Origin of the sequence: Kitasatospora sp. NPDC088391 (assembly GCF_044753345.1) — a bacterium.
Classification (GTDB): Bacteria; Actinomycetota; Actinomycetes; order Streptomycetales; family Streptomycetaceae; genus Kitasatospora.
Genome location: NZ_JBIVNB010000003.1, coordinates 292,074 through 349,074, shown reverse-complemented (window position 1 = coordinate 349,074; position 57,001 = coordinate 292,074). Strand labels below are relative to the sequence as shown.

The window sequence follows — 57,001 nt, the reverse complement described above, 5'->3', positions numbered from 1 at the left end:
TTGGGTCACCCTCTCTTAGCGCGTGGTGGACGTGTAGGGCAGCAGCGCCACCTCACGGCTGTTCTTCACAGCCGTGGCGACGTCGCGCTGGTGCTGGGTGCAGTTGCCGGTGACCCGGCGGGCACGGATCTTGCCGCGGTCGGAGATGAACTTCCGCAGCAGGTTCGTGTCCTTGTAGTCCACGTACGTGGCCTTGTCCTTGCAGAAGACGCAAACCTTCTTCTTCGGCTTGCGGGGGGGCGGCTTCGCCATGGTTGTGTGCTCCGTTGAGTACGAGATCTGTCAGCGTTGCCGGGCCCTCACCGGGCCCGGCCCGCACCGCTTAGAACGGGGGCTCTTCCGAGTAGCCGCCGCCGGAGTTGCCACCCCAGCTGCCGCCGCCGCCCTGGTTGGACGAGGGGGCGCTGGACGCCCACGGGTCGTCGGACGGACCCGACTGGCCGCCGGAGTTGCCACCCCAGCTGCCGCCCTGGTTCCCGCCGCCGCCGCCGTAGCCGCCACCCTGCTGGCCGCCGCCGCCGAAGCCGCCGCCACCGCCCGGACCGCCGGTCCGGTTGGCACGGGTGACCTTGGCGGTCGCCGAGCGCAGGCTCGGGCCGACCTCATCGACCTCGACCTCGAAGACCGTCCGCTTCTCGCCTTCCTTGGTCTCGTAGGACCGCTGGCGCAGCCGACCCTGCACGATCACGCGCATGCCGCGCTGCAGGGACTCGGCCACGTTCTCCGCGGGCTGACGCCAGACGTTGCACGTGAGGAAGAGGCTCTCGCCGTCCTTCCACTCGTTGGTCTGGCGGTCGAAGGTGCGCGGAGTGGACGCGATGCGGAACTTGGCCACCGCCGCACCCGACGGGGTGAAGCGGAGCTCGGGGTCGTCGACGAGGTTGCCGACGAGGGTGATGACGGTCTCGCCTGCCATGTGGTGATGACCTCTCGGAAAGAAGTTCTGCGGTGCTCGTCAGCGGTGTTCCACGGGGAACACCGGACGTGAGCCTCCGGCGCTAGCGCCGGAAGGGGCTCAGTGGGTGTCCGGGCGCAGGACCTTGGTCCGCAGAACCGACTCGCTCAGGCTGAGCTGGCGGTCGAGCTCCTTGACGACCTCGGGCGTGGCCTTGAGGTCGATGACCGAGTAGATGCCCTCGGACTGCTTGTTGATCTCGTACGCCAGGCGACGACGGCCCCAGGTGTCGACCTTCTCAACCTTGCCGCCGCCGGTGCGGACGACGTTGAGGAAGCTCTCGATCAGGGGAGAGACAGCGCGTTCCTCGACCGAGGGGTCGAGGATGACCATCACCTCGTAGTGACGCATGTGTAACCCACCTCCTTTGGACTCAACGGCCACGGTGTCTCCGTGGCAGGAGGGTTGTGCGCGTCGGCACCGGTGCTTGCGGGCATGCTGGCACGCCCCTACACCGGTGCAGAGGGGCAAGCCTACCGGGTGGGCCGACCGGTGGACAAAAAAGCGCCGTCCCCGGGTTGTCACTTCGGTCACATCGGTCGCAACCTGGACAGAACGAACGTCCTCTTCCCCTCCCCGGAGGTGAGCCCCATGGCCCAGACCGTGCACCGGCCGCAGTTCACCCTCAACACCGACGGGCACCCGCACCCGCGGGAGAACGCCCTGGTGGGCGTGACGGTGGTCCTCGGCGCGATCGCCTTCGTCACCTCGTTCTTCTCCAGCCTGCACCTGCTGACCTCCTGGACCGGCCTGTTCGGCGTGGCCACCGGCCTGATCGGCCTGTTCGTCTCGGTGACCACCGCGGAGCGCTTCCTGCTCGTGCTCGGCACCGGGGCCGCCGCCTTCGGCCTGTTCCTGGGAGTGGCGCACGGCGGCCTGTTCGGGGGCGTGTGGTGACCCCCGGGCGCACCCCGGGCTGAACCCGGGAGCCGGTCGCGCAACTTCCGGCGCCCTCCGGACGTACCTCTCTTCACGGGTGCGAACGGGGGGCGCCGCCACGTCGGGCCCACTCCGGACCGGAACGGGGAATCGGGCGGCGATAAGGTCACCCCTGGGTAGACCCGACGAGGAGGAGCACGGAGCATGAGCCTGCGGTTGCGGACGATCACGCGTGAGGAGCACCTCGCATTCGTGCAGAGCCGGACCTCGGCCAGTCACATGCAGGTGCCGTCCTGGGCGGACGTCAAGGCGGAGTGGCGGTCGGAGAGCCTGGGATGGTTCGACGCGTCCGGCCGGATCGTCGGGGCCGGCCTGGTGCTGTACCGCCAACTGCCCAAGGTGAAGCGGTACTTGGCGTACCTGCCGGAGGGTCCGGTGATCGACTGGTTCGACGGCGACCTGGACGGCTGGCTGAAGCCGATGCTGGCCCACCTGAAGGCGCAGGGCGCGTTCACGGTGAAGATGGGCCCGCCCGTGGTGATCCGGCGCTGGGAGGCGCAGACCATCAAGGACGCGATCGCCGGCAAGGAGGCCAAGCGGCTGCGCGACGTCGAGCCGGACTGGTACGAGCCGCGCGCGGCGGAGACCGCCGAGCAGCTGCGCCGCTCCGGCTGGCTGCAGGGCGAGGACGGCGGCGCGGGCTTCGGCGACGTGCAGCCCCGCTACGTGTTCCAGGTGCCGCTCGGCAACCGCTCGCTGGACGACGTGCAGCGCGGCTTCAACCAGCTGTGGCGGCGCAACATCAAGAAGGCCGACAAGAGCGGCGTCGAGGTCGTCCAGGGCGGCTACGAGGAGCTGGCGGTCTTCCACCAGCTGTACCTGGTGACCGCCGAGCGCGACCGCTTCACCCCGCGCCCGCTGTCCTACTTCCAGCGGATGTGGAAGGCGCTCGCCGCCGAGGACCCGAACCGGATGCGGCTCTACCTCGCCTACCACGACGGCGAGGCGCTGGCCGCGACCACCATGCTGACGGTGGGCGAGCACGTCTGGTACTCCTACGGCGCCTCGGCCAACCACAAGCGCGAGGTGAAGCCGTCCAACGCGATCCAGTGGCGGATGATCCGGGACTCGTACGCGCTCGGGGCGAGCGTCTACGACCTGCGCGGCATCAGCGACACCCTGGACGAGGACGACCACCTGTTCGGCCTGATCCAGTTCAAGGTCGGCACCGGCGGCCAGGCCGCCGAGTACCTCGGCGAGTGGGACTTCCCGCTCAACAAGCTGCTGCACAAGGCCCTCGACATCTACATGTCGCGCCGGTGACCACCGCGCCCACCACCACCGCGCCCACCACCCCGGGGAGAACGCCGTGTCCTTGACGATGTACGTGGAGACCGGCCTCTGGCGGGCCCACCAGCAGCGGCTGCTGGCCGAGTTCCCGGGGCTGGTCCCGGTCGCCAAGGGGAACGGGTACGGCTTCGGCAACGCTCGGCTGGCCGGCGAGGCCGTCCGGCTCGGCGTGCCGATGCTGGCGGCCGGCACCGCCGACGAGGCGGCGGCGCTGGCCGCCGTCTTCCCCGGCGACCTGCTGGTGCTCACCCCGTTCCGGCCCGGCGAGCCGGACGTCCGGCTGCCGGCCGGCCGGGTGGTGCGGACCGTCGCGCACCCCGAGGCGCTCGCCGCGCTGCCGCCCGGGACGCGCGTGGTGGTGGAGTGCATGACCAGCATGCGGCGGCACGGCGTGGCGCTGGCGCAACTGGCCGGGCTTCCGGTGCAGCACCTGGTGCTGGAGGGCTTCGCGGTGCACCTGCCGCTGGACCGGCCGGACGGCAGCGACCCGGTCGACGAGGTGGCCGGCGTGGTCCGGGCGATCGCCGACGCCGGGCTGCCCACCGGCCGGATCTACCTCAGCCACCTGGCCGCCAAGGACGTGCAGCGGCTGGCCGGGCAGTACCCCGGCACCGAGTTCCGGTCCCGGATCGGCACCCGGCTCTGGCTGGGCGAGGTGGAGGCGCTGGCCTCCCGGGCCACCGTCCTGGACGTCACCCCGATCGCCTCCGGCGAGCGCTACGGCTACCGGCAGAACAAGGCCAAGTCGGACGGCCACCTGCTGGTGGTCACCGGCGGCACCGCGCACGGGGTCGGCCTGGAGGCGCCCAAGTACGTGAGCCGGGCGGTCGACAAGGCCAAGGGGCTGGCCCGGGCCGGCCTGGCCACCGTCAACCGGACGCTCTCGCCGTACTCGTGGCAGGGCAAGCAGCTGTGGTTCGCCGAGCCGCCGCACATGCAGGTGTCGATCCTGTTCCTGCCCGGCGAGATCGCGCCGCCGGCGATCGGCGAGGAGCTGAAGCTGACGATCCGTCACACCACCACCCACTTCGACCGGGTGGTCGAGCGCTGAGCCGACCGCGGCGACAGGGGCACGACGGCAGGAAGCCTGCCCGCCGGGACGGCGGGCAGGCTTCCTCGCGTTCGGGGCCGGACGGACCTACTCGGGGCGCGGCTCCGGCTCCGGCCGGGTCACGGCGGCGGGCTCGGCCAGCCAGTCGTCCTGCGGGGCGTACGCGGCGTAGCTCGCCTCCTCGCGCAGGCCGCGCGCGGCGCCGAGGACGAACCGGTCCGGGGCGCCGTCCAGCACGCCGCCCGACGGGTCGTCGCTGCCGTCCCAGCGGACCGGGTCGCGGTCCGGGTAGAGGATGTCGCGCACCACCACGTAGCAGAGGTACAGGGTGCCGACCAGGTGCAGCGCGATGGCGAAGTGGTACCAGTCCTGGTCGATGCCGTGGTGCTTGTTGTCGCTGATGTTGGCCAGGTACGACCAGACGCCGAGGAAGTACAGCACCTCGCAGGCCTGCCAGATCAGGAAGTCGCGCCAGCGCGGCCGGGCCAGCGCGGCCAGCGGGATCAGCCAGAGCACGTACTGCGGCGAGTAGACCTTGTTGGTCAGCACGAAGGCCGCGACCACCAGGAAGGCCAGCTGGGCGAAGCGCGGGCGGCGGGCGGCGCTGACGCCCAGCCAGGCGATCGCCAGGCAGCTGAGCACCAGCAGGACGGCGATCCAGGTGTTCAGGGTCTCCAGGTTCCGGCCCTTGTTGAGGCTCTGCATGAAGATCAGCCAGAATGAGCCGAAGTCCTCCTTGCGGGTCTGGCTGAAGCTGTAGAACGTCACCCAGCCCTTCCAGTTGGCCAGCATGATCGGCAGGTTGACGACCAGCCAGGCCCCGGCCGCGCCGCCCAGCGCCTGCCCGAACTCCTTCCACTTGCCGGCCCGCAGGCAGAGGATCAGCAGCGGGCCGAGCAGCAGCACCGGGTACAGCTTGGCGGCGGTGGCCAGGCCGATGAACACGCCCGCCCAGACCGGCCGGGAGCCCGACCAGTAGGCCATCGCCACGGCGGCCAGCGCGACCGCGAGCAGGTCCCAGTTGATGGTGGAGTTCAGCGCCAGGGCCGGGGCCAGCGCGAACAGCAGGGCGTCCCACGGGCGGCGGCGCTGGGCGCGCGAGGTGGCGACCACCGCGATCACCGCGCAGATCATCAGCATCCCGGCGTTGACCATCCAGAACCACTGCTCACGGCTCATCACGTCGCCGGTGCGGGTGGTCAGCCAGGCCGCCACCTGCATGAACAGGCCGGTCAGCACCGGGTACTCCAGGTACTGCATGTCCGGGGAGCCCTGCGGGATCGGGTCCAGGTACGGGTGCAGCCCGTCCGCGAAGCCGCGCCCGGTGAACAGGTGCGGGATGTCGCTGTAGCAGGCCTTGGTGTACTGGGTGGCGGCGCCGTGGAACCAGCCGTCGGTGTAGCACGGGGCCTTCTGGAACAGGCCGATCACGTAGCAGGCGATCACCGCCAGCGCGAGGAACTTGGCCGGCGTCCACCAGGACACCCCGAGCAGCGCCCGGCGGCCGGGCGGGCCGCCGAGCAGTTCGCTGCCGGCCGCCGCGACCGGGTCCTCGTCCGCGGGCACCACCACGGTGTTGGGCAGCGGTCCCTCGGCCTGGGCGGGGCCGGGCGCTGAGGTCTCGTCACGAAGGCTGGACGTCATGGCGCACATACTGCCGCACGCCCCCGCGCAATCGAAGAGGGGCACGGGAACGCTCTCGCGTCCCGTGCCCCTCCTGGGCGTTGCTCCGGCCGCTAGCCGGTGGTGGCGGCACCACCGCCGCCGCCACCCGCGCCGCCGCCACCGGCACCACCGCCGGGACCGCCGGTCTTGGTGGCCGGAGCGGTCGGCGACTTGGTGCTGCCGGTGCTCGGGCAGATGCCGAGCAGGCAGTCCGGGGTCTTGCTGGAGGTCGGGCCGGGGCTCGGATCGCGCGGCGAACTGCTCTCCGAGGGCACCGACGGCATCGTCGGCGGCTGCTCGGCCGGCGGCGCGGACGCCGTGGTCGAGGCCGAGGCGGAGGCGGTGGCCGGGGCGCCGGAGGAGTCGACCTGGTCGCCCCAGGGCGCCGGGGTCGGGAACGCCTTCGGGTTACCGGGGCCGACCACCTTCATGTAGCGGGTGAAGATCTCCGCGGGGAAGTCACCACCGTGCACGTCGCTCTTGCCGCCGGTGCCGTCCAGCGACTGCAGGCCCGCCTTGGTCGCCGGGTCCTCGCGCCACATGCTGACCGAGGTGGACAGGCTCGGCGTGAAGCCGATCCACCAGGCCGACATGCCGTCGTCGGTGGTACCGGTCTTGCCCGCCACCGGGAAGCCCAGCTCGTTGGTCTTGGTACCGGTGCCGTTCTTCGCCACGTTGTAGAGCACGTCGGCGATGTTGTCCGCGACCGCCTGGTCCAGCGCGGTCTTCGGGGCCGGCTTGCCGATGTTCGGCAGGTCCTTGCCGTGGTACTTCACCGAGGTGACCGAGTACGGGTCGGTCTGCTGGCCGCGGGCGGCGAACACCGAGTACACCGAGGCCATCCGGATCGCGCTCGGGGTCGAGGTGCCCAGCGGGAAGGTCAGCGTGCTGGACGGGGCCAGGCTCTCCTTGCGCAGGCCCAGCTTGACCGCCATGTCCTCGACGTTCTTGCCGCCGACGTCCTGGCCGAGCTGCACGAACGGCACGTTGTACGACCACTGCATGGCCTGACGGAGCGTCACGTAGCCCTTGCCGCCGCCGTCGCTGTTGCGCTGCTTGTAGGGCTTGCCGTCGTCGCCGATGGCCGGGGTGCCGTCGGGGCGGCGGATCACCGACATGTTCTCGGCCAGGTACCGCGAGTTCGGGTTGATCTTGGCCGGCTGGCCGTCCTCGCCGTTCTTGGTGAGGACGCCGTTCTCCATCGCGGTGGCCAGCACGATCGGCTTGAAGGTCGAGCCGACCGGGACGCCCTTGGCGTCGGCGTTGTTGGTGAAGTGGTTCTTGTCGATGCCCGGGCCGCCGTAGATCGCCACGATGGCGCCGTCGTTGGGCACCACCGAGGCCGCGCCGATCTGGATGTTCTGGTCCTTCGGCTCCTTGTCCGGGTGGAGCCGGGCCGCCTGGAAGTCGTCGACGGCCTTCTTCAGGGCGTCGACCTTGTCCTTCTGGAAGGTGGTGTGGATCTCGAAGCCGCCGCGGTCCAGCGCCGCCGCGGTGATGGTCGGGTCCTGCGCCATCACGTACTTGTTGGCGGTGTCGACCAGGTAGGAGATCTCGCCGTTCATGTCGGCGTTGGCCTTGACCTGGATCGGCTCCGGGAAGTCCTTGCACTTGGCGCGGTCGTCGGCGGACAGCATCTTGGTGGTGACCATCCGGTCCAGGATCCAGTTCCAGCGCTCCACCATGCGCGCGTGGTTCTCCTTGCCGAGGCTGGGGTCGTAGAGGCCCGCGCCCTTCAGCAGGCCCGCCAGCATGGCGCCCTGGCAGTTGTCGATCTTGCTGGCGTCCACGCCGTAGTACGCCTGCGCGGCGGCCTGGATGCCGGTCGCGCCGCGGCCGAACCAGCTGGTGTTCAGGTAGCCGGCGAGGATGTCCTCCTTGCGCTGCGACCCGTTCACCTTGAGCGTGATGAAGAACTCCTTCGCCTTCCGCGACAGGGTCTGGTCCTGCGACAGGTAGACGTTCTTCACGTACTGCTGGGTGATGGTCGAACCGCCCTGGGTCTCGCCGCCGGTGGCCATCTTGTAGGCGGCGCGGGCGATGCCCTTGGGGTCGATGCCGGAGTCGGTGCGGAAGGTCGCGTTCTCCGCCGCGATCACCGCGTCCTGGGCCGGCCGGCTGATCGCCGAGAGCTCCACCAGCTGCTGGTTGTTGGAGCCCTTGCGGACCATCTCGGAGCCGTCGGCCCAGTAGTAGGTGTTGCTCTGGATCTGCAGCGCCTGCTTCGGGTCGGGCACCTGGACCAGCGCGTAGGCGGTGCCTATCGCCGCCACGCCGCCGCCGAAGAAGAGCAGGAACAGGCTCAGCACCTGCTTCCAGGACGGCACCCAGCGCCGGAAGCCCTGCTTGCCGAACCGGGGGTAGTCGATCAGCCGCTTCTTGCCCGGCTTGCCCGACCTGCCGCCGCGACCGGCGGCCCGACCGCCCGCACCACCCGCGCCGCCGGCACCGCCCTGGCCGCCCGAACCGCCCTGACCGCCGCCGGAGCCGCCCTTGCGGCCCTGCTTGCGCATCTCCGCCCTGGTCAGCCGCGGCTGCTCGGCGGTCTGCCGGACCGCGCGCCGCAGACCCGGCTCACCGCCGGGGCCGGGGCGCCCGGCGCCGCCCGGTCCGGGCCCGTACTCGGGTGCGCCCTCGACCGGGCTGCCGTAGGCATACGGCCTGCCCGCGTCGGCGTTCCGGGGTGGCTGCTCGCCCCCGGGGTCGGCCGACCTGCGCCGGTGTTCGCTCATCTCTCAGCAGCTCCTCGGTCAGGGTGCACAGGCGAAAGAGTACGGCCCCAAAAAAGGTCTCCAATCGGGCATTCCGAGCCAATCGGGACGAACCGACCGCGATTCATTACACGCCCGTTGCCCAAACCCCTTGTGATCGCGGTTACGCGTGCCCCCCTTGCTCCTTTCGTGACCCGGGATTACTGTGGCCGATATATCGAGCCGATACATCGGCACGACACATCGACCCGGCATACTCTGCCGGGTCGGCCCAGGTCCGGACGAGCAGGACCCTCACGGAAGGAGGAAGGCGGTATGAGCCGACGCTCCGGCGTCCTCGAATTCGCCGTCCTCGGCCTGCTCCACGACGCGCCCATGCACGGCTACGAGCTGCGCAAGCGGCTCAACGTGCTGCTGGGCTCCTTCCGCGCCTTCTCCTACGGAACGCTCTACCCCTGCCTGAAGAGCCTGGTCGCCCAGGGCTTCCTGGTCGAGGACAACCCGGACGTCGAGTACGTCCCGGCCACCGCGCTCAACGGCAAGCGGTCGAAGATCACCTACCGGCTCTCCCCGGAGGGCAAGCAGCGCTTCGAGGAGCTGCTCGCCGACTCCGGCCCGGAGGCCTGGGAGGACGAGCACTTCGGCGTCCGCTTCGCCTTCTTCGGGCAGACCGACCGGGCGGTCCGGATGCGCGTGCTGGAAGGCCGCCGCAGCCGGCTGGAGGAGCGGCTGGAGCGGATGCGCAGCTCGATCGCCCGCACCCGCGAGCGCTTCGACGACTACACCCTCGAACTCCAGCGCCACGGCCTGGAGTCGGTGGAACGCGAGGTCCGTTGGCTCAACGAGCTGATCGAGACCGAGCGGGCCACCAGGACCGGACGCGGCCCCGCGTCCCCCGACACTTCGGACGGCCGTGGCCCGGCCGCCGGGTCCCCGGACCCGCCCGGGCCACCGTACGACCGCCCGGGGCGCTCCTGACCGGAGTGCCGCAGCACCGCGCCGGCTCCGCCGCCCGCGGCGAGGCGTGGGCGCCCCGCGCGCCCGTCTGACAGACAGAACATGTGGAACGAGGCCCCCGCCACAGCACGGCGGACCTCATGAGATTCAGGGAGCAACCGGAATGGGTTCGGTTCGCGTAGCCATCGTCGGCGTGGGCAACTGCGCCGCCTCGCTGGTGCAGGGTGTCGAGTACTACAAGGACGCCGACCCGGCCGGTAAGGTCCCGGGCCTGATGCACGTCCAGTTCGGCGAGTACCACGTCAAGGACGTCGAGTTCGTCGCCGCCTTCGACGTGGACGCCAAGAAGGTCGGCTTCGACCTGGCCGACGCCATCGGCAACAGCGAGAACAACACCATCAAGATCTGCGACGTGCCGCCGACCGGCGTCACCGTGCAGCGCGGCCACACCCTCGACGGCCTGGGCAAGTACTACCGCGAGACCATCGAGGAGTCCGACGAGGCTCCCGCCGACGTGGTGCAGGTCCTGAAGGACCGCCAGGTCGACGTCCTGGTCTGCTACCTGCCGGTCGGCTCCGAGGCCGCCGCCAAGTTCTACGCCCAGTGCGCCATCGACGCCAAGGTCGCCTTCGTGAACGCCCTCCCGGTGTTCATCGCCGGCACCAAGGAGTGGGCCGACAAGTTCACCGAGGCCGGTGTCCCGATCGTCGGCGACGACATCAAGTCGCAGGTCGGCGCCACCATCACGCACCGCGTGATGGCGAAGCTCTTCGAGGACCGCGGTGTCATCCTCGAGCGCACCATGCAGCTGAACGTCGGCGGCAACATGGACTTCAAGAACATGCTCGAGCGCGAGCGCCTGGAGTCCAAGAAGATCTCCAAGACCCAGGCCGTCACCTCGCAGATCCGCGACCGCGAGCTGGGCGCCAAGAACGTCCACATCGGCCCGTCCGACTACGTGGCGTGGCTCGACGACCGCAAGTGGGCGTACGTCCGCCTCGAGGGCCGCGCGTTCGGCGACGTCCCGCTGAACCTCGAGTACAAGCTCGAGGTCTGGGACTCCCCGAACTCGGCCGGTGTCATCATCGACGCCGTGCGCGCCGCGAAGATCGCCAAGGACCGCGGCATCGGCGGCCCGATCCTCTCCGCGTCCTCGTACTTCATGAAGTCCCCGCCGGTGCAGTACTTCGACGACGAGGCCAAGGAGAACGTCGAGAAGTTCATCCGTGGCGAGGTCGAGCGCTGAGCGCAGCGAAGCCTGCTCGCTGTTCAGGCTGAGCGCTGAGCGCTGAGCTTTCTGTGAACTGACGTTTCGTCAGGCACTGCCGGAGGGCCGTCCCGTTTTCGAACGGGGCGGCCCTCCGGCGTTCCGGCCGGGGTTCAGGACCAGGTGGCGTTCCAGGTGACCGGGCCGACGATGCCGTCCACGCCCAGCCCGTGGCGCTGCTGGAAGGCCCGGCAGATCTGGGCCGAGGCCGGACCGTACCAGCCGTCCGCGGTGATCGCCCAGCCCCGGGCCGCCATCCGGCGCTGCCACATCAGCACGTCGTCCCCGTGCAGCATCGGCGTCTGCACCCGCAGGTACCGCCCGGGCCACCGCGGGGCCTGCGCCGCCGGAGCCGTGGCCTGCCCGGACGTCCGGGCGGAGGGCACTCCGCCGAGTCCGGGGTCGGCGGAGACGGTGCCCTCGGGGTAGGCGGGGACGCCGTAGCCGTAGGGGGAGCCGGGGCCGCGGCGGTCGCGGGTGCGGCGGTAGACGCCGTCGCCCTGCGGGGAGCCGCCGGCGTTGGTGTTGCCCTCGACGGTGGTGATGGTGTCGGCGTCGTAGGCGACCACCACGCCGGTGTGGGTGCCGCCGTCGGGGCCGAGGTAGAACGGGCCGCCGAGCACCGGGTACTCGGTCCAGCGGTTGCGGCCGCGCCACCAGGAGACCGCGGTGAGGCAGGAGGCGGTCATCGGCCACAGACCGTCCATGCCGGTGCGGTGGGCGGCCCACGCCTCGAAGGTGGCGCACCAGGGCTGGCCGTCGGACCACTCCAGGCCCGGGGTCTCGGTGCTGTAGCGCTGCCGGTTGTTCCAGTTGCCGTCGGGATCGCGTCCCTCGTGCTGACCGACCTGGCCGAGCAGCAGGGCGGTGAACTCGTCGCGCATGGGAGCCTCTCGTGGTGCGTGGTGCGTCGGTCCCTCCCCGCTGCCTCCCCGGGTGCTCAACGACCGGACGGCGTCCAGGACATCGGTGCCGCGGCGGTGGCCGGTCGCCGTTTGTTGGCGGATGTTTCACGTGAAACGCCGCCGGGCTCGTGGCACCCTTGGCGGGTGATCACCGAACGGCCCCCGCGGGAGGCCACCCTCAGCGGGCTGCTGCACGGGCCTGGTTTCCGGCGACTGCTGACGGTCCGACTGCTCTCGCAGCTGTCGGACGGGGTGTTCCAGGCCTCGCTGGCCACCTACGCGATCTTCTCCCCGGACCACCAGTCCTCCCCGGTCGAGATCGCCGCGGCGCTGGCCGTGGTGACGCTGCCGTTCTCGGTGATCGGCCCGTTCACCGGGGTGCTGCTGGACCGCTGGCGGCGGCGCCAGGTGCTGCTGAGGGGCAATCTGGCCCGGTTCGGCATCGGCCTGTTGACCACCGCCCTGGTGCTGGTCGAGGCTCCGCGCGGGCTGGTCTACACGGCGGCGCTGCTGCTGATGGGGTTCAACCGGTTCATCCTGGCCGGCCTGTCCGCCGCGCTGCCCCGGGTGGTGACCCCGTCCGAGCTGGTCACCGCCAACGCGGTGTCGCCGACCCTGGGCACCATCGCGGCGGCCGGCGGCGCGGGCCTGGGCGTGCTGATCCGGCTGGTGATGTCGCCCGGCCCGGCGGCGAACGCCGCGATGGTGGCGCTGTCCGCCCTGCTGTACCTGGCCGCCGCGCTGGCCGCCCGGCGGATCGCCCCGGACGAGCTGGGGCCGGAGCGGCGCAGCGAACTCCCGCTCCGCGAGGCCCTGTCGACGACCTGGCACGACCTGCTGGGCGGGGTGCGGCACCTGGTCCGGGACTGCCGTCCGGCGGTGCACGCGCTGGCCGCGGTGACCCTGGCCAGGTTCGGCTACGGGGTGCTGACCGTGGTGGTGCTGATGCTGTCCCGGTACACCTTCAACGACGCGGCGGACGTCGACGGCGGGCTGGCCACCCTCGGCCTGGCGGTCACCATGTCCGCGGTGGGCTTCGGCCTGGCCGCGCTGGTCAGTCCGTGGTGCACCCGGCGGCTGGGCCTGTCCGGCTGGATGACGGTCTGCCTGGCCGGCGCCGCGGTGGTCGTCCCCGCGCTCGGCACGACCTTCCACCAGGTCCCGGTGATGGCCGCCGCGCTGCTGCTCGGCGTGGCCACCCAGGGCACCAAGATCTGCGCGGACACCCTGGTCCAGGAGTCGGTGGAGGACGAGTTCCGCGGCCGGGTGTTCGCGATCTACGACGTGCTGGTGAACGTCGCGTTCGTGGCCGCGGCCGGGCTGACCGCCCTGGTGCTGCCGCTGCACGGGCGCTCGGTCCCGGTGCTGGTCGGCCTCGGGGTGCTGTACGCGGTCGGGGCGCTGCTCTACTTCCGGGCCTCCCGCCGGGCCGGGCACCCGTCCGACGGGGTCGCGGGCGGACGCTAGGGTCGTGGGCGCACGGCACGCGTTTCCGTCAGCTGTCTCATGGGGGAAGAACAGATGAGCAATCCGCCGCCGCCCGGTCCGTACGGGCAGCCCAACCCGTACGGCCTGCCCGGTGCCCAGCCGCCGCCGTACGGGCAGCCGCCCTCCGGCTACGCCCAGCCTCCCGCGTACGGGCAGCCGCCCTCGGGGTACGCCCAGCCCCAGCCTGCGGGCTACGGGCAGCCCCAACCCTCGGGGTACGGCCAGCCCCAGCCGGGGTACGGCCAGCCGCCCGGTCCCGGCCAGCAGCAGTCCTGGGGCCAGAACCCGCCGCCCGCGCCGACCCCGACGGCCAAGCGCAAGGCGGGCTGCCTGTGGCAGCTCGGCATCGTGGCGGTGCTGATCGGCGGCCTGTTCGCGCTGTACGCGGTCTTCAAGCCGGACAAGGGCCCGGCCGTCGGCGAGTGCCTGAACAGCAAGCACGGCAAGGTGGCGTGCACCGCCCCCGAGGCCGCCTGGAAGGTGCTGGCCAGGGACAACTACATCGCCAGCCCGGTCAACTGCGCCAAGAGCCAGCCGGGTTCGACCGCGTACGACGGCCGGTACCGCAAGAGCGGCAAGACCAAGAAGTACCGGCTGTGCCTGGGCCCGGCGAACGGGACGACCAGCGGGACGACCGGCGGGACGGTGAAGCCCGCCCCGACCGGCACTCCGCGACCCACCGCCTCCGTGCGCTGAGCCAGGCGGACGTCAGTCCTGCGGCTGGGCCGCCCACCACGCGCGCAGGGCGGCCACCGCGGCCTCGTGCTCCATCGGGCCGTGCTCCAGGCGCAGTTCGAGCATGTGCTTGTAGGCGCGGCCGACCGCGGGGCCGGGGCCCAGCCCGAGCAGCCCCATGATCTCGTTGCCGTCCAGCGCGGGCCGGATCGCGTCCAGCTCCTCCTGCGCCTGGAGGGCGCTGATCCGCTCCTCCAGCGAGTCGTAGGTGCGGGCCAGCGCCGCGGCCTTGCGCTTGTTGCGGGTGGTGCAGTCGGAGCGGGTCAGCCGGTGCAGCCTGGTCAGCAGCGGCCCGGCGTCGGCGACGTAGCGGCGCACCGCGGAGTCGGTCCACTCGCCGCCGCCGTAGCCGTGGAAGCGCAGGTGGAGCTCGACCAGCCGGGACACCTCGTTGGTCAGGTCGTTGGAGTACTTGAGTTCGCGCATCCGCTTGCGGGTCATCTTCGCGCCGACCATCTCGTGGTGGTGGAAGGAGACCCGGCCGTCCGACTCGAAGCGGCGGGTGCGCGGCTTGCCGATGTCGTGCAGCAGGGCGGAGAGGCGCAGCACCAGGTCGGGGCCGTCGGTCTCCAGCGCGATGGCCTGCTCCAGGACGGTCAGCGAGTGCTCGTAGACGTCCTTGTGGCGGTGGTGCTCGTCGCTCTCCAGCCGCAGCGCGGGGAGTTCGGGGAGCACGTACTCGGCGAGGCCGGTGTCGACGAGCAGGCGCAGGCCCTTGACCGGGTGCTCGGAGAGCAGCAGCTTGTTGAGTTCGGCCTGGACGCGTTCGGCGGAGACGATGGTGAGCCGCTCGGCCATCGCGGTCATCGCGGCGACCACCTCGGGCGCCGGGTCGAAGTCGAGCTGGGCGGCGAACCGGGCCGCGCGCATCATCCGCAGCGGGTCGTCGGAGAAGGACTCCTCGGGGGTGGCGGGGGTGCGCAGCACCCGGGCCTCCAGGTCCTCCAGGCCGCGGTGCGGGTCGACGAAGCTCCGGCCGGGCAGGTCGACGGCCATCGCGTTGACGGTGAAGTCGCGGCGCACCAGGTCCTGTTCGATCGAGTCGCCGTAGCTGACCTCGGGCTTGCGGGAGGTCCGGTCGTAGGCCTCGCTGCGGTAGGTGGTGATCTCGATCAGGAAGGAGCCCTCGGGCGTGTCCTTGCGGGCCCCGACGGTGCCGAACGCGATGCCGACGTCCCAGACCGCGTCGGCCCAGCCCTTGACCAGCTTGAGGATCTGCTGCGGGCGGGCGTCGGTGGTGAAGTCGAGGTCGTTGCCGAGCCGTCCGAGCAGGGCGTCCCGGACCGAGCCGCCGACCAGCGACAGCCGGTGGCCGGCGTCCTGGAAGCGGCGGGCGATCTCGTCGGCGACCGGGGAGACCCGCAGCAGCTCCTGCAGGCCGAGGGTCTGCGCCTCGGTCAGCCCCGGCAGGGCGATCGGGTCGGCGGAGCTGGAATGATTGGCGCTGGACGCATTGGCAGTGGACACGGCTCACAAGGGTACGTGCCCGGCCTGACCCGCCGCCCTCCCGTTTCGCTCCCCCGGCCCGCCCGAACAGCTCCCGGCCCGCAACACTGCGGCCCGGGAAGCGTCGTTACCATGCCGGGTGAACGCTCCCTGTCGGAGACCGCCGGTCGGGTCGGCCGCGGCGGGTGCGTGGAGTGGTCGAGACGATCGAACGGCGAGGACGCGCGTGGACGAGCGGACCGGGCGGGGTACAGCGGCGACCGGGCGCCGCGGGCGGCGGACGGGCCGGTCGGTCAGGAGCGCCGCGGCCCTGCTGGCCGGCGGGCTGGTCGCGGCGGTCGCGGGCGCCCCGGCGGCGGTCGGCGCCCCGGTGCTGGTGACCGCGGCCGGCGACTACCCGGCGACGGTCCGGATCGACACCGTCTCGCCGCGGACGGCGCACGAGAACGACACCGTGACGGTGACCGTCACGGTCGCCAACTCCGGTACCGCGAAGCTGAAGTCGCCGACCCTGAAGGTCCGGCAGCCGAACCAGTCCCGGCCGATGACGGCCCGCAGCGAGCTCGCCCTGGTCGCCACCAGGTCCACCCCCAGCAGCTACGACGGCATCGCCCTGGACAGCCCCGCGCAGGACCTCGGCGACCTGGAGCCGGGACAGAGCAAGACCGTCCCGCTGCCGGTGCCGGTGTCCGCGCTGCGGGCCAAGGACACCGGCAGCTACGAACTGGCGGTGGACGTCTGGGGCAGCACCGGCGACGAGAAGCCGCACCCGCTGGGCATCGCCCGCACCTACCTGCCGTTCCAGGGGCGGACCACCGCGAAGCCGTCCGAGGTGGCGGTGGTCTGGCCGCTGACCCACACCCCGGTGCTGGTCGCCCAGACCATGCCGGACACCGACCAGACGCCGGTGCTCCGCGACGACAGCCTGGCCGGCGAGCTGGCCGGCGACGGCCGGCTGAACCGGCTGGTCGACATCGGCGCCACCATGCCGGGGCTGACCTGGGCGATCGACCCGAACCTGCTGGACACCGTGTACGCGATGACCAAGGCGTACCGGGTGCAGAAGCCGGGCACCCTGGGCGACTCCGCGCGCGACGACAACACCGTGCCGGGCACCGGCCGGGACGTGGCCACCGCCTGGCTGGCGAAGCTGCGGCAGGTGCTGTCCGCGCCCGGCACCGAGGTGCTGTCGCTGCCGTACGCCGACCCGGACCTGGCCTCGATCGCGCACAACGGGGCCGGTCTGAAGGGCATGGACACCGCGCTGCGCAAGGCCGTGGCGGCGGGTCAGATCACCACCGAACTGCGGATGTCGGTGGACGCCCACTCGGACGTGGCCTGGCCGTACCAGGGCTGGCTGGACCAGCGGACGGCCGCGGTGTCCGCCGCCGCGGGCGGACGGGTGCTGCTGGTCAACGGCGACTCGATGCCGGAGAGCGACAAGCTGTCGTACACCCCGGGCGCGGCCCGGTCGATCGGCAACGGGCAGACCGCGGTGGTCTCCGACTCCGTGCTGGCCGGTCCGTTCCAGCACGACCTGGCCAGTGACAGCGACCGCACCACGGCCGAGCAGCGCTTCCTGGCCGAGAGCCTGGCGATCGCCCACCAGGAGCCGGAGCACCCGCGCGGCCTGCTGGTGCTGCCGGCCCGGACGCTGACCGTCGGCACCGCGCAGGCGCTGCACGACGCGATGCAGAGCGCCTCGGGCAACGGCGGCTGGGTGACGCCGGTGACGCTGCAGAAGGTCGCCGGGGAGAAGCCGGACCCGAACGCCAACGCCGACGTCCCGGGCACCTACCCGCCGGAGGCCGCGGCTTCGGAACTGTCCCCGGCCGAGCTGGCGGAGACCATGTCGCTGCAGGACGGCGTGGACCAGCTGCTGATGATCCTGACCCAGCCGGACCGGGTGCGCGGCTCGTTCAGCGCGGCCATGGTGCGGGCGATGTCGACCGGGTGGCGGGACCGGCCGCAGGAGGGCCGGGAGTACCGCGCCGGGGCGCAGCGCTACCTGACGAACCTGAAGTCGGCGGTCCGGGTGCCGACCAAGACCATGGTGACCCTGCCGGGCGACAACGCGACCCTGCTGGTCAGCGTGAAGAACGACCTGACCCAGGCGGTCGGCAACCTGGAGATGCGGATCACCTCGGCCCAGCCGAACCGGCTCAAGATCGACTACCCGATCCAGCCGGTGGTGCTGGACGCCACCACCAGCCGCACCTTCCGCTTCCCCGCCGAGGCCCAGGTCAACGGCCCGGTCCTGGTGACCGCGCAGCTCTGGACCACCGGCCCGAACGCCCAGCCGTACGGCGAGCCGGTGGTGTTCACGGTCGACGTGACCTCGGTGGCCAGCGGCGTGACGTACGTCATCGCCGGCGGTACCGTGCTGATGATCCTGGCCGGGGTCCGGTTCTCCCTGCAGCGCAAGAAGCGCAGGGCCACGGGTGAGACGGACGAGGACCCGGACCGCCCGCTGGACGGGGCCGAGGGCACGCCGTCCGACGCGGAGCCGCCGACCGGCTCGGGTGACACGGATCGGGTGGCCGGTGATGAGAAGGTGGATCACTAGGCCGTCCCACCCCGGGGGCCCACACCCCCCTCTCTTCTGACGTGGATTGGTGGCATGAACGAGCGGAGCGAGCGAGCAGCGCAGGACCAGGGCGGCGGCCGGCCCCAGGACGGCCCGGGCGGCCCCCGGTCCGCCGCCGCGCCCGCGGACCCCACCGCCGACTGGTACGTCGCCGACACCTACGCCCACGATCCGTACGCCGAGGGGGCCTACGGCGCCGCGGACCCGTACGGGGCCGTTCCGGGGCCGGCCGCGCCGTACGGGGCGGCCGCCTCCGCGCCGTACGGGGCGGAGGGCGTGGCGCCGGGGTCCGGCCAGGACCCCGAGAGCACCCTCCAGCTGATCGCCCCGGCCCCGCGCTGGGCCTCGGCCGCCGCCGAGGCGGCCGCCGGGGTCACTACCGGTGTCGCGGAGGCCGCCGGGCCCGTCGAGGCCGCCGGGCCGGTCGCGGCGGAGCCCCCCGTCGCCGCCCCGGCCGCGCCGTCGGCCGACCGGCGCTGGGACCTCGGGCTCCCGCCGGAGGAGGTCGAGTACGTCGGGGTGGACTCGCTGCTGTCCGGCGCCGCCGCACCGGCCGGGTCCGGCCCGCACCCGTACGTGCCGCCGATCGAGTTCGACCCGCCGCTCTCCGAGGAGGAGGCGCTGCTGCGGGTCGACGCCGCGGTGCTGGAGGCCGACGCGGCCGCCGCCGCGCCCACCGTGCCCGCCGCACCCGTCGCGGCCCCGGAGTCCGCGCCCGCCGCCGAGAGCGGCGGTGGCGGCGGTGGCGGTGGCGGTGGCGGCAAGGTCGCCAACCTGCTGAACTCCAGCGCCATCATGGCGGCCGGCACCCTGGTCTCCCGCGGCACCGGCTTCCTGCGCACCATGGTGATCGCCGCCGCGATCGGCGTGGCCTCGATGGGCGACTCCTACAACGCCGCCAACACGCTGCCCACCCTGCTGTACATCCTGATCGGCGGCGGCGCGCTGAACGCGGTGTTCGTGCCGCAGCTGGTCCGCAGCATGAAGAACGACGAGGACGGCGGCACCGCGTACGCCAACCGGCTGCTCACCCTGGTGGTGACCGGCCTGGCGGGCGTGGTGTTCGTGGCGGTGCTGGCCGCGCCGGTGCTGGTCCAGCTGATCTCGCACGCGCTGATGCGCGACCAGGCGAGCGCCGACACCACGGTGGCGCTGGCCCGCTACTGCCTGCCGACCATCTTCTTCATGGGCGTGCACGTGGTGATGGGCCAGATCCTCAACGCCCGCGGCCGGTTCGGCGCGATGATGTGGACGCCGGTCCTGAACAACGTCGTGGTGATCTTCACCTTCGTGATGTACATCGCGGTGTACGGCACCTTCCAGCACACCGAGGTCACCCCGCAGACCATCTCGCCCGAGGGCGTCCGGCTGCTCGGCATCGGCACCATGCTCGGCCTGGCCGTGCAGGCGCTGTCGATGATCCCGTACCTGCGGGCGGCGGGCTTCTCCTTCCGGCCGCGCTTCGACTGGCGCGGGCACGGCCTGGGCAAGGCCGCCCGGCTGGCCAAGTGGACCTTCCTGTTCGTGCTGGCCAACCAGGCCGGCTTCCTGGTGATCACCCAGCTCGCCACCGCCGCCGGCAGGGCCGCCGAGGACGACGGCCACCTCGGCGTCGGCCTGGCCGCGTACTCCAACGCGCTGCTGATCTGGCAGCTGCCGATGGCGGTGATCACCGTCTCGGTGATGAGCGCGGTCCTCCCCCGGCTCTCCCGGGCGGCGGCCGACGAGGACGGCGGCGCGGTCCGCGACGACCTCTCGTACGGCCTGCGCACCTCGGCGGTGGCGATCGTCCCGGCCGCGTTCCTGTTCCTGTCGCTCGGTCCGGTGATCGGCTCCTCGATCTACGGCCTGGGCAACGGCGGCGCGGTCGCGCACGGCGCCACCGGCGTCGGCTACATGCTCTCCGCCTTCGCCCTCGGCCTGATCCCGTACTCGGTGCAGTACGTGCTGCTGCGCGGCTTCTACGCCTACGAGGACACCCGGACCCCGTTCTCCAACACCGTCTGGGTGGCGATCACCCAGGCCCTGATCGCGGTGCTGTGCTGGCTGGTGCTGCCCGCCCAGTGGGCGGTCACCGGCATGGCGCTGGGCTACGGCCTGTCGTACGCGGTCGGCGTGACCGTGGCGGTGCCCAAGCTGAAGGCGAAGATCGGCGGACTGGACACCGGCCGGATCACCAAGACCTACGTCCGGCTGGCGATCGCCTCGCTGCCCGCCGCCGTGGTCGGCCTGGCCCTGGAACTGCTCGCCCTGCAGGTGCTGGACGGCTGGTTCGGCAGCGTGCTGACCCTGCTGGTGGCGGGCGGCGCGCAGCTCGCAGTGTTCCTGGTGATGGCCCGCCGGATGCGGATCGAGGAGCTGAGCTCCCTCACCGGGATGCTCCGCCGCAAGCTCGGCCGCTGATCCGGACGCCGTTCCGGGATTGACGCCGCCTCAACCGGGTGGAGTCGATCCGTCGGACCCTCAGTCCGCTTTCCGTGGGCCGGAGTCGGGGTGTACCCCGATTCCGGCCCATTCGTCTGCCGTTCCACCGGAAGTGGGTAATCGGGCAACCCCCAGGCACTCTCAGAGGTCGTACGGGACGGCCCGGAGTGGGCACAATTGACCTTGCACGGCCGACCACCCCCGGCAACGGGGCGTCGACCGTCCCGGGACCGTCCGGGGCGACACAAGGGGAGGCAGGACCACGGTGGCTGACGGCACCAAGGCGATCGTCGACACGTCCGGGACGGACGGGGCGGCGTCCCGGGCCGAGCCCGGGACGCCGGAGCACGGGTCGGGCCGCGGCCGGACCGCCGGGAACCCCGCGAAGAGCCCCACGAAGAGCGCCGCGAAGGACCCGGCGAAGGGCACCGGCCCGGCACCGGCCAAGGGCGCCGCGAACGGGTCCGCGAAGCGCGCCGCCGCGGCCAACGGCAGCACCGGGACGGCGGCCGCCAAGGCACCGGCCAAGGGCGCGCCGAACGGGGCCACCAGGGCCGCCAGAACGGCCCCGGCGCTCAAGCCCGCCCCCGCGCTCAAGCCCGCCGCCCCGCAGCCCGACCTGCGGCCCGCGACCGCCGCCGCCGAGGCCGCGGCGAAGGCCGCCGTGACCGCCGAGCCGCCCGCCGCCGAGGCCGACCCCACCGACCTTCCCGTCGAGGCCCTCCCCGCCCCGGACGCCGACCTGCCCGCCGCCACCGCGACCGAAGCCGACGCCGACGCCGACCTGCCCGCCGAGGCCGGGGCGATCCCCGAGGACGCCCCCGGGGCCGACCTCCCGGCCGAGGCCACCGCCCCGCTCTCGGCCCAGGAGATCGACGCCGAGCTGACCGCCCGGGGCGCCCGCCCGGAGCGCCCCTCCCGCAGCCGGGGGGTGCGCCGCCCGCTGCCGCCGGTCGAGCCCGCCGAGCCCGTCCCGGCCACCAGCACCGAGACCCTGGACGCCGACACCGCCACCCTGCCCGCCGTCCTGCCCGCCCCGCAGCGGCACAGCGGCGACCGGATCGGCGGCCGCTACCGGCTGGAGGAGTGCATCTCCGCGTCGGAGTCCTTCACCAGCTGGCGCGCCGTCGACGAGAAGCTCCGCCGCGCCGTCGGCGTCCACCTGCTCTCGGCCGGCCACCGCCGCGCCAAGTCCGTGCTGACCGCCGCCCGGAGCGCCGCCCTGCTCGGCGACCCGCGCTTCGTCCAGGTGCTGGACGCGGTGCAGGAGGGCGAGCTGGTCTACGTCGTCCGCGAGTGGCTGCCCGGCGCCCGCGACCTCGGCGAGCTGCTGGCGGACGGCCCGCTGGAGCCCTACGACGCCTACCAGATGGTCCGCCAGGTCACCGACGCGATCGCCGCCGCCCACGAACGCGGCCAGGCCCACCTCCGGCTCACCCCCAAGTGCGTGCTGCGCACCGACGGCGGCCAGTACCGGATCAACGGCATCGCGGTCGACGCCGCGCTGCGCGGCCTCCCCACCGAGGACGCCGAGCTGACCGACGTCCGGGCGATCGGCGCCCTGCTGTACGCCGCGCTCACCCACCGCTGGCCCTACCCCGAGGACCGCTACGACCTCCGGGGGCTGCCCGAGGACCTCGGCTGCGTCCCGCCGGACCAGGTCCGGGCGGGCGTCCACAAGGGCCTGGCCGAGCTGGCCGCCCGCGTCCTGTGCGAGCCGCACCCCAAGGGGCAGCTCACCGGGCCCGCCGGACTGGCCGCGGCGATCGCCGCGATGCCGAAGGTCCGCCCCCCGGAGCAGCCCGCCCCGCCGACCCTGCGGGCGCTCCCGGCGGCGCGCCCCCGGTACGCCTCCGGCGCTCCCACCCAGGTGCTGCCCCCGGTCGTCGAACCCGCGTCCGACCGCCCGGCCGGCCCCCGGCCCGCCCCGCGCCGCCGCCGCGGCCTGCGCCGCGCGCTGCGCTGGACGGCCTCGCTGGTGGCCCTCTCGGCCGTCACCGTCGGCTCCTGGCAGCTGGTGGAGTACGTCAACGACCGGACGGCGGCCAGCACCACCGACGGCCACACCGCCCCCGCGCCCACCCCGACCGGCTCCGTTCCGGCGCCGACCGGCCAGAAGCTCACCATCAGCGCCCTCAGCCCGTTCAACGCCTACGGCGACACCAAGGACGAGCACAGCGGCGAAGTCCCCAACGCGATGGACGGCAACCCGGCCACCGCCTGGACCACCCAGCGCTACAACGACCAGTTCGGCGCCTGGCGGCCCGGCACCGGCCTGCTGATCGACCTCGGCGCGGTCCGCACCGTCGGCTCGGTGGACGTCCAGCTGATCGGCGACACCAGGGTCGAGCTGCGGGCCGCCCCCACCGGAACGGGCAGCGCCCCGAGCGCCGACGAGAACGGCTTCCGCGCCTTCGGCCCGGCCATCGCCAACGGCTCCGGCAGCAAGGTCGCGCTGAAGCCCGGCAGCCCGGTGTCCACCCGGTACCTGCTGCTCTGGCTCACCGGCCTGCCCAGCAACGACGAGGGCGGCTACCGCGGCAAGGTCGCCGAGATCCAGGTCAACGGCTGACCCGCCCGCACCCCTTGATCCGTCCGACCGTATCCCCAACGATGTGACCGAGGCCGCCGACCCGGACGGCCCGACCGCGAGGAGGGGGAGGATGGCCGAGGAGCCCACCGACGCCGAGCTGCTCGCCCGGCACACCGCGGGCGACCCGGACGCCTTCGGGCTGCTGGTGCACCGCCACCGGGACCGCCTGTGGGCGGTCGCGGTGCGCACCCTCGGCGACCGCGAGGAGGCCGCCGACGCGCTCCAGGACGCCCTGGTCTCCGCCTTCCGCGCGGCCGCCGGGTTCCAGGGCCGCTCGGCGGTCACCACCTGGCTGCACCGGATCGTGGTCAACGCCTGCCTGGACCGGGCCCGCCGCGGCGCCGTCCGCCGGGCCGATTCGCTGGACCGGGACCCGGCCCCGCTGGCCGCGCTCGGCACCGCCGAGAGCACCGAGAGCCACGCGGTGCGCGCCGAGACCCGCCGCGAGGTGGCCGAGGCGCTCGCCGAACTGCCCGCCGACCAGCGGGCCGCCCTGGTGCTGGTCGACATGCAGGGCTACCCGGTGGCCGAGGCCGCCGAGGTGCTCGGCGTCCCGGTCGGCACCGTGAAGAGCCGCTGCGCCCGCGGCCGGGCCCGGCTGCTGCCGCTGCTGCGCCACCTCGGTCCGGCCGCCGTTCCACGTGGAACCGCCGCCGAGGACGACCGGCCCCCCGCCCCCGAGCGGGCGGCCCCGCCCGCCGACCGCACGCGTGTTCCACGTGGAACACCGGGGGCGGCCCCGGACGGTGTTCCACGTGGAACCGCCCCACCCGTCCCCCGGGACGGGAACCCGAACCGGCCCGCGCCCGTCCCACCCCCGGACTCCGCACCCGCCCTGGAAGGAGATGCGCCCCCGCGATGACGCCGCACCCGCCTTCCGACCACCCCGGCCTGGACGAACTCGCCGACCTCGCCGAGGAGCTGCTCCCGCCCGAGCGGGCCGAGTCGGTGCACCGGCACCTGGCCGACTGCCCCTCCTGCGCCGAGGACTACGCCGCCCTGTGCGGCCTGCCCGAGCTGCTGGCCGACTCCCCCGTCCCGCCGATGCCCGCCGAGGTCGCCGACCGGCTCACCGCCGCGCTCGCCGCCGAGTCCGCCGCCCGCACCGAGGCACGGGCCGGGGCCCGCCCGCCGGAGCAGGCCGCGCAGCAGCCCGCACCCCGTCGGGAGGCCGCCGCCACCGGGCCGGCCCGGACGGGCGGCCCTGCGGGCACCCCGCGGGCGGGCGCCGCCGGCCCCGGCCGGTCCGCCCGCCGCCGGCGCGGCCCCGTCCTGCTGCTCACGGCCGCCTTCCTGGCGGTCGCCGCGGCCACCGGCGGCATCCTGCTGAACCTGGACCGGTCCGGCGGGGACGCCACCGCCTCCTCCGCCGCAGCCGAGAACTCCTCCGCCGAGAACTCCTCCGCCAAGCACCCCGCGCTCGGCGCGGGCAGCCCGAACGCCGCGGCCACCACCGGGACGGCCCCGGTCGCCGCCGACGGCCCGGAGTTCACCGCCGACCGGCTGCCCGCCCAGGTGCGCCAACTGCTGGACGGGAAGAACGTCCCCCAGCTCGGCGCGGCCGACCCGACCGTCCCGGCCGTCCCGTCCTGCCTGCCCGCCGCCGCCGGGCACCCCGGCGAACCGCCGCTGGCGGCCGCCCCGGGCCGCTACGCGGGCCGTCCGGTGCTGGCGCTGGTCTACCGGCCCGCGGGCGGCGGCGGACCGCTCGACGTCTACCTGGCCACCCCGGACTGCCCCGGTTCGACGATCCTGCTGCACAGCACCGTCCCGGCCCCCTGATTCCTCGCCGCCGCGGGCCGCCGACGACCGGAGTGCGGGCGGTTGGTGCGCCCGGGCCTGGGAATGCGGGAGACTGGTGAGTCGTTGTCCGGGGCGGCGGAGCAGACCGCCCTCCCCCGCGCGAGCGGGACGACAGGCGAACCAGGAGATGCAGTGAGCGACGTCCGTAACGTGATCATCATCGGTTCCGGCCCGTCCGGGTACACCGCTGCGCTGTACACCGCGCGTGCTTCCCTCAAGCCGCTGGTGTTCGAGGGCGCGGTCACGGCCGGCGGTGCGCTGATGAACACCACCGAGGTGGAGAACTTCCCGGGCTTCCGCGACGGCATCATGGGCCCCGAGCTGATGGACAACATGCGCGCCCAGGCCGAGCGCTTCGGCGCCGAGCTGGTCCCGGACGACGTCGTCGCGGTCGACCTGACGGGCGACATCAAGACCGTCACCGACTCCGAGGGCACCGTGCACCGGGCCCGCGCGGTGATCGTCACCACCGGCTCGCAGCACCGCAAGCTCGGCCTCCCCAACGAGGACAAGCTCTCCGGCCGCGGCGTCTCCTGGTGCGCGACCTGCGACGGCTTCTTCTTCCGCGACCAGGACATCGCGGTGGTCGGCGGCGGCGACACCGCCCTGGAGGAGGCCACCTTCCTGTCCCGCTTCGCCCGCAGCGTGACGATCGTGCACCGCCGGGATTCACTCCGCGCCTCCAAGGCGATGCAGGAGCGCGCCTTCGCCGACCCGAAGATCTCCTTCGCCTGGGACAGCGCGGTCGAGGAGATCCACGGCGACCCGAAGCTCTCCGGCGTGACCCTGCGCGACACCACCACCGGGGACCTCCGCGAGCTGCCGGTCACCGGCCTGTTCATCGCGATCGGCCACGACCCGCGCACCGAGCTCTTCAAGGGCCAGCTCGACCTGGACGCCGAGGGCTACCTCCAGGTCGAGTCCCCCTCGACCCGGACCAGCGTCCCCGGCGTCTTCGCCGCCGGCGACGTGGTCGACCACACCTACCGCCAGGCGATCACCGCGGCCGGCACCGGCTGCTCCGCCGCGCTGGACGCCGAGCGCTACCTGGCCGCCCAGGACCAGCTGCTGGCGGCCGGCGAGGCCGCCACCGCCGCGGTCTGACGGACCGACAGTCCTCCCCCGACGGGGGCAGAAACAAAAACCGCCCCCGTCGTTGTTGTCACTGACGCATCTCTCCTCCGACCCCAAGGAGTTCCCGTGGCCGGCGCCACCAAGGAAGTTACGGACGCCACCTTCGACGAGGTGGTGCTCAAGAGCGAGAAGCCCGTCCTGGTCGACTTCTGGGCCACCTGGTGCGGCCCGTGCCGCCAGGTCGCCCCGGTCCTGGAGGACATCGCGGCCGAGCACGGCGAGAAGCTCAGCATCGTCAAGCTCGACGTCGACGCCAACCAGGAGACCGCGGCCGCGTACAACGTGATCTCCATCCCGACGTTGAACGTCTACCAGAACGGCGAGCTGGTGAAGACCATCACCGGCGCCCGCCCGAAGGCCGCGCTGCTGCGCGAACTGGCCGAGTACCTCTAGGCCCACCGGCCGGTCCCGGCCTCCCGGTCGTGGGGGGGGGGGCCCCCCCGGGGGGGCCCCGGGGGCGGGGGGGCGGGGGGGGGGCCGGGGCCCCCCCCCCCCCCCCCGGCGCCCCCCCCGCCCCCCCGGGGGGCCCCCCCCCCGCGGGGCGGGGGGGCCCCCCCCGGGGGCCCCCCGGGGGGGGCCCGCCCCCACGTTTCCGGGCCTTCGCCCAGCCGCCTCCGGCGCGGAACCCGGCCGCGGCCGCCGGAGGGCCCCGGGCGGAGGATCGTTCTCACAGAACTCCCGGACGGCCCGTCAGAACGGCCGCAGCGCCGGTTCCTTGCGCCGTCCGCCGAGCAGCCGCTCCAACGCGCCCTCCACGTCGCCCTTCCAGGAGAGCGTGGTGCGCGCCTCCAACCGCAGCCTCGGGTACCGGTGGTGCGGGCGGACGGTCTTGAAGCCGACCGCGAGCAGGTGCTCGGCGGGCAGTACGCAGCTCGGGATCTCCCGCCCCTGGGCCCCGAACGCCTCGATCGCCCGGAAGCCCCGCCGGATCAGGTCCTTGGCCACCCCCTGCACCAGCACCCGCCCCAGCCCCTGCCCCTGGAACTCCGGCAGCACCCGGGACACCATCAACTGCACGGCGTCCGGCGCGATCGGACTGGTCGGGAAGGACTGTCCGCGCGGCACGTACGCGGGCGGGGCGTAGAGCACGAACCCCGCCGGGCGGTCGTCCACGTAGGCGACCCGCCCGCAGGAGCCCCACTCCAGCAGCACCGCCGAGATCCACCCCTCCTTCTCCAACTCCCCCTTGCCGGCGTCCTGCGCGTCCCGTCCGCTGACCGGGTCGAGCTCCCAGAAGACACAGGAGCGGCAGGTGTTCGGCAGATCCGTGAGGTTGTCCAGCGTCAGCGGAACCACCCTCCGTCCCACGCCCGTACCTCCTCCTCCACGCGGCGACACTCCAGTCTGCTCCGCCCAGCAGAACGGGTGCACGTTTCACGTGAAACATGCACCCGTCGTTCGTCGTCCGGTCCGTCCGGCGTCAGGAGAGCGGCAGCCCCTGCTCCCCCGGAGCCAGGCTGTCCAGAATCCGGTTCAGGTCCTCGACCGAGCCGAACTCCAGCACCACCTTGCCCCGGCCGGGCTTGCCGTTCCGCTGCGAGACCTCGACCTTGACCCGGGTCTCGAAGCGGTCCGAGAGCCGCCCGGCCAGCTCGTCGTAGGCCGGGGAGGACTCGTACGCCGCCTGCGGGGCCCGCTTCTTCTTCGGCTCGATGCCCGCCAGCAGCTTGGCAATCTCCTCGGTCGCCCGCACCGACAGCAGCTCGGCCACCACCCGCTCGGCCAGCTTCTCCTGCCGCTCGGCGTCCGGCACCATCAGGATCGCCTTGGCGTGCCCGGCGGTGACGTTCCCGGATGCCACCTTCAACTGCACCGACACCGGCAGCTTCATCAGCCGCAGCGTGTTGGAGACGTGCGGCCGGGACTTGCCCACCCGGTCCGCCAACTCGTCGTGCGTGCAGCCGAAGTCGCGCAGCAGCTGGTCGTAGGCGGCGGCCTCCTCCAGCGCGTTCAGCTCGGCCCGGTGCAGGTTCTCCAGCAGCGCGTCCAGCAGCAGCTTGTCGTCCTCGGTGGCCCGGACGATCGCCGGGATGGCCTCCAGACCGGCCTCCCGGGAGGCCCGCCAGCGCCGCTCGCCCATGATCAGCTCGTAGCGCTCCGGCCCGGTCTGACGGACCACCACGGGCTGCAGCAGGCCGACCTCCTTGATCGAGGCGACCAGTTCGGCGAGCTTCTCCTCGTCGAACACCTCGCGCGGCTGGCGCGGGTTGGGGCTGATCGCGTCCAGCGGCAGCTCGGCGAACCGGGCGCCGTTCACCGGGGCCAGCGCCGCCTCCAGCACGCTCCGGCGCTGGTCGCCGGCCAGCTCCCGCAGGCTCTCCGCGGCGGCCTTGGCGGCCACCGTGCCGCGGTCGGTCGGCACCGCGGCCATCACCGTGACGGTGGACGGGGCCTCCGGCACCGCTGCTTCCTCGGCCGCCGGCTGGGCCGCCGGGATCAGTGCTCCCAGACCCCTGCCCAGTCCCCTGCGCGTGCCACTCACCGGTTGTCCTCCATCGAACTGTGCTGTGCCATCGGCGTGGACCGCTCCTCGCCGTTGCGCGGCGGCACCACCGCCGCGCCCGCCCGGTGCCGGCCCTCGCCGGTCTTCACGACCGCCCGCAGCGCCACCTCGCGGGCCGCCTCCAGGTAGGAGAGCGCGCCGCTGGAGCCGGGGTCGTAGGTCAGCACGGTCTGCCCGTAGCTGGGGGCCTCGGAGATGCGCACCGACCGCGGGATCGCGGTGGCCAGCACCTCCTTCTCGAAGTGCGTCCGCACCTCCTCCGCGACCTGCGCGGCCAGCCTGGTCCGGGCGTCGTACATGGTCAGCAGGATGGTCGACACGTGCAGCGCCGGGTTGAGGTGCGCGCGCACCAGCTCCACGTTGCGCAGCAGCTGGCCGAGGCCCTCCAGCGCGTAGTACTCGCACTGGATCGGGATCAGCACCTCCTGGCCGGCCACCATCGCGTTGACGGTGAGCAGGCCCAGCGAGGGCGGGCAGTCGATCAGCACGTAGTCGAGCGGCTGCTCGTAGGCCGCGATGGCGCGCTGCAGCCGGCTCTCCCGGGCGACCAGCGAGACCAGCTCGATCTCGGCACCGGCCAGGTCGATGGTGGCCGGGCAGCAGAACAGCCCCTCCACGTCCACCACCGGCTGCACCACGTCGGCCAGCGGCTTGCCCTCCACCAGCACGTCGTAGATCGACGGCACCTCGGCGTGGTGGTCGATGCCCAGCGCGGTCGAGGCGTTGCCCTGCGGGTCGAGGTCGATCACCAGCACCCGCAGCCCGTGCATGGCCAGCGCGGCGGCCATGTTGACGGTGGTGGTGGTCTTGCCCACCCCGCCCTTCTGGTTGGCCACCACCATCACCCGGGTCGTGGCGGGACGCGGCAGCGCCTCCCCCGCACTCGTGCCGAGCCGACCGGCGGCGCTCGCGTCGCGCGCGACGGGGGTCTCATCCACCTGGTCGACGATCTCCGACTCCTGCATGGGGGTCAGTGTTTCACGTGAAACCGGGGCCGCGACAGTCACCTCCGGATGACGGTCTCGCGTCCGGTTGAGTCCTTGGTCAAGTACGCCGGTGAGCAGGAAGCGACGTTTCACGTGGAACACGATGCCCGGATTGTCGGGTTCCGCGGGGCCGACACTCCGGTCCGACGCCACCGGAGCGCGGCCGAAGGGGTGAATTCCGGGCGGCGGACGGCCGGAGACGCCGGTGGGGCGGACCGCCGCACCGGCTGTCCGCCCCACCCGTCACCGCTCGGCTCAGCGCCGGCCGCGCCCGCCGGCCCGTCGGCCCGCACCCTCGCCGCCCTTGCCGCCGCGCCCGGCCCGGGCCGCCTTGGCCCGCCGGGTGGCCGCCTTCACGCCGCCGGGGCTCTCCCCCGCCTCCACCCGGACCACCCGGGTCGGCGTCTCCAGCACGCCCTCGCCGACCCCGATCACCGACCACTTCACCGCGCCCAGCCGGGTCAGCGCCGCCCGCGAGTCCGTGAGCTCCTGCTCGGCGGTGTCGCCCTTCAGCGCCAGCATCTGCCCGTACGGCCGCAGCAGCGGCATGCCCCAGCCGGCCAGCCGGTCCAGCGGCGCCACCGCGCGGGCGGTCACCACGTCCACCGCCAGCTTGCCGACCGTCTCCTCGGCCCGGCCGCGCAGCACCGTGACGTTGTCCAGCCCGAGCTCGCGCACCACCTCCTCCAGGAAGGTGGTGCGCCGCAGCAGCGGCTCCAGCAGGGTGACCGACACGTCCGGCCGGGCCAGCGCCACCGGGATGCCGGGCAGGCCGGCCCCGGAGCCGACGTCGCAGAGCGAGACCTCGGCCGGCAGCAGCTCGGCCAGCACCGCGCAGTTGAGCACGTGCCGGTCCCACAGCCGGGGCACCTCGCGCGGGCCGATCAGCCCGCGCTGGACCCCGGCGGTCGCCAGCAGTTCGGTGTACCGCACGGCCGCCGGCAGCCGATCGCCGAAGATCCGTCCCGCTGCCTCCGGCGCCTCGCCGGGCCCCTCCAGCGGCGCCTCGGACGCCGTGCCGTCCCTGTCCATCTCTGCCTCTCCGCTCACCGTCGTGTCCACCCGCCGTACCAGCACTGTTCCACGTGAAACATCCCTCCGCCGCAAAGGCGACGACCCCGCCCGCGAGAGGCGGGCGGGGTCGTCGCCGATCTGCGGCACCACCGGCATCAAGCCGGCAGCACGACCACGCAGCGCTCGGGCTCCTCGCCCTCCGACTCGCTGCGCAGCCCCGCGGCGGCCACCGCGTCGTGCACCACCTTGCGCTCGAACGGGGTCATCGGCTGCAGCTTCACCCGCTCGCCACTGCTCTTCACCCGTTCGGCCGTGTCCGCGCCCAGTTCGGCCAGCTCGGCCCGCTTGCGCGCCCGGAAGCCCGCGACGTCCAGCATCAGGCGGCTGCGCTCCCCAGTCTCCCGGTGCACGGCCAGCCGGGTCAGCTCCTGGAGCGCCTCCAGCACCTCGCCGTCCTGGCCCACCAGCCGCAGCAGCGTCCGGTCGTCGCCCTCGCCGACGATGGAGACCAGCGCCCGGTCCCCCTCGACGTCCATGTCGATGTCGCCGTCCAGGTCCGCGATGTCGAGCAGACCCTCCAGGTAGTCGGCGGCGATGTCACCCTCGTGCTCCAGCCGCGCGAGGGTGCCCTCACCGGCCGGCGCGGTGTCGACGGCGGAGATGGTGCCATCCGTCACAGGTGGACTCCTTCGGAGTTACAGGGCCCTCGGGTGGGGCCGGGAGAGGAGGGGGTCGGGACTACTTCTTCTTCGGCCGCTGGCCGCCCGGGCCACCGCGCCGGGGCTGCTGCCGCTGCCCCGGTCGGGCCGCCGGCTTCGCACCGCCCGGCTTCGCACCGGACTGCCCGGCCCCGGCCGGCTCGGCCTCCACCGCGTCCTGGGGCTCCGCGTCGGTCGGCGCCGCGTCCTGCGCCTGCTCCGCGCCGTGCGCCTGGTGGGTGCCGGACGCCTGCCGCTGCGACTTGCTCTGCTTGCGCGGCTGCTGGCGGCGGACCTGGACGCTCTCCTCCACCGCGGCCTGGGCGTCCGCCGCGGCGCCGCCCTTCCCGCCGGTGAGGGAGGCCAGCAGGCCGCCCTTCTTGATCGAGCCGTCCGGGTTGATCCGGCCCTGCTTCTTCAGACGGGCCTGGCGCTCGTTCCAGGCCTGGCTGCCCGGCGTCGGGTTGTTCCGGATGACGACCAGCTGCTGGCCCATCGACCAGACGTTGGTGGTCAGCCAGTAGACCAGCACACCGACCGGGAAGTTGATGCCCATCACGGCGAACATGACCGGGAAGACGTACATCAGCATCTTCTGCTGCTGCATGAACGGCGTCTTGACCGTCAGGTCCATGTTCTTGGTCATCAGCTGGCGCTGCGTGATGAACTGCGACAGCGACATCAGCACGATCATGACCGCGCAGACGATCTGGATGTGGAGGCTGTCCGCGCCCACGAACTTCGCCGACAGCGGGGCGCCGAAGATGTGCGCCTGCTTGGCGCTCTCCAGCAGCGGCTGGTCGATGACGCCGATCTGCTTGTCGTTGGCGACCGAGGCCAGCACACCGTAGAGGGCGGTGAAGAACGGCGCCTGCACGAGGATGGGAAGGCACGAGGAGAACGGGTTGGTGCCCGCCTCCTTGTACAGCTTCATCATCTCTTCGGACTGGCGCTGCTTGTCGTTCTTGTAGCGCTCCTGGATGGCCTTCATCTTCGGCTGGATCGCCTGCATGGCCCGGGTCGACTTGATCTGCTTCACGAAGAGCGGGATCAGGCAGATCCGGATGACGACCACCATCATCACGATGGACAGGCCCCACGCCATGCCGCCGTCGGGATCGAAGACGTGGCTGAACAGCGAGTGGAACTGGACGATGATCCAGGACACCGCTGTGTAGAGGGGACTCAGAAAACCGAAGGTCACCGGTCAGACTCCTTGGACATCGGGCTTCGCCACCGGCTCCGGCTCGGCGGTCCCGCTCGTGGGGCTCAGCAGATTGCGCAGCCGGCGGTGCCACACCGGGTGCTTTCGCGGCGGAACATGGTCGACCCCACCGGGAGACCAGGGATTGCAACGCAGGATGCGCCAGCCGGTCAGGCCGGTGCCCTTGATCGCGCCGTGCACGCGGATCGCCTCGTACCCGTAGCGGGAGCACGAGGGGTAGTACCGGCACACCGGGCCCAGCAGCGGACTGATCGTCCACTGGTACAGCCTGATGAGGCCCATCAGCAGGTACTTCATCGCCCTGTTCCCGTCGGGGCACCGCCGGACGGCTCCGACCTGAGCAGTCGGCGCAGCGCGGCGTCCAGATCGTGTCCGAGCTCCGGGTACGGGGCCGTCGCCGCGGCGGGCAGCGCCCGCACCACTATCAGGCTACCTGCGGGCAACCGGGACAGACGCTCCTGGACCAGATGGCGCAGCCGACGTTTCACCAGATTGCGCACCACCGCGGGCCCCACGGCCTTGCTCACGACGAAACCCGCACGCGCCGAAGGAAGCCCCTCGGCGACGTGCGGGTGGGAGTCGCTGTTCCGGTCGGCCCCGCCCTCGGGTGCTCCCTCTCTGTGAAGGTGCACCACCAGCAGGGGCCGGCCGGCGCGGCGGCCGCGTTTCACCGCGGTCGCGAAGTCCTGGCGCCGCCGCAGCCGATTCTCGGTGGGCAGCACTGCAGACCCTTGGCGCGGATCAGGCGGACAGGGCGCTGCGGCCCTTGGCGCGGCGGTTCGCCAGGATGGCGCGGCCGGCACGGGTACGCATGCGCAGCCGGAAGCCGTGGGTCTTGGCGCGACGACGGTTGTTCGGCTGGAAGGTGCGCTTGCTCACTCGGGGGCTCCTGGGGTGAATCGTAGGATGACGCGGAGTCGCTTGGCCGTCACCGTGCGTCCGCGCGATCTCCCCTTGCGTGCTGGGAAATCCGGTCCCGGGGCCCAGATCTGCTGGGACGGGACGACCACGGCGCCCGTGCTGCGCGCGTCATGGAAGCGGGCGGACCCGCGGACATGCGGCAGCGGCCATCGACAACTCGACCTGGTTACGGTACGCGGGAGCAGGTCCGAGGGTCAAACCAGGTGGTGGCCGCCACGTTGCCCACAGCCTGTGGACAACAACTTGAATCAGCTCTGCGCGCTGACTACCGTTGCAGGACTTGTCTCTTTTGTTCTGTGCCCGTGGTCGCTCCGTGCCGCGCCACCTCGACCCCCGCCTCACCGACCTGCCTGACTCCCCCGCGCCGGGGAACGAGAAAGCGTGTACCAGTGGCTGATGTCAACAGCGATCTCGTCCTGATGTGGTCGAGGGTCGTCGAGCGACTGGTGGGCGACAGCGACGTCGTGGAGAAGGACAAGAACTGGGTCCGCCGCACCCAGCCGATGTGGATGATGCACGACACCGCCCTGCTCGCGGCCCCGAACGAGTTCGCCAAGCAGGTGCTGGAGGGCCGGCTGCTGCCGCAGCTGACCGACGCCATCTCGCAGGAGTTCGGCCGCCAGGTGCGGATCGCCGTGATGGTGGACGCCAACGCCGCCCCCTCGACCGACCCGGAGCCGGAGTTCGACCCCGAGCCGGAGCCCGAGCCCGTCCCGGAGTGGCCGCACCCGCGGCAGCAGGAGCACGGCTACCAGGCCGGCCCGGCCTACCCGCAGCAGCTCCCCCCGCAGCACCAGCAGCATCAGCCGCACCAGCCCCAGCACCAGCCGCCGCACCAGCAGGCGCAGCCGCGCCCCGGCAGCTGGCCGGGGCGGCCCGGCGGCGACTACCCGCAGCACCCCGGCTACCCGCAGGACTACCCGCCGGCCGCGGCCTACGGCGCGCCCGTGCCGGACCCGTACGGCGACCACTCCGACCGGGGCGGCTGGGAGTCCGCCCCGGTGCCCGAGCGGCGGCCCGAGCCGGCCCCGCGGCGGGCCGGGCGGCCGACCGCGGACTCCGCGCAGGGCGACCTGTTCGGCGGCGCGCTGGGCTCCCCCGACGAGGACCGGCCGCGCGCGGGCGGCGCCCGCCGGAACGGGCCGCGGGCGGCCGCGCAGCACTCCGGCCCGGCCGAGCGGACCCCGGCCCCCGGCGTCCCGGCCCCGCCCGGCGCCCCGCCCGCGGGCGCCCGCAAGGACGAGCCCAACGCCCGGCTGAACCCCAAGTACCTGTTCGACACCTTCGTGATCGGCGCCAGCAACCGCTTCGCGCACGCCGCCGCGGTGGCGGTCGCCGAGGCCCCGGCGAAGGCGTACAACCCGCTCTTCGTCTACGGCGAGTCCGGGCTGGGCAAGACCCACCTGCTGCACGCCATCGGGCACTACTCGCGCAGCCTGTTCCCGGGCACCCGGGTGCGGTACGTGAGCTCGGAGGAGTTCACCAACGAGTTCATCAACTCGATCCGGGACGGCAAGGCGGACGCGTTCCGCAAGCGCTACCGGGACATCGACATCCTGCTGGTCGACGACATCCAGTTCCTGGCCAGCAAGGAGTCGACGCAGGAGGAGTTCTTCCACACCTTCAACACCCTGCACAACGCCAACAAGCAGATCGTGCTCTCCTCGGACCGGCCGCCCAAGCAGCTGATCACGCTGGAGGACCGGCTCCGCAACCGCTTCGAGTGGGGGCTGATCACCGACGTCACCCCGCCGGAGCTGGAGACCCGGATCGCGATCCTGCGGAAGAAGGCGATCCAGGAGCAACTCAACGCCCCCGCAGACGTGTTGGAGTTCATCGCGTCCCGGATCACCCGCAACATCCGGGAGCTGGAGGGCGCGCTGATCCGGGTCACCGCGTTCGCCAACCTGAACCGGGCGCCGGTGGACCTGGAGCTGGCCGGCATCGTCCTCAAGGACCTGATCCCGGGCGGGGACGAGGACGCCGGGCCGGAGATCACCGCACAGGTGATCATGCAGCAGACGGCCGCCTACTTCGGCCTGGGCGTCGAGGACCTGTGCGGCTCCTCGCGCAGCCGGGTGCTGGTGACGGCCCGGCAGATCGCGATGTACCTGTGCCGGGAGCTGACCGACCTCTCGCTGCCCAAGATCGGCGCGCAGTTCGGCGGCCGCGACCACACCACGGTGATGCACGCGGACCGCAAGATCCGCTCGCTGATGGCCGAGCGGCGGTCCATCTACAACCAGGTCACCGAGCTGACCAACCGGATCAAGAGCTAGCCGGGGCAAGGGAGTTGAGGCCCGGGAGGGGAGTGCGGCCGGATCGGCCGCACTCCCCTTCGGCGTTCCCGGGCCCGGGGCGGCCGGGGACGGGGGCTTCCGGCGACCGCGACCGCGACCGGCGACAGGGTGCCCGGCGGCCGGGCGGCCGGGCGGTCCGCAACCGGGCAATCGGGGGAATCCGGCGGTCCGGCAGGTGTGGCGGGGGCCCGGGCGGGGCAGGAATCGTTCGAATGGCACCCCCGACGGGCCGCCCGCAGGTCCGAACATTTGCGCAGCAAATCGAACGGTTCGGGTGCGCACCGGAGTTGTCCACAGGAACGGGTGGGTTTTCCCCGTCCACAGGCCCCGGAAGCCGAAGTTATCCCGAGGTTCCTCCACAGGCGGATCACCGCTACTCTCTTTGGCGCAGGTCAGCTGCCTGTGGACTTGTGCACAACTGTTGTCCACAGCCTGTGGAGAACTGAGGCCCCGTCAGACGGTCCACAGAGTTATCCACCGGCTGTCCACAGGAAAAGGGGAGTTATCCCCAGGTTGTCCACAGCCCTGTCCACAGTTCGACAACATCAACTCCCTTGTCAGGCCTGCGTGTGAATGGCGTCACGTGATGTTGATCCGGCGCTGGGGATAACCGGGCCGATATCTGTGGATGAAGCTGGGGATAACCTGTGGATACTCAGCGTGCCCTGTGGATTACGCTCCGCTGTCCACAGGAGGGTCTGGTTGTCCACAGCCGCCATCCACAGGTCCTGTGGACAAAATCCGGGTGTTGACCTGCGCAAACGAGGTTATCCACGGTATCCACAGGCCCTACTACTACTGCTACACCTAGAGAGCTCCAGACTTGATCAACAGTGGGGGTGGGCCGAATCTGTGGACAACCGGGCCCCGACATCTGTTCGGTCCGGTTGTGCCCATCTGCCCCGACTGTCGGCCGAGTACGTCAGACTGTCCTTCGGCAACCGGAGAGCAGGCGGAGTGGTCGGCCCGACCGGGAGCCCGAAGACGAGATCAACAGCGCGGGTCGGCGGAACGGGCCGGGCGCGCGGCGACAGCAGCCAGGAGGCGGTTACCGGTGAAGTTCCGGGTGGAGCGTGATGTCCTCGCGGAGGCGGTGGCCTGGGCTGCCCGCAGCCTCCCGGCGCGGCCGCCGGTGCCGGTGCTGGCCGGCCTGCTGCTGACGGCGCAGGAGGGCACGCTGGCGCTCTCCGGGTTCGACTACGAGGTCTCGGCCCGGGTCGAGCTGGAGGCGGACATCGAGGAGGCCGGCACCGTCCTGGTCTCCGGCCGGCTGCTGAACGACATCTCGCGGAACCTGCCGAACCGCCCGGTGGAGATCTCCACCGACGGCATGCGGGTCACCGTGGTCTGCGGCAGCTCGCGCTTCACGCTGCCGACCCTCCCGGTCGACGAGTACCCGACGCTCCCGCAGATGCCGACCGCCACCGGCACCGTCCCGGGCGACGTGTTCGCCTCGGCCGTCAGCCAGGCTGCGGTCGCCGCCGGGCGGGACGACACCCTGCCGGTGCTCACCGGCGTCCGGGTCGAGATCAACGGCAGCGGGATCACCCTGGCCGCCACCGACCGGTACCGGTTCGCCGTCCGCGAGCTGCTCTGGAAGCCCGAGCAGGACGACATCAACGCCGTGGCGCTGGTGCCCGCCAAGACCCTGCAGGACATCGCCAAGTCGCTGGGCAGCGGCGACCACGTGTCGATCGCGCTCTCCACCGGCGGGGCCGGCGAGGGCCTGATCGGTTTCGAGGGCGCCGGTCGGCGGACCACCACCCGCCTGCTGGAGGGCGAGTTCCCGAAGTTCCGGTCGATCTTCCCGACCGAGTTCTCGGCGGTCGCCGCGGTGCAGACCCAGCCCTTCCTGGAGGCGCTCAAGCGCGTCTCGCTGGTGGCCGAGCGGAACACCCCGGTCCGGCTGAGCTTCGAGCAGGGCGTGCTGACCCTGGAGGCCGGCTCGGGCGACGACGCGCAGGCGTCCGAGCGGGTGGAGGCCGACCTGGAGGGCGACGACATCTCGATCGCCTTCAACCCGGGTTACCTGGAGGAGGGGCTCAAGGCGATCGACGCCGCGTACGCGCAGCTGAGCTTCACCACCCCGACCAAGCCGGCCCTGCTCACCGGCAAGCCCGCCGTGGACGCCGAACCGGACGAGGCGTACCAGTACCTGATCATGCCGGTCCGCCTCTCCGGCTGACCCGCACCGGACCACCAGGGGCGCGAGGGGCGACTGCCTCCGCGCCCCTGTGGCTGCCCGGCGGTCCCTCCCCGTCGGCGTAGGCTCAGTGGGTGCGGCAACGGCGCCGTCATCAGGCACGACACCACAGTGAAGGACTTGTCATGGAGCTCGGCCTCATCGGTCTCGGCAAGATGGGCGGCAACATGCGCGAGCGCATCCGCCGCGCCGGCCACACCGTCATCGGCTACGACCGCAACCCGGACCTCGCCGACGTCGAAAGCGTCGAGCAGCTGGTCGCCAAGCTGGAGGCCCCCCGCGTGGTGTGGGTGATGGTCCCGGCCGGCGCGCCGACCCAGGAGACCGTCGAGCAGCTGGCCGAACTGCTCTCCCCCGGCGACGTGGTGGTCGACGGCGGCAACTCCCGCTGGACCGACGACATCCAGCACGCCGAGCTGCTGGCCGCCAAGGGCATCGGCTTCGTCGACTGCGGCGTCTCCGGCGGTGTCTGGGGCCTGGAGAACGGCTACGCGCTGATGTACGGCGGCGAGGCGGCGGACGTCGCCAAGGTGCAGCCGGTCTTCGACGCGCTCAAGCCCGAGGGCGACTTCGGCTCGGTGCACGCCGGCAAGGTCGGTGCCGGCCACTTCGCCAAGATGGTCCACAACGGCATCGAGTACGCGATGATGCAGGCCTTCGCCGAGGGCTGGGAGCTGCTGGAGGCCGCCCCCGAGGTGACCGACGTGCGCGAGGTCTTCCGCAGCTGGCAGGAGGGCACGGTCATCCGCTCCTGGCTGCTCGACCTGGCGGTCCGGGCGTTGGACGACGACGAGCACCTGGCCAAGCTCAAGGGCTGGGCCGCGGATTCCGGCGAGGGCCGCTGGACGGTCGAGGCCGCGATCGACCACGCGGTGCCGCTGCCCGCGATCACCGCCTCGCTGTTCGCCCGGTTCGCCTCCCGCCAGGAGGACTCCCCGCAGATGAAGATGATCGCCGCCCTGCGCAACCAGTTCGGCGGCCACGCGGTCGAGTCCAAGTAAGTCCCCACGGCCAGAAGGCGAGCGCAGTCCACCGTCATGCACGTCGCGCACCTGTCGCTCGCCGACTTCCGTTCCTACGCCCGGGTCGAGGTCCCGCTCGACCCGGGCGTCACCGCGTTCGTCGGCCCGAACGGGCAGGGCAAGACCAACCTGGTCGAGGCGATCGGCTACGTCGCCACCCTGGGCAGCCACCGGGTGGCCACCGACGCCCCGCTGGTGCGGCTCGGCGCCGAGCGGGCGGTGATCCGGGCCAGCGTGGTCGCCCAGGGCGGCCGGACCACCCTGGTGGAGCTGGAGCTGACCCCGGGCAAGGCCAACCGGGCCCGGCTGAACCGTTCCGACAACATCCGCCCGCGCGACGTGCTGGGCGTGCTGCGCACCGTGCTGTTCGCCCCCGAGGACCTCGCGCTGGTCAAGGGCGACCCGGGGGAGCGGCGGCGCTTCCTGGACGAGCTGCTGACCGCCCGGGCCCCCCGGCTGGCCGGGGTGCGCTCCGACTACGAGCGGGTGCTCAAGCAGCGCAACGCCCTGCTGCGGACGGTGGCGATGGCCCGCCGGGCCGGTGGAGGCAAGGCCGCCGACCTGTCCACCCTGGAGGTCTGGGACGGCCATCTCGCCCGCGCCGGGGCCGAGTTGACGGCTTTTCGGATCCAGCTGGTGGCCGCCCTGCAGCCGCTGGTCGGCGCGGCCTACCGCCAGCTGGCGCCGGGCGCGGGGGAGACCGTGCTGGAGTACCGCTCCTCCTTCGAGGGCGAGCTGCCGACCAACCGCGAGCAGGCCGAGCAGCAGCTGCTGGACGCCCTGCTGGCCACCCGCAAGCAGGAGGTCGAGCGCGGCCTGACCCTGGTCGGCCCGCACCGGGACGAGCTGCTGCTGCGGCTGGGCCCGCTGCCCGCCAAGGGCTACGCCAGCCACGGCGAGTCCTGGTCCTACGCGCTGGCGCTGCGGCTGGCCTCGTACGAGCTGCTGCGGGCCGAGGGCGGGGAGCCGGTGCTGGTGCTGGACGACGTGTTCGCCGAGCTGGACGCCCGCCGCCGGGACCGGCTGGCGGAGCTGGTGGCGGGCGGCGAGCAGGTGCTGGTCACCGCCGCCGTCGCCGAGGACGTGCCGAAGGCGCTGAGCGGCGCCCGGTACGGGGTCTCGGACGGCACTGTGGCCCGTCTCACCCCGTGAGTCCCGGGAAGCACGTACCCTGGGCGGCTCGTCGGCGGAGTTGTCCACAGCCTGGGGATGGAGCGCGATGACCGAGGGTCCGGAGCTTTCCGGGGTGGACCTGGCCCGGGTGGCGCTGCGGGCGGCCAAGGAGCAGGCCCGGCTGCGCGGCGAGCAGGTGCGCGAGCGCCGCGAGGCGAAGCGGACCGGGCTGCGCAGCGGGGCGCGCGCGGACGGCCGCGACCCGGTGCCGCTGGGGGCGGCGCTGAACCGGTTGATCACCGAGCGCGGCTGGGAGGCGCCCGCCGCGGTGGGCGGGGTGATGGGCCGCTGGTCGCAGATCGTGGGTCCGGACATCGCCGCGCACTGCGTGCCCAAGTCGTACGCGGAGGCCGAGGCGGTGCTCACCGTGCAGTGCGACTCCACCGCGTGGGCCACTCAACTCCGTTTGCTGGCACGCCAGTTGGTGGCCCGACTGAACCACGAGCTGGGCCACGGAACGGTCCGGGTGATCAAGGTGCTGGGGCCGGACGCCCCGGTCCGCGGGTACGGGCGGCTGCGGGCTCCGGGCAGCAAGGGCCCGGGCGACACCTGGGGCTGACCGGGCCGAGGCGGAGCGGTCTGCTCCGGAATCGCTGGCGGCCCCGCCAGGCGCTCTGAGACCCCCTGGCGAGTATCGGGACACGTCCCGAGGGGATTCAGGGCGGCACATCTGCCCTCAGAGGCTGCCAAACGCCCCTCACTGTCGGTCGTACCGGTAGACTGAAGCGCAATCACCGTTGTGTGCAGCAACCGAGACGAAACGCTGTGGTCGCACACCTGCCCGTACACCGGGAAGGGGCGCGACCCGCGCTGTGCCAGAGAGGGCGCTTCGTGGCCGATTCCGGCAACCCCAGCCAGACCCCAGACCCGTCCGACAACAAGGCCTACGACGCCAACGCCATCCAGGTGCTGGAGGGGCTCGACGCCGTCCGCAAGCGCCCGGGCATGTACATCGGTTCGACCGGTGAGCGCGGCCTGCACCACCTCGTGTACGAGATCGTCGACAACTCGGTCGACGAGGCGTTGGCGGGCCACGCCGACACCATCGACGTGACGATCCTGGCCGACGGCGGCGTGCGGGTGGTGGACAACGGGCGAGGCATCCCGGTCGGCATCATGCCCGGCCAGGACAAGCCCGCCGTCGAGGTCGTGCTGACGGTGCTGCACGCCGGCGGCAAGTTCGGCGGCGGCGGCTACGCGGTCTCCGGCGGCCTGCACGGCGTCGGCATCTCGGTGGTGAACGCGCTCTCCACCCGCCTCGCGGTGGACATCAGCACCGACGGCGCCCGCTGGACGCAGGAGTACAAGTCCGGCGCCCCGACCGCCCCGCTGGCCCGGCACGAGGAGACCCCGGAGACCGGCACCACGGTCACCTTCTGGGCCGACCCGGACATCTTCGAGACCACCGTCTACTCGTTCGAGACGCTCTCCCGGCGCTTCCAGGAGATGGCCTTCCTCAACAAGGGCCTGACCATCGCGCTGACCGACGAGCGCCCCGAGCACGTGGACGACGAGGGCAAGCCGCTCTCGGTCACCTACCGGTACGACGGCGGCATCGCCGACTTCGTGGCCCACCTCAACTCCCGCAAGGGCGAGGTGATCCACCCCTCGGTGATCGACTTCGAGGCCGAGGACAAGGGCAGGACGATCTCGGCCGAGATCGCCATGCAGTGGAACTCGTCCTACACCGAGGGCGTGTACTCCTTCGCCAACACCATCCACACCCACGGCGGCGGCACCCACGAGGAGGGCTTCCGGTCCGCGCTCACCGGTCTGATGAACCGGTACGCGCGCGACAAGAAGCTGCTCCGCGAGAAGGACGACAACCTCTCCGGCGAGGACATCCGCGAGGGCCTGACCGCGATCATCTCGGTCAAGCTCGGCGAGCCGCAGTTCGAGGGCCAGACCAAGGACAAGCTCGGCAACACCGAGGCCAAGACCTTCGTCCAGAAGGTGGTCAACGAGCACCTGGCCGACTGGCTGGACCGCAACCCCGCCGAGGCCGCGGACATCATCCGCAAGTCCATCCAGGCCGCCAGCGCCCGGGTCGCCGCCCGCAAGGCCCGCGACCTGACCCGGCGCAAGGGCCTGCTGGAGTCGGCCTCGCTGCCCGGCAAGCTCTCGGACTGCCAGTCCAAGGACCCGGCCGAGTGCGAGATCTTCATCGTCGAGGGCGACTCGGCCGGCGGCTCCGCCAAGCAGGGCCGCGACCCGCGCACCCAGGCGATCCTCCCGATCCGCGGCAAGATCCTGAACGTCGAGAAGGCCCGGATCGACAAGGTGCTGCAGAACACCGAGGTCCAGGCGCTGATCTCGGCCTTCGGCTGCGGCATCCAGGAGGACTACGACGCCGAGAAGCTGCGGTACCACAAGATCGTCCTGATGGCCGACGCCGACGTCGACGGACAGCACATCCGCACCCTGCTGCTGACCCTGCTGTTCCGCTTCATGCGCCCGCTGGTCGAGGCCGGGTACGTCTACCTGGCGATGCCCCCGCTGTACAAGATCAAGTGGGGCCGGGACGAGTTCGAGTACGCCTACTCCGACCGCGAGCGCGACGCGCTGATCGCCGCCGGGGTCGAGGGCGGCCGCCGGCTCCCCAAGGACGACGCGATCCAGCGCTTCAAGGGCCTCGGCGAGATGAACGCCGAAGAGCTGCGCGTCACCACCATGGACGCCGCGCACCGCCTGCTGCTCCAGGTCACCCTGGAGGACGCGGCCCGCGCCGACGACCTGTTCTCCGTCCTGATGGGCGAGGACGTCGAGGCCCGCCGCTCCTTCATCCAGCGCAACGCGAAGGACGTCCGCTTCCTGGACGTCTGACGTCCCGTCAAGGATCGTTGAAAGGAAACTGACCACCAGTGGTCGACGACAACCGTCCCGACGGCGGCGAGCAGCCCGAGGACAGCACCACCACCACCGACCAGAGCGGCGGACGGGTCGAGCTCATCGAGCTCGAGACCGAGATGCAGCGCTCCTACCTCGACTACGCGATGAGCGTCATCGTGTCGCGCGCCCTGCCGGAGGTCCGCGACGGCCTCAAGCCGGTGCACCGGCGCGTGCTCTACGCGATGTACGACGGCGGCTACCGGCCCGAGAAGGGCTACTACAAGTGCGCCCGCGTGGTCGGCGACGTGATGGGCAACTACCACCCGCACGGCGACACCTCCATCTACGACACCCTGGTCCGGCTCGCCCAGACCTGGTCGATGCGGATGCCGCTGGTCGACGGCAACGGCAACTTCGGCTCCCCGGGCAACGACCCGGCCGCGGCGATGCGCTACACCGAGTGCAAGATGATGCCGCTGGCGATGGAGATGATGCGCGACATCGACGAGGAGACCGTCGACTTCGCCGCCAACTACGACGGCCGGCAGCAGGAGCCGACCGTCCTGCCCTCGCGGATCCCCAACCTGCTGGTCAACGGCGCCACCGGCATCGCGGTCGGCATGGCCACCAACATCCCGCCGCACAACCTGCGCGAGGTCGCCTCCGGCGCGCTCTGGGCGCTGGAGCACCCCGAGGCGTCCAACGAGGAACTGCTGGAAGCCCTGATCGAGCGGATCAAGGCCCCCGACTTCCCGACCGGCGCGCTGATCGTCGGCCGCCGCGGCATCGAGGACGCCTACCGCACCGGCCGCGGCTCGATCACCATGCGCGCCGTGGTCGAGGTCGAGGAGATCCAGGGCCGCCAGTGCCTGGTGATCACCGAGCTGCCGTTCCAGGTCAACCCGGACAACCTCGCCCTCAAGATCGCCGACCTGGTCAAGGACGGCCGGATCGCCGGCATCGCCGACGTCCGCGACGAGTCCTCCTCGCGGACCGGCCAGCGCCTGGTCATCGTCCTCAAGCGGGACGCGGTCGCCAAGGTCGTGCTCAACAACCTGTACAAGCACACCGACCTGCAGACCAACTTCGGCGCCAACATGCTGGCCCTGGTCGACGGCGTGCCGCGCACCCTCTCGCTGGACGCCTTCATCCGGCACTGGGTCGCCCACCAGATCGAGGTCATCGTCCGCCGGACCACCTTCCGGCTGCGCAAGGCCGAGGAGCGCGCGCACATCCTGCGCGCCCTGCTCAAGGCCCTCGACCAGATCGACGCGGTGATCGCGCTGATCCGCGCCTCGGAGAGCGCCGACGCCGCCCGCACCGGCCTGATGCGGCTGCTCGCCATCGACGAGCTGCAGGCCAACGCCATCCTCGAGATGCAGCTGCGCCGGCTGGCCGCGCTGGAGAGCGCCCGCATCCTCAGCGAGCACGACGAGCTCCAGGCCAAGATCAACGAGTACAACGCGATCCTCGCCTCGCCCTCCCGGCAGCGCGAGATCGTCTCCGAGGAGCTCACCGCGATCGTCGAGAAGTACGGCGACGAGCGGCGCTCCACCCTGATCCCCTCCGACGGCGACCTCTCGATCGAGGACCTCATCGCCGAGGAGGACATCGTGGTCACCATCACCCGCGGCGGCTACGTCAAGCGCACCCGCTCCGACCTCTACCGCTCGCAGAAGCGCGGCGGCAAGGGCGTCCGCGGCGCGCAGCTGAAGCAGGACGACATCGTCGACCACTTCTTCGTGACCACCACCCACAACTGGATCCTGTTCTTCACCAACAAGGGCCGGGTCTACCGCGCCAAGGGCTACGAGCTGCCGGACGCCGGCCGCGACGCCCGCGGCCAGCACGTCGCCAACCTGCTGGCCTTCCAGCCGGAGGAGCACATCACCCAGGTGATGGCCGTCCGCACCTACGAGGACAAGCCGTACCTGGTCCTCGCCACCCGCGGCGGCCTGGTCAAGAAGACCCCGCTCAAGGACTACGACTCCCCGCGCTCCGGCGGCCTGATCGCGATCAACCTGCGCCAGGACGAGGAGGGCCGGGACGACGAGCTGATCGGCGCCGAGCTGGTCTCCGCCGACGACGACCTGCTGCTGATCTCCAAGAAGGCCCAGTCGATCCGGTTCAAGGCCACCGACGAGGCGCTCCGCCCGATGAGCCGGGCCACCTCCGGCGTCAAGGGCATGGCCTTCCGCGAGGACGACGAACTGCTCTCGATGAACGTGGTCCGGCCGAGCACCTTCGTGTTCACCGCCACCGACGGCGGCTACGCCAAGCGCACCTCGGTCGACGAGTACCGTGTCCAGGGACGCGGCGGTTTCGGCATCAAGGCGGCCAAGATCGTCGAGGGCCGGGGCTCGCTGGTCGGCGCGCTGGTGGTCGAGGAGACCGACGAGATCATGGCCATCACGCTCTCCGGCGGCGTGATCCGGACCAGGGTTTCCGAAGTCCGTGAAACCGGACGTGACACGATGGGCGTCCAACTGATCAACCTCGGAAAGCGCGACGCGGTGGTGGGCATGGCCCGCAACGCGGAGGCCGACGAGGAGGAGGGCCCGGAGGACGCCGAGACGGCGGAGTCCGCGGCCACCACCGAGCACGAGGCGGACGGTACGCCCGACCAGGGCTGATGCCAGGACGCCGACCGTGCCGCCCGCTCCGCCCCGTCCACCGCGGGGCGGGGCGGGCGGCCCGGGTCGACCGCAGGCCACCGGGGCAGGCGGAGCAGGAGCACAACACGGTCCAGGGCGGTGCGGCCGGCCTGGCGAACGGTTCGGGAGGACCACGGTGAGCGGAGCCACGGGTGCTGGAGGTGCCACGGGCGGCGTGTCGGGCGGGCAGGGCGGGGTGCCGTACGGCGGCACACCGCAGCGCCCCGCCGAGCACCCGGCCTCGTCCACCTCGGTGATGCCCCCGGTCGGCCAGGCCGGGGCCCAGCCGGGCTACGGCGGCCAGACCCCGCCCCCGCCGCCGAGCACCCCGCCCGCGGCGGGCAGCGGCTTCTCCACGCCGACCACCTACACCAAGGGCCAGCCCACCCCGCCGCGCGGCACCCGCACCACCGGTGCCGGCGGCCCCGGCCAGGCCCCGGCACCGGCCCGCCGCCCCGGCCCCGCCGGACCGGCCGCCGGCCGGACCCGGAAGGCCCGGCTGCGGGTGGTCAAGGCCGACCCGTGGTCGGTGATGAAGGTCAGCTTCCTGCTCTCGCTGGCCATCGGCGTGATCGTGATCGTGGCCGCCGCCGTGCTCTGGATGACCCTCGACGGCCTCGGCGTCTTCGACTCGCTGACCAGCACCTTCAAGGACATCACCGGCAGCGACAGCGCCGGCGCCTTCAACCTGATGGACTACATCGGGTTCGGCAAGGTCATGCTGTTCACCACCCTGATCGCGGTGGTCGACGTGGTCCTGATGACCGCCCTGTGCACCCTGGCGGCGTTCATCTACAACTCGGCGGCCGGCTTCACCGGCGGCATCGAGCTGACCCTCGCCGAGGAGGACTGACCGACTCCCGCTGACGGAACGTCAGGGTGCGGAATTCCCCGGGCCCCACAGGCTGTTGAAGCCTGCGGGGCCCGTTGCCGTCCCCGGGCAATCGGGTGACCGGGCGGCGCGCCGGGACCGGCCGCACCGCCCGCCGTGGACAAATGGAGGACGGGGAGAACGGGCACGGGCCCGTCCGGCCGCGGCACGGCGGCCACCGGGCGGCCCCGACGGGAACGGCCGGCCGGAGGTCCGCGATGGCACAGGACGCACAGCAACTCGTCGACGCGCTGGAGGGCCTGATCGGCCGTCCGATCCCGATCCGGGTCCGCCTCCGGAACGGCCCGCCGGCCGGCCCGCCCGGCGCCCCCACCGTGGTGCTGCGCAACCGCCGCGCACTGCGCCACCTGTTCTGGTCCCCCGGCGAGCTCGGCCTGGCCCGGGCCTACGTGGCCGGGGACCTCGAACCCGCCGCCGACACGGACCTGTACGAACTGCTGGGCGCCGTCGCCGCCTTCCGCGAGGACCCGGAGTTCCTCGGCGCCCGGATCGGGCCCCGCCAGTACCTCGGCGCCCCCGGCCGCCGCCTGCTCGCCGCCGCGCTGCGGCAGGGCGCGGTCGGCCCGCGGCCCACGCCCCCGCCCGAAGAGGTCCGCCGCCGCCGCGGCGCCACCCACAGCCGCCGCCGGGACCGCGCCGCGATCAGCCACCACTACGACGTCGGCAACGACTTCTACCGGCTCGTCCTCGGCCCCACCCTGGTCTACTCCTGCGCCTACTGGGAGCCCGGTGCCAGGAGCCTGGAGGACGCCCAGACCGCCAAGCTCGACCTGGTCTGCCGCAAGCTCGGCCTCCGCCCCGGCATGCGCCTGCTGGACGTCGGCTGCGGCTGGGGCTCGCTGGTCCTGCACGCGGCCCGCCGGTACGGCGTCCGGGCGGTCGGCGTCTCCCTCTCCGCCGAGCAGGTCGCGCTGGCCCGGCAGCGGGTCGCCGAGGCCGGTCTCGCCGACCGGGTCGAGATCCGGCTCCAGGACTACCGGGAGGTCCCCGACGGCCCCTTCGACGCCGTCTCCAGCGTCGGCATGGCCGAGCACGTCGGCTCCGCCCAGTACCTGCTCTACGCCCGCCGGCTGTACGAGCTGCTCGCGCCCGGCGGCCGCCTGCTCAACCACCAGATCGCCCGCCGCCCGCTCCCGCCCGGCACGGCCTACCGGCTCTCCCCCTTCATCGACCGCTACGTCTTCCCGGACGGCGAGCTCTCCCCGGTCGGCACCACCGTCTCCCGGCTGGAGGACGCGGGCTTCGAGGTCCGCGACGTCGAGGTGCTGCGCGAGCACTACGGCCGCACCCTCCGCGAGTGGGTCGCCAACCTGGAGGCCCACTGGCCGGAGGCCGCCGCGCTGGCGGGCCGCGGACGGGCCCGGGTCTGGCGCCTCTACATGGCCGCCTCCGCCGTCGCCTTCGAGCAGAACCACATCGGCGTCAACCAGGTCCTGGCCGTCCGCCCCACCCCCGCCGGGGCCTCCGGCTTCCTCGCCACCCGGGCCGAATGGCTCGCCGGGGCCCCTGAGCAGGGCCGTCCGGAGGGGGCCCGGGATACGGATTTGGGAGATCGGCCGTCGGTCCGCTAATCTTTCAGTGCGGCAAGGGCCTATAGCTCAGACGGTTAGAGCGCTTCCCTGATAAGGAAGAGGCCACAGGTTCAAGTCCTGTTAGGCCCACCGGCGCGAAGGCCCCGATCACCTGGTGATCGGGGCCTTCGACGTGTTCGGGCCGTAACCCCGTGCCCGCGGCGGTCGTTGGACCGGGTGCGCAGAGGCAACACAGGGTGAGCCGACTCGAAACTGACGTGAAATCGGGGACAGCCGGGCGACAGACCCGGTCATTGGGTGACGTGGGACGTAGCGCGACCTCTGCTCCGGCCGGCGGATGATCCGGCCCCGCCCGCCCCGGGCGACAGGGCGGTTCCCACGTCATGTCTTCATTCACCCTGTGAGGCACACCCATGTCCATGGAAGCCGCGCTGCTCGAGTCCAGGACGCTCCGCAGCGGCCTGCGCGAGCGCACCGAGGTCCTCGACGAGGTCAAGGCCCTCGTCCTGCTGCCCGACGGGCTGCACGTCACGACCCGGATGGTCGCCGACTACTTCGAGGTCGGCGAGAACGTCGTCCGGATGATGCTCCGTCGCCACCGCAAGGAGCTGGAGAGCAACGGATTCACCGTTTTCAAGCCTGTGGAAAACCCCGCGAACCAGAAGTACTTCGAGTACTTCTGGCAGGTCAGCGGCTCGGAGGAGGGGTTCCGGCCGTCGCGGGGCGCCGATTCGTTCGCGCCCCCTGTGGATAACTTGATCGGCCGCCCGCAGGGCGGTGGGAACGGCATCGCGCTGTACTCCCGGCGGGCCGTGCTGAACGTGGCGATGCTGCTGCGGGACAGCGAGGTCGCGCGGCGGGTGCGCGGCCGGCTGCTGGACGTCGTGGAGGCGGCGGCGCGGCCGGTGGCGGAGCCGCCGGTGGTGCAGGAGTTCCGGGCCAGGCCGTGGCGGCGGTGGAGCGAGCTGCGCTGGGACGAGTACCCGGCGGGGCGGGCCGACCCGGTGGCCCCGGCGGGGGCGATCGAGCGGCGGCTGGACGTCCAGGGCGCGCTGATCGCGGCGATCGGTGAGCGGATCACCCGGCAGGAGTCGCGGATCGACGACCTGGCCGAGGACGTCCGGGTGATCCGGCGGGACGTCGCGCAGCTGCGCGGGCGCCGTCGCCGCCGTGGCTAGCCGGTAGGGGGGGCGCCCCCGGGTCGGGCGGCCGTGGGAACGGCGGCGGGCCCGGGGGCGTTGGCGGGGCATGGGGTACTTCTGGGCGATGAGCCTGCCGGGTCTGGTCTGCGCCCTGGTGGTGCTGGCGTTCGTGGACCAGATCGCGCTGCGGGCGCGGCGGAGCCGGTGGATTCCCTGGCGCGGGATGGGGCGGGAGGGCCAGATCTCCGCGACCGGCTTCGAGCAGCTGCACGCCCAGTTCGCGGCGGGCAAGCAGGCCGAGCTGGACCAGCGGACGACCACGCTGATGCTCCGGGACGAGGAGGGCGAGGGCGCGCCGCCGCGGTCGACGGTGGACCTGGCCGGCGGGGTCGCGGTGATTCGCACGGCCCGCCCGGGGTCGGACGATCCTACTGGTGGGGGAGCGTCAAAGACGGTGGCGGATCGGTCGGTTGGCGGTGGCGGGGGCCGCTCTTGAACGGGTTACCGGTGTGTATCATCGGCCCCAGGGCGGTCTGCAGCCTGACCGCTGGTTCGTGCTCCCCATCCAAGCAAGCAAGAAGGACGAGGTCCCGCGGTGAAGAAGCTCCTCCTGGTCGCCCTGGTCGCCCTCGGCGGCTTCTTTGTCTACCGTCAGGTCCAGGCGGACCGCGCCGAGCAGGACCTGTGGACCGAGGCCACCGACCCGGTCCCCGCCGGCCGCTGAGCCGTCGGACGAAAGTCTTCTCGGACCGGCCCGCGGAGCACGGGCCGCGGCCGGTCCGAAACCCGCATGGGGCGTTGCCCGTGAGCGGGTAGGCTAGTCCCCGTTGCTCGGGGCCTTAGCTCAGTTGGTAGAGCGCTGTCTTTGCATGGCAGATGTCAGGGGTTCGACTCCCCTAGGCTCCACAGAGGCTTAACAGAGGCTTCACAGCGAAACACCCCCGGTCGCGTCACCGCGACCGGGGGTGTTCTGCGTCCGTCGCCGGGCCGTCCCGGGGTTCAGTGCGGCTTGCGCGGGTCGTGCGGCTTGGGCCGGTCCTCGGCGGGCCGGTCGGCGTCGTCCAGGTCCTCGTGCGGCGTCGACCCGTTGAGCGCCGCGCCGCCGGCGGCTGCGTCGGGGGCGGCGGGGGCGGGCGGCGGGGTCGGGGTCGGGTCGGCGTGCAGCGGGGGCTCGGTCAGCCACTCGGGGTTGTTCTGCTTGCGGCACCACTGCCAGGCGAGCACGCCGGCGCCGATCGCCAGCGCGCCGGTCACCGCGAGGCCGGTGGTCCAGCCGCTGCGGTGCCGCTTCCTGGCGTTCTTCGCGGCCAGCCCGCCGATCTCGGCGGCGGTGACGTTGCCGTGCAGGGCGGTGATCGCGGCGGCGCCGCGGGTCTGCGCCTCCTGGGCCAGCGGGGTCACGGTGTCCCGGGCGGCCTGGAAGGTCTCGGAGACCTTGGGCACCACCGTGGTGCGGGCCTGCCCGGCGGCCTGGCCGGCCGAGAGCTTGGCGGCGAGCGCGGCCTCCTGGGCCCGGTGGACGGCCTTCAGCGCGGCCTTCTGGGTCTCCGGGGGGAGGCTGGCGAAGGCGTGCTCCAGGTGCGGGGCGAGGTGCTTGACGTACTGCACCCGGGCGGTCTGCGCGGCCTGGCCGGCGCCGGCCCTGGCCTGTGCTCCGGCGGCCGCGGCCTTCGGGCCGAGTGCCTCCAGCCGGGGGCCGAGCACCTGCTTGGCCTCCTCGGCGTAGTGCAGGGCGGTTTCCTTGGCGGAGACGGCGTAGGGCGCCACGGCGTCCTTCGCCCGTCCGGCGGTCTCGCGCGCGGTGTCCGTACGGCTCACGGGCTTCTCCTTGTCGGCGGGTGTCCGGTGGGTGTCCGGTATGCACTTTTCCACCTGGTAGGAGATCATGCCTGCCGCCCGGCCGCCGGGCACCTTCGGCTGAGCCGTCCGCGACCTCCGTGGGATGATTCGTCGGATAGTCAGCTCAAAGAGACAGGAAGGTACTCCCGTGGCCGAGGAACTCACCGCCACCCTGAAGACCAACCGCGGCGACATCGTGGTCAAGCTCTTCCCCCACCACGCCCCCAAGACCGTCGCCAACTTCGTGGAGCTGGCCGAGGGCACCCGCGAGTGGAAGAACCCGGAGACCGGCGAGGTGGCCGCCAAGCCGCTGTACGACGGCACCGTGTTCCACCGGGTCATCGAGGGCTTCATGATCCAGGGCGGCGACCCGCTGGGCAACGGCACCGGCGGCCCGGGCTATAAGTTCGCCGACGAGTTCCACCCGGACCTCTCCTTCGACCGCCCGTACCTGCTGGCGATGGCCAACGCGGGCCCGGGCACCAATGGCTCGCAGTTCTTCGTCACGGTCGCCCCGACCAGCTGGCTGAACCGCAAGCACAGCATCTTCGGCGAGGTCGTGGACGCGGCGAGCCAGAAGGTCGTCGACGAGATCGCCACCACCGCCACTACCAAGCCGTACGACCGCCCGGTCAACGACGTGGTGATCGAGTCGGTCGTCGTCTCGCGCGGCTGATTCCGGCCCCCACCGCCCTCCGGGGCGGCCCCGCGCGCCCCGGCGCGCAGTAGCCTGGACGGTCCCGGCGGTGCCCCGTGTTCGCACGGCGGCGGCGCCGGGACCGCGCTGTTCGAGGCCGTTCGAGGCTGTTTGAGGAGGGACTGCGGCGATGCATCCGGAGGAACCCGTGGGGCCGATGCCGACGGACGGCCAGGGGCGGGGGAGCGGGCCGGCCCGCTGCCCCCGGCACCCGGAGCGGGAGACCGGGGTGTCCTGCACCCGGTGCGGGCGGCCGGTCTGCCCGGAGTGCATGGTGCCCGCCGCGGTGGGCTTCCAGTGCCCCGAGTGCGCGCACGGCGGGGCCCCGCGGCAGCAGTACCCGCCGCAACAACCCCGGACGACCGCCCGCGGGCTGCTGGCGCTCGGCGACGGGGCGCTGGTCACCAAGGTGCTGATCGGCCTGAACCTGCTGGTCTTCCTGTACACCCAGTACGTCGCCGACGGCCTGCAGGCCGGTCGCCTGGTGCTGTGGAGCAGGGCGCTCCCCTCGGGGGCGCGGGGCGGTCTCGCGGCCGGTCCGGACGAGTGGTACCGGCTGGTGTCGGCGATGTTCATGCACGCCGGCCTGCTGCACCTGGTGATGAACATGTTCTCGCTCTGGGTGCTCGGCCCCCAGTTGGAACGGGTGCTGGGGCGGCTGCGCTACCTCGGCCTGTACCTGGTCTCGGGCGTCGCGGGCAACGCGCTGGCCTACCTGGTGACGGGTGCGGACCTGCAGTCGGTGGGCGCCTCCGGGGCGATCTACGGGCTGATGGGCGCCACCGCGGTGCTGTTCAAGGTGACCCGGACGCCGATGCAGCCGGTGATTGCGCTGCTGGTGGTGAACCTGGTCTTCACCTTCTCGCTGAGCGACGTCATCGACTGGCGGGCGCACGTCGGCGGCCTCGTGGCGGGCCTCGTCACCGGGGCGGGCCTGATGTACGCCCCACGGGCGCACCGGAACCTGGTGCAGGGGTTGACGGTGGCCGGGGTGCTGGCGCTCTCGCTGGTGCTGATGCTGCTCGGGACGGCGCGCCTGCCGGGGTGAGCGGGGCCGCGGGCGGGATGCTGGTCGGCGGCCGCGGTTGTCCACAGCCGGTGGGCAGGGCGGCGGGACGGCCGATTGGATTTTCCCGCTCTACGCGCGTTATGCTGCTGCGTTGCGAGTTATCCACAGGCTGGGCGGAGTTTTCCCCAGTGTGGACAACCCTGTGGATAAACGTTCGGGACGTGCGCCGCGCGTGCGGGCCGGGACGTCCGGGGCATGGCGAACACCGCCCCGGCGCGCGGTGGCCGGAGCGGTGCGAGGGGCACGGAGGGGCGGGACCGGGGCCGCCCGGTGGGCGGCCCCGGCCTCACTTCCACTGGGTGGAGACGCCGAAGCCCGCGGCGATGAAGCCGAAGCCGACCAGGATGTTCCAGTTGCCCCAGCTGTGGACCGGCCAGTCGCTGCTGGTCACGTAGTAGGTGACGATCCAGACCAGGCCGATCAGGAACAGCACCAGCATCAGTGGAGCCACCCAGCTCCGGCCGGAACTGATCTTCACGGCCGTCGCGGTGCTCGGCGGCGTGTAGTCGGCCTTCTTGCGGAGTCGAGACTTCGGCACGAGGGGCTCTCCTGTCGATGCGCTGGGACCGCGCAGGTGGGTCAGCGTGGGGCGGGCGGCGAAGGGGCCGGTCAGTGCGGTTGGTGCTCCGCACATGCCACCGGCGTCCGTTAGCGTAGTGGCTCGCCGGGTCTTGAGGAGATAAGGGTACGGTGCCTGATTCCACGATTTCTTCCGTCGCCCCGACTCCGCGCCCGCGCCGAGGGCGAATTGTCGGACGTGCCCTGACCTGCACCGTCTTCGCGCTCGCCGGGCTGCTCTTCTACGTCAGCGCGGAGACCGCCCGCGGCACCGATCTGCGCACCGACAACTCGCTGCTCAAGCTGAGCGACGTCATACAGCAGCGCTCCACCGAGAACCAGGAGTTGGAGGCGCGGGTCGCCGACGACCAGGCGCACGCCGACCGGCTGGCCCGGCAGCAGGGGCAGAGCCCGGACGACGCCGCCAGGCTGGCCGCGCTGCGGTCGGCCGCGGGGCTGGAGCCGCTGCGCGGGCCCGGGATGACGGTCACGCTGGACGACGCCCCGCCGAACGCCACCGCGCGCATCCCCGGGGTGCCCGAGCCCGGCGTGAACGACCTGGTGATCCACCAGCAGGACATCCAGGCCGTGGTGAACGCCCTCTGGCGGGGCGGGGCCGAGGGCGTCCAGGTGATGGACCAGCGGCTGATCTCCACCAGCGCGGTGCGCTGCGTCGGCAACACCCTGCTGCTGCAGGGCCGGGTCTACTCGCCGCCCTACGTGATCCGCGCGGTGGGGCGGACCGCCGACCTGCGCGCCGCGGTCGACGGCGACCCGACCATCCGCAACTACCTCGGCTACGTGGCCGCCTACGGGCTGGGCTGGAAGGTCCAGGAGAACGGCGAGCTGAACCTGCCGGGGTACGCCGGATCGGCCGATCTGCGGGCCGCCGCCGCCCAGTAGGGCACGGGGGGCGTCCCGTTGCCCGGATACCCTCCTGGGCCGGGCGCACGGGCGTCTACGCTTGGGCAGACCCGAAACACCGAGGAGCACCATGTACGGCTGGATCTGGCGGCATCTCCCGGGCCCCGCGCCGGTGCGTGCGCTGATCGCGCTGCTGCTCGTCCTCGGGGTGGTCTACGTCCTGTTCCAGTACGTCTTCCCGTGGGCCGAGCCGCTGCTCCCCTTCGGGAACGTGACGGTGGATCAGGGCGCGGGCGGCTGAACCGGGCCGTCCCGTCCGTGCCCCACCCCCGAAGCACCCGCATCCCAGGAGTAGCGATGACCTCCGCCGGCCGCCCGCCCCGCATCCTCGTGGTCGACAACTACGACAGCTTCGTCTTCAACCTCGTCCAGTACCTGTACCAGCTGGGCGCGGTCTGCGAGGTGGTCCGCAACGACGGGCTGACGGTGGCCGACGCCCGGCTCCGGGACGGCGAGGACGGCTACGACGGGGTGCTGCTCTCCCCCGGGCCCGGCACGCCCGAGGAGGCCGGGGTGTGCGTGGAGATGGTGCACCACTGCGCGCGGATCGGCCTGCCGGTGTTCGGGGTCTGCCTGGGCCTGCAGTCGATCGCGGTGGCCTACGGAGCGGTGGTCGGCCGGGCCCCCGAACTGCTGCACGGCAAGACCTCGCCGGTGCTGCACGAGGACGGCGGGGTGTTCGAGGGGCTGCCCTCGCCGCTGACCGCGACCCGCTACCACTCGCTGGCGGTGGCGCCGGAGACGGTGCCCGCCGAGCTGGTGGTCACCTCGCGCACCGACAGCGGCGTCGTCATGGGGCTGCGGCACCGCGAACTCCCGGTCGAGGGCGTGCAGTTCCACCCCGAGTCGGTGCTGACCGAGGGCGGCCACCGGATGCTCGCCAACTGGCTGGCCGAGTGCGGCTTCCCGGAGGCGGTGGAGCGCTCGGCGGGCCTCGCGCCGGTCATCGGCCGGAGCTGACCGCGTGACGGCCGTGCGCCCGGAGGGGGGCGTCCCCGGAGAACTGGGCGGTCCGGACGACTGGAGCGTCTACCTGGCGCCCGGCGAGCAGCCCGCCGAGCAGACCCTGCGGCTGCGGCTGCCCGCCGCCGAGCCGGAGTCCGGCCCGGACGGACAGCCGGACGGACAGCCGGACGGGCAGTCGGACGGCGGCGGGGGAGGGCGCCGGGTCGGGCTGAAGCCGGGCACCGGGCGGCGCCGGGCGGTCGGGCGGGCCGCCGGCCCGCGCCCGCCGCGGCCCAGGGAGCGGCGCCGGGTGCGGGCGGCCCGGCTGGTGGGGGAGTGGTTCATCACCCTCGGCCTGGTCCTGCTGCTGTTCGTCTCCTACCAGCTGTGGTGGACCAACCTGCAGGCCGACCAGGCCGCCGACGCGGCCGGCAAGCGGCTGGAGCAGCAGTGGGCGCAGCCGCGGACCGACCCGTCCGGGGCGCCCGGCGGGGCGACCCCGGCCCCGCAGACCGCGTTCGAGCCCGGGCAGGGCTTCGCCCTGATCCACATCCCGAAGCTCGGCCTGCGCTACCCGATCGCCGAGGGCACCAACAAGCAGCAGGTGCTCGACAAGGGCCTGGTGGGCCACTACCCGGGCACGGCGATGCCGTCCGACCCGAACGGGAACTTCGCGGTGGCCGCGCACCGCACCACGCACGGCGAGCCGTTCCGGTACATCACCAGGCTGGTGCCGGGCGACAAGGTCGTGGTGGAGACCGCGACCGCGTACTACACCTACGAGGTCGCGGGCGGCATCCCGGTGACCCCGCCGACCAACGTGGCGGTGCTGCAGGCCGTTCCGAAGGGCTCCCCCTTCACCGGCCCGGGCCGCTACCTGACGATGACCACCTGCACCCCGGAGTACAGCGCCACCTCGCGGCTGATCGTCTTTGGCAAGATGGTCGAGGAACGACCGCGGAGCCAAGGCCGGCCCGAGGCGCTGGCGGGGCAGGACTGAGCAGCGAGGGCACGGCACAGCATGGGGAAACGGCACGGCAAGCCGAAGCGCGGGCGGTTCGCGGCGGTCCTGGGGGTGACCGGCGAACTGCTGATCACGCTCGGCCTGCTGATGGGCCTGTTCGTCGCCTACTCGCTCTGGTGGACGGACGTGGTGGCGGACCGCTCGGCCGGACAGGCCGGGGACCGGCTCCGGCAGACCTGGACGGCCCCGTCGACGCCGCCCGGGGGCGGCGGGGGGAGCACGGCCGCCGCGCCCGTGTACGCGCCCGGTGACGGGGTGGGCTTCCTGCACGTCCCGGCGCTCGGCCGGGGCAACCAGATAATGATCAAGATGGGCACCGCGCCGGAGGTGCTGAACGAGGGCGTGGCCGGGGTCTACGAGGAGCCGTACCGCTCCGCGATGCCCTGGGACGCGCAGGGCAACTTCACGCTCGCCGCGCACCGGGACGGCCACGGCGCCAAGTTCCACGACCTGGACCGGCTGGCGGCGGGCGACCCGGTGGTGGTGGAGACCAAGGACGCCTGGTACGTCTACAAGGTCGCCGGGACGCTGCCGCAGACCTCCAAGTTCAACGTGGGCGTGGTCGCGCCGGTCCCGCAGGGCTCGCCGTTCACCAAGCCGGGCCGCTACCTGACGCTGACCACCTGCACGCCGGTGTACACCTCCCGCTACCGGATGGCGGTCTGGGCGGAGCTGGTCCGGGTCGACCCGGTGGACGCGCAGCGCACCCCGCCGGCCGAGCTGCGCTGACGCCCCGTCGGTCGGAGGGTCCGTCAAGGTCCGTCAGGGTCCGTCCAGGCCCGTCGACGGCGGGGGGGGGGGCCGGGGGGGGGGGGCGCGGGGGGGGCGCACGCGGGAGGCCCGGCGTCGTGGCCGCCCGGGGGGGGCGGGGGTTGTACGCCGCGGGGGGGCGCACCCGCGG

The 57,001-nt window shown here is 72.6% G+C and carries 51 protein-coding genes and 2 tRNA genes; 35 read left to right on the top strand and 18 right to left on the bottom strand.

Annotation, left to right across the window (positions count from 1 at the left end; genetic code table 11):
- Positions 1-15: 15 nt before the first annotated feature.
- From rpsR to rpsF, 3 genes are all read right to left on the bottom strand, one after another.
- Positions 16-252, bottom strand: a complete 237-nt coding sequence (gene rpsR / locus ACIQBJ_RS10270; protein WP_014136990.1) for a 30S ribosomal protein S18 — start codon at positions 250-252, stop codon at positions 16-18.
- Between the two features lie 70 nt (positions 253-322).
- The gene (locus ACIQBJ_RS10265; RefSeq protein ID WP_400706712.1) at positions 323-916 is read right to left on the bottom strand and encodes a single-stranded DNA-binding protein; all 594 of its coding nucleotides are present in this window, start codon (positions 914-916) and stop codon (positions 323-325) included.
- Between the two features lie 99 nt (positions 917-1,015).
- On the bottom strand, positions 1,016-1,306 hold the full coding sequence (rpsF, locus tag ACIQBJ_RS10260; RefSeq protein ID WP_400706710.1) for a 30S ribosomal protein S6: 291 nt from the start codon (positions 1,304-1,306) through the stop codon (positions 1,016-1,018).
- Positions 1,307-1,546: 240 nt separating this feature from the next.
- Between rpsF and ACIQBJ_RS10255 the strand changes: the two genes are divergently transcribed.
- The 3 genes from ACIQBJ_RS10255 (at position 1,547) to ACIQBJ_RS10245 (ending at position 4,235) form a co-directional block, all read left to right on the top strand.
- Positions 1,547-1,852, top strand: a complete 306-nt coding sequence (locus ACIQBJ_RS10255) for a hypothetical protein (RefSeq protein WP_400706707.1) — start codon at positions 1,547-1,549, stop codon at positions 1,850-1,852.
- Positions 1,853-2,038: 186 nt separating this feature from the next.
- Positions 2,039-3,157 carry a lipid II:glycine glycyltransferase FemX gene (locus ACIQBJ_RS10250; protein ID WP_400706704.1) on the top strand — a complete coding sequence of 373 codons (1,119 nt, stop codon included), beginning with the start codon at positions 2,039-2,041 and terminating at the stop codon, positions 3,155-3,157.
- A gap of 46 nt (positions 3,158-3,203) precedes the next feature.
- Positions 3,204-4,235, top strand: a complete 1,032-nt coding sequence (locus ACIQBJ_RS10245) for an alanine racemase (protein WP_400706701.1) — start codon at positions 3,204-3,206, stop codon at positions 4,233-4,235.
- Positions 4,236-4,322: 87 nt separating this feature from the next.
- On the opposite strand, the gene ACIQBJ_RS10240 is transcribed toward ACIQBJ_RS10245, so the two are convergent.
- Together ACIQBJ_RS10240 and ACIQBJ_RS10235 are read right to left on the bottom strand one after the other, a co-directional pair.
- Complete coding sequence (locus ACIQBJ_RS10240) at positions 4,323-5,888, bottom strand: glycosyltransferase family 87 protein (protein ID WP_400706698.1); 1,566 nt, start codon at positions 5,886-5,888, stop codon at positions 4,323-4,325.
- Between the two features lie 83 nt (positions 5,889-5,971).
- Entirely contained in the window at positions 5,972-8,632 is a 2,661-nt protein-coding gene (locus ACIQBJ_RS10235; RefSeq protein ID WP_400706695.1) for a transglycosylase domain-containing protein, read from the bottom strand.
- A gap of 294 nt (positions 8,633-8,926) precedes the next feature.
- Between ACIQBJ_RS10235 and ACIQBJ_RS10230 the strand changes: the two genes are divergently transcribed.
- Together ACIQBJ_RS10230 and ACIQBJ_RS10225 are read left to right on the top strand one after the other, a co-directional pair.
- A complete protein-coding gene (locus ACIQBJ_RS10230) occupies positions 8,927-9,589 on the top strand; it encodes a PadR family transcriptional regulator (protein ID WP_400706692.1) in 663 nt (220 codons plus the stop codon).
- Positions 9,590-9,731: 142 nt separating this feature from the next.
- On the top strand, positions 9,732-10,814 hold the full coding sequence (locus ACIQBJ_RS10225) for an inositol-3-phosphate synthase (RefSeq protein ID WP_400706689.1): 1,083 nt from the start codon (positions 9,732-9,734) through the stop codon (positions 10,812-10,814).
- A 134-nt stretch (positions 10,815-10,948) separates the two neighbouring features.
- On the opposite strand, the gene ACIQBJ_RS10220 is transcribed toward ACIQBJ_RS10225, so the two are convergent.
- Positions 10,949-11,719, bottom strand: coding sequence for a peptidoglycan-binding protein (locus tag ACIQBJ_RS10220; protein WP_400706686.1), 771 nt, complete (start codon positions 11,717-11,719; stop codon positions 10,949-10,951).
- A 165-nt stretch (positions 11,720-11,884) separates the two neighbouring features.
- Between ACIQBJ_RS10220 and ACIQBJ_RS10215 the strand changes: the two genes are divergently transcribed.
- Positions 11,885-13,207 carry an MFS transporter gene (locus ACIQBJ_RS10215; protein WP_400706683.1) on the top strand — a complete coding sequence of 441 codons (1,323 nt, stop codon included), beginning with the start codon at positions 11,885-11,887 and terminating at the stop codon, positions 13,205-13,207.
- Positions 13,208-13,261: 54 nt separating this feature from the next.
- Positions 13,262-13,924: a hypothetical protein gene (locus ACIQBJ_RS10210; RefSeq protein ID WP_400706681.1), complete on the top strand. Its 663-nt coding sequence runs from the start codon at positions 13,262-13,264 to the stop codon at positions 13,922-13,924.
- 12 nt (positions 13,925-13,936) lie between these two features.
- Here ACIQBJ_RS10210 and ACIQBJ_RS10205 read toward each other — a convergent pair whose 3' ends face one another.
- Positions 13,937-15,379, bottom strand: coding sequence for a CCA tRNA nucleotidyltransferase (locus ACIQBJ_RS10205; RefSeq protein WP_400708117.1), 1,443 nt, complete (start codon positions 15,377-15,379; stop codon positions 13,937-13,939).
- Between the two features lie 256 nt (positions 15,380-15,635).
- Between ACIQBJ_RS10205 and ACIQBJ_RS10200 the strand changes: the two genes are divergently transcribed.
- The 7 genes from ACIQBJ_RS10200 (at position 15,636) to trxA (ending at position 26,343) form a co-directional block, all read left to right on the top strand.
- Complete coding sequence (locus ACIQBJ_RS10200) at positions 15,636-17,975, top strand: DUF6049 family protein (protein ID WP_400706677.1); 2,340 nt, start codon at positions 15,636-15,638, stop codon at positions 17,973-17,975.
- Between the two features lie 54 nt (positions 17,976-18,029).
- Positions 18,030-20,399 carry a murein biosynthesis integral membrane protein MurJ gene (gene murJ / locus ACIQBJ_RS10195; protein ID WP_400706674.1) on the top strand — a complete coding sequence of 790 codons (2,370 nt, stop codon included), beginning with the start codon at positions 18,030-18,032 and terminating at the stop codon, positions 20,397-20,399.
- 286 nt (positions 20,400-20,685) lie between these two features.
- On the top strand, positions 20,686-22,992 hold the full coding sequence (locus ACIQBJ_RS10190) for a hypothetical protein (RefSeq protein WP_400706671.1): 2,307 nt from the start codon (positions 20,686-20,688) through the stop codon (positions 22,990-22,992).
- Positions 22,993-23,083: 91 nt separating this feature from the next.
- Entirely contained in the window at positions 23,084-23,875 is a 792-nt protein-coding gene (gene sigM, locus ACIQBJ_RS10185; protein WP_400706668.1) for an RNA polymerase sigma factor SigM, read from the top strand.
- Positions 23,872-24,795: a hypothetical protein gene (locus ACIQBJ_RS10180; protein ID WP_400706665.1), complete on the top strand. Its 924-nt coding sequence runs from the start codon at positions 23,872-23,874 to the stop codon at positions 24,793-24,795. The genes sigM and ACIQBJ_RS10180 overlap by 4 nt, the downstream gene beginning before the upstream one ends.
- Before the next feature lie 153 nt (positions 24,796-24,948).
- On the top strand, positions 24,949-25,920 hold the full coding sequence (gene trxB, locus ACIQBJ_RS10175) for a thioredoxin-disulfide reductase (RefSeq protein ID WP_400706662.1): 972 nt from the start codon (positions 24,949-24,951) through the stop codon (positions 25,918-25,920).
- 96 nt (positions 25,921-26,016) lie between these two features.
- Entirely contained in the window at positions 26,017-26,343 is a 327-nt protein-coding gene (gene trxA, locus ACIQBJ_RS10170; RefSeq protein ID WP_400706660.1) for a thioredoxin, read from the top strand.
- A gap of 297 nt (positions 26,344-26,640) precedes the next feature.
- Here the strand turns inward: trxA and ACIQBJ_RS10165 are convergent, their stop codons facing one another.
- From ACIQBJ_RS10165 to rpmH, 9 genes are all read right to left on the bottom strand, one after another.
- Positions 26,641-27,258, bottom strand: a complete 618-nt coding sequence (locus ACIQBJ_RS10165) for a GNAT family N-acetyltransferase (RefSeq protein WP_400706658.1) — start codon at positions 27,256-27,258, stop codon at positions 26,641-26,643.
- 112 nt (positions 27,259-27,370) lie between these two features.
- Entirely contained in the window at positions 27,371-28,432 is a 1,062-nt protein-coding gene (locus ACIQBJ_RS10160) for a ParB/RepB/Spo0J family partition protein (protein ID WP_400706656.1), read from the bottom strand.
- Positions 28,429-29,460 (bottom strand): ParA family protein, encoded by a 1,032-nt coding sequence (locus ACIQBJ_RS10155; protein WP_400706653.1) that lies wholly within the window; start codon positions 29,458-29,460, stop codon positions 28,429-28,431. The genes ACIQBJ_RS10160 and ACIQBJ_RS10155 overlap by 4 nt, the downstream gene beginning before the upstream one ends.
- Positions 29,461-29,694: 234 nt before the next feature.
- Positions 29,695-30,471, bottom strand: a complete 777-nt coding sequence (gene rsmG / locus ACIQBJ_RS10150) for a 16S rRNA (guanine(527)-N(7))-methyltransferase RsmG (RefSeq protein WP_400706650.1) — start codon at positions 30,469-30,471, stop codon at positions 29,695-29,697.
- A gap of 137 nt (positions 30,472-30,608) precedes the next feature.
- Positions 30,609-31,130 (bottom strand): protein jag, encoded by a 522-nt coding sequence (locus tag ACIQBJ_RS10145; protein WP_400706647.1) that lies wholly within the window; start codon positions 31,128-31,130, stop codon positions 30,609-30,611.
- Between the two features lie 61 nt (positions 31,131-31,191).
- Positions 31,192-32,355 carry a membrane protein insertase YidC gene (yidC, locus tag ACIQBJ_RS10140; RefSeq protein ID WP_400706644.1) on the bottom strand — a complete coding sequence of 388 codons (1,164 nt, stop codon included), beginning with the start codon at positions 32,353-32,355 and terminating at the stop codon, positions 31,192-31,194.
- A gap of 3 nt (positions 32,356-32,358) precedes the next feature.
- On the bottom strand, positions 32,359-32,673 hold the full coding sequence (yidD, locus tag ACIQBJ_RS10135; protein WP_400706641.1) for a membrane protein insertion efficiency factor YidD: 315 nt from the start codon (positions 32,671-32,673) through the stop codon (positions 32,359-32,361).
- The gene (gene rnpA, locus ACIQBJ_RS10130; RefSeq protein ID WP_400706638.1) at positions 32,670-33,098 is read right to left on the bottom strand and encodes a ribonuclease P protein component; all 429 of its coding nucleotides are present in this window, start codon (positions 33,096-33,098) and stop codon (positions 32,670-32,672) included. Before rnpA ends, yidD begins: the two co-directional genes overlap by 4 nt.
- A gap of 19 nt (positions 33,099-33,117) precedes the next feature.
- Positions 33,118-33,255, bottom strand: a complete 138-nt coding sequence (gene rpmH, locus ACIQBJ_RS10125; protein ID WP_030457638.1) for a 50S ribosomal protein L34 — start codon at positions 33,253-33,255, stop codon at positions 33,118-33,120.
- A 431-nt stretch (positions 33,256-33,686) separates the two neighbouring features.
- Between rpmH and dnaA the strand changes: the two genes are divergently transcribed.
- The 14 genes from dnaA (at position 33,687) to ACIQBJ_RS10055 (ending at position 49,950) form a co-directional block, all read left to right on the top strand.
- Complete coding sequence (gene dnaA / locus ACIQBJ_RS10120; RefSeq protein WP_400706634.1) at positions 33,687-35,576, top strand: chromosomal replication initiator protein DnaA; 1,890 nt, start codon at positions 33,687-33,689, stop codon at positions 35,574-35,576.
- Between the two features lie 1,075 nt (positions 35,577-36,651).
- A complete protein-coding gene (gene dnaN, locus ACIQBJ_RS10115) occupies positions 36,652-37,782 on the top strand; it encodes a DNA polymerase III subunit beta (RefSeq protein WP_400706631.1) in 1,131 nt (376 codons plus the stop codon).
- A 92-nt stretch (positions 37,783-37,874) separates the two neighbouring features.
- Positions 37,875-38,801 (top strand): phosphogluconate dehydrogenase (NAD(+)-dependent, decarboxylating), encoded by a 927-nt coding sequence (gene gnd, locus ACIQBJ_RS10110; protein WP_400706628.1) that lies wholly within the window; start codon positions 37,875-37,877, stop codon positions 38,799-38,801.
- A gap of 36 nt (positions 38,802-38,837) precedes the next feature.
- Positions 38,838-39,974, top strand: a complete 1,137-nt coding sequence (recF, locus tag ACIQBJ_RS10105; protein ID WP_400706625.1) for a DNA replication/repair protein RecF — start codon at positions 38,838-38,840, stop codon at positions 39,972-39,974.
- A 67-nt stretch (positions 39,975-40,041) separates the two neighbouring features.
- On the top strand, positions 40,042-40,554 hold the full coding sequence (locus tag ACIQBJ_RS10100; RefSeq protein ID WP_400706622.1) for a DUF721 domain-containing protein: 513 nt from the start codon (positions 40,042-40,044) through the stop codon (positions 40,552-40,554).
- 272 nt (positions 40,555-40,826) lie between these two features.
- Positions 40,827-42,818: a DNA topoisomerase (ATP-hydrolyzing) subunit B gene (gene gyrB / locus ACIQBJ_RS10095; RefSeq protein WP_400706619.1), complete on the top strand. Its 1,992-nt coding sequence runs from the start codon at positions 40,827-40,829 to the stop codon at positions 42,816-42,818.
- 38 nt (positions 42,819-42,856) lie between these two features.
- Positions 42,857-45,457 carry a DNA gyrase subunit A gene (gene gyrA, locus ACIQBJ_RS10090; RefSeq protein ID WP_400706616.1) on the top strand — a complete coding sequence of 867 codons (2,601 nt, stop codon included), beginning with the start codon at positions 42,857-42,859 and terminating at the stop codon, positions 45,455-45,457.
- A 196-nt stretch (positions 45,458-45,653) separates the two neighbouring features.
- On the top strand, positions 45,654-46,331 hold the full coding sequence (locus tag ACIQBJ_RS10085) for a DUF3566 domain-containing protein (protein ID WP_400706613.1): 678 nt from the start codon (positions 45,654-45,656) through the stop codon (positions 46,329-46,331).
- A gap of 236 nt (positions 46,332-46,567) precedes the next feature.
- Positions 46,568-47,941 (top strand): class I SAM-dependent methyltransferase, encoded by a 1,374-nt coding sequence (locus ACIQBJ_RS10080; RefSeq protein ID WP_400706610.1) that lies wholly within the window; start codon positions 46,568-46,570, stop codon positions 47,939-47,941.
- A 16-nt stretch (positions 47,942-47,957) separates the two neighbouring features.
- Positions 47,958-48,031, top strand: a tRNA-Ile gene (locus ACIQBJ_RS10075).
- Between the two features lie 284 nt (positions 48,032-48,315).
- On the top strand, positions 48,316-49,080 hold the full coding sequence (locus ACIQBJ_RS10070) for a hypothetical protein (RefSeq protein WP_400706607.1): 765 nt from the start codon (positions 48,316-48,318) through the stop codon (positions 49,078-49,080).
- A gap of 88 nt (positions 49,081-49,168) precedes the next feature.
- A complete protein-coding gene (locus ACIQBJ_RS10065; protein ID WP_400706604.1) occupies positions 49,169-49,540 on the top strand; it encodes a DUF6191 domain-containing protein in 372 nt (123 codons plus the stop codon).
- A 99-nt stretch (positions 49,541-49,639) separates the two neighbouring features.
- Complete coding sequence (locus ACIQBJ_RS10060; protein WP_014137031.1) at positions 49,640-49,768, top strand: DLW-39 family protein; 129 nt, start codon at positions 49,640-49,642, stop codon at positions 49,766-49,768.
- A gap of 109 nt (positions 49,769-49,877) precedes the next feature.
- Positions 49,878-49,950: transfer RNA gene (locus ACIQBJ_RS10055), tRNA-Ala, on the top strand.
- Positions 49,951-50,043: 93 nt separating this feature from the next.
- Here the strand turns inward: ACIQBJ_RS10055 and ACIQBJ_RS10050 are convergent.
- Complete coding sequence (locus ACIQBJ_RS10050) at positions 50,044-50,862, bottom strand: DUF5324 family protein (protein ID WP_400706601.1); 819 nt, start codon at positions 50,860-50,862, stop codon at positions 50,044-50,046.
- A gap of 169 nt (positions 50,863-51,031) precedes the next feature.
- Between ACIQBJ_RS10050 and ACIQBJ_RS10045 the strand changes: the two genes are divergently transcribed.
- The gene (locus tag ACIQBJ_RS10045; protein ID WP_400706598.1) at positions 51,032-51,559 is read left to right on the top strand and encodes a peptidylprolyl isomerase; all 528 of its coding nucleotides are present in this window, start codon (positions 51,032-51,034) and stop codon (positions 51,557-51,559) included.
- 151 nt (positions 51,560-51,710) lie between these two features.
- Positions 51,711-52,628 carry a rhomboid family intramembrane serine protease gene (locus ACIQBJ_RS10040; protein WP_400706595.1) on the top strand — a complete coding sequence of 306 codons (918 nt, stop codon included), beginning with the start codon at positions 51,711-51,713 and terminating at the stop codon, positions 52,626-52,628.
- A 307-nt stretch (positions 52,629-52,935) separates the two neighbouring features.
- Here the strand turns inward: ACIQBJ_RS10040 and crgA are convergent, their stop codons facing one another.
- Positions 52,936-53,187 (bottom strand): cell division protein CrgA, encoded by a 252-nt coding sequence (gene crgA / locus ACIQBJ_RS10035; RefSeq protein WP_400706592.1) that lies wholly within the window; start codon positions 53,185-53,187, stop codon positions 52,936-52,938.
- Between the two features lie 152 nt (positions 53,188-53,339).
- Between crgA and ACIQBJ_RS10030 the strand changes: the two genes are divergently transcribed.
- The 5 genes from ACIQBJ_RS10030 (at position 53,340) to ACIQBJ_RS10010 (ending at position 56,829) form a co-directional block, all read left to right on the top strand.
- Positions 53,340-54,110, top strand: a complete 771-nt coding sequence (locus tag ACIQBJ_RS10030; RefSeq protein ID WP_400706589.1) for a DUF881 domain-containing protein — start codon at positions 53,340-53,342, stop codon at positions 54,108-54,110.
- A 91-nt stretch (positions 54,111-54,201) separates the two neighbouring features.
- A complete protein-coding gene (locus tag ACIQBJ_RS10025) occupies positions 54,202-54,372 on the top strand; it encodes a hypothetical protein (RefSeq protein ID WP_014137037.1) in 171 nt (56 codons plus the stop codon).
- 56 nt (positions 54,373-54,428) lie between these two features.
- Positions 54,429-55,091, top strand: a complete 663-nt coding sequence (locus tag ACIQBJ_RS10020) for an aminodeoxychorismate/anthranilate synthase component II (protein ID WP_400706586.1) — start codon at positions 54,429-54,431, stop codon at positions 55,089-55,091.
- A gap of 4 nt (positions 55,092-55,095) precedes the next feature.
- Entirely contained in the window at positions 55,096-56,076 is a 981-nt protein-coding gene (locus tag ACIQBJ_RS10015) for a class E sortase (protein WP_400706583.1), read from the top strand.
- A 21-nt stretch (positions 56,077-56,097) separates the two neighbouring features.
- Entirely contained in the window at positions 56,098-56,829 is a 732-nt protein-coding gene (locus tag ACIQBJ_RS10010) for a class E sortase (RefSeq protein ID WP_400706580.1), read from the top strand.
- The last annotated feature ends 172 nt before the right edge of the window (positions 56,830-57,001 follow it).

Coding starts and splice junctions, on each gene's coding strand:
- rpsR (WP_014136990.1), bottom strand. CDS start 252: ATGGCGAAGCCGCCCCCCCGCAAGCCGAAGAAGAAGGTTTGCGTCTTC.
- ACIQBJ_RS10265 (WP_400706712.1), bottom strand. CDS start 916: ATGGCAGGCGAGACCGTCATCACCCTCGTCGGCAACCTCGTCGACGAC.
- rpsF (WP_400706710.1), bottom strand. CDS start 1,306: ATGCGTCACTACGAGGTGATGGTCATCCTCGACCCCTCGGTCGAGGAA.
- ACIQBJ_RS10255 (WP_400706707.1), top strand. CDS start 1,547: ATGGCCCAGACCGTGCACCGGCCGCAGTTCACCCTCAACACCGACGGG.
- ACIQBJ_RS10250 (WP_400706704.1), top strand. CDS start 2,039: ATGAGCCTGCGGTTGCGGACGATCACGCGTGAGGAGCACCTCGCATTC.
- ACIQBJ_RS10240 (WP_400706698.1), bottom strand. CDS start 5,888: ATGTGCGCCATGACGTCCAGCCTTCGTGACGAGACCTCAGCGCCCGGC.
- ACIQBJ_RS10235 (WP_400706695.1), bottom strand. CDS start 8,632: ATGAGCGAACACCGGCGCAGGTCGGCCGACCCCGGGGGCGAGCAGCCA.
- ACIQBJ_RS10230 (WP_400706692.1), top strand. CDS start 8,927: ATGAGCCGACGCTCCGGCGTCCTCGAATTCGCCGTCCTCGGCCTGCTC.
- ACIQBJ_RS10225 (WP_400706689.1), top strand. CDS start 9,732: ATGGGTTCGGTTCGCGTAGCCATCGTCGGCGTGGGCAACTGCGCCGCC.
- ACIQBJ_RS10220 (WP_400706686.1), bottom strand. CDS start 11,719: ATGCGCGACGAGTTCACCGCCCTGCTGCTCGGCCAGGTCGGTCAGCAC.
- ACIQBJ_RS10210 (WP_400706681.1), top strand. CDS start 13,262: ATGAGCAATCCGCCGCCGCCCGGTCCGTACGGGCAGCCCAACCCGTAC.
- murJ (WP_400706674.1), top strand. CDS start 18,030: ATGAACGAGCGGAGCGAGCGAGCAGCGCAGGACCAGGGCGGCGGCCGG.
- sigM (WP_400706668.1), top strand. CDS start 23,084: ATGGCCGAGGAGCCCACCGACGCCGAGCTGCTCGCCCGGCACACCGCG.
- ACIQBJ_RS10180 (WP_400706665.1), top strand. CDS start 23,872: ATGACGCCGCACCCGCCTTCCGACCACCCCGGCCTGGACGAACTCGCC.
- rsmG (WP_400706650.1), bottom strand. CDS start 30,471: ATGGACAGGGACGGCACGGCGTCCGAGGCGCCGCTGGAGGGGCCCGGC.
- yidD (WP_400706641.1), bottom strand. CDS start 32,673: ATGAAGTACCTGCTGATGGGCCTCATCAGGCTGTACCAGTGGACGATC.
- recF (WP_400706625.1), top strand. CDS start 38,838: ATGCACGTCGCGCACCTGTCGCTCGCCGACTTCCGTTCCTACGCCCGG.
- ACIQBJ_RS10100 (WP_400706622.1), top strand. CDS start 40,042: ATGACCGAGGGTCCGGAGCTTTCCGGGGTGGACCTGGCCCGGGTGGCG.
- ACIQBJ_RS10080 (WP_400706610.1), top strand. CDS start 46,568: ATGGCACAGGACGCACAGCAACTCGTCGACGCGCTGGAGGGCCTGATC.
- ACIQBJ_RS10070 (WP_400706607.1), top strand. CDS start 48,316: ATGTCCATGGAAGCCGCGCTGCTCGAGTCCAGGACGCTCCGCAGCGGC.
- ACIQBJ_RS10065 (WP_400706604.1), top strand. CDS start 49,169: ATGAGCCTGCCGGGTCTGGTCTGCGCCCTGGTGGTGCTGGCGTTCGTG.
- ACIQBJ_RS10040 (WP_400706595.1), top strand. CDS start 51,711: ATGCATCCGGAGGAACCCGTGGGGCCGATGCCGACGGACGGCCAGGGG.
- ACIQBJ_RS10025 (WP_014137037.1), top strand. CDS start 54,202: ATGTACGGCTGGATCTGGCGGCATCTCCCGGGCCCCGCGCCGGTGCGT.
- ACIQBJ_RS10020 (WP_400706586.1), top strand. CDS start 54,429: ATGACCTCCGCCGGCCGCCCGCCCCGCATCCTCGTGGTCGACAACTAC.
- ACIQBJ_RS10010 (WP_400706580.1), top strand. CDS start 56,098: ATGGGGAAACGGCACGGCAAGCCGAAGCGCGGGCGGTTCGCGGCGGTC.